This is a genomic window from Tabrizicola flagellatus (genome assembly GCF_008271465.1).
GTDB classification, from domain to species: Bacteria; Pseudomonadota; Alphaproteobacteria; order Rhodobacterales; family Rhodobacteraceae; genus Tabrizicola; species Tabrizicola flagellata.
On sequence record NZ_VMDU01000018.1, the window covers coordinates 1 to 54,443 of the forward strand.

General features: G+C 69.3%; 57 protein-coding genes, 1 tRNA gene and 1 other RNA gene (1 of these 59 running past the window's edge). 30 read left to right on the plus strand and 29 right to left on the minus strand.

Annotated elements, in window-relative coordinates; genetic code table 11:
• Positions 1-130: 130 nt before the first annotated feature.
• On the minus strand, positions 131-748 hold the full coding sequence (locus FL625_RS16125) for a DUF1287 domain-containing protein (protein WP_149589703.1): 618 nt from the start codon (positions 746-748) through the stop codon (positions 131-133).
• 99 nt (positions 749-847) lie between these two features.
• Here FL625_RS16125 and mnmH point away from each other — a divergent pair, with 99 nt between their 5' ends.
• Entirely contained in the window at positions 848-1,903 is a 1,056-nt protein-coding gene (gene mnmH / locus FL625_RS16130; RefSeq protein ID WP_149589704.1) for a tRNA 2-selenouridine(34) synthase MnmH, read from the plus strand.
• A 1-nt stretch (position 1,904) separates the two neighbouring features.
• Here the strand turns inward: mnmH and selD are convergent, their stop codons facing one another.
• The 4 genes from selD to nth all read right to left on the minus strand — a co-directional run bounded on the left by selD (position 1,905) and on the right by nth (position 9,153).
• Positions 1,905-4,163 carry a selenide, water dikinase SelD gene (gene selD / locus FL625_RS16135; protein WP_235019462.1) on the minus strand — a complete coding sequence of 753 codons (2,259 nt, stop codon included), beginning with the start codon at positions 4,161-4,163 and terminating at the stop codon, positions 1,905-1,907.
• Positions 4,164-4,588: 425 nt separating this feature from the next.
• Positions 4,589-7,465, minus strand: coding sequence for an error-prone DNA polymerase (locus FL625_RS16140; RefSeq protein ID WP_200833972.1), 2,877 nt, complete (start codon positions 7,463-7,465; stop codon positions 4,589-4,591).
• Positions 7,466-7,528: 63 nt separating this feature from the next.
• The gene (locus FL625_RS16145; RefSeq protein ID WP_149589706.1) at positions 7,529-8,512 is read right to left on the minus strand and encodes an adenosine kinase; all 984 of its coding nucleotides are present in this window, start codon (positions 8,510-8,512) and stop codon (positions 7,529-7,531) included.
• On the minus strand, positions 8,509-9,153 hold the full coding sequence (gene nth, locus FL625_RS16150) for an endonuclease III (RefSeq protein ID WP_149589707.1): 645 nt from the start codon (positions 9,151-9,153) through the stop codon (positions 8,509-8,511). The genes FL625_RS16145 and nth overlap by 4 nt, the downstream gene beginning before the upstream one ends.
• A gap of 166 nt (positions 9,154-9,319) precedes the next feature.
• Here nth and FL625_RS16155 point away from each other — a divergent pair, with 166 nt between their 5' ends.
• The 6 genes from FL625_RS16155 (at position 9,320) to FL625_RS16180 (ending at position 13,638) form a co-directional block, all read left to right on the plus strand.
• Complete coding sequence (locus FL625_RS16155) at positions 9,320-10,150, plus strand: methylated-DNA--[protein]-cysteine S-methyltransferase (RefSeq protein WP_149589708.1); 831 nt, start codon at positions 9,320-9,322, stop codon at positions 10,148-10,150.
• A gap of 119 nt (positions 10,151-10,269) precedes the next feature.
• A complete protein-coding gene (locus FL625_RS16160) occupies positions 10,270-10,926 on the plus strand; it encodes a YiaD family glycine zipper/OmpA-like lipoprotein (RefSeq protein WP_149589709.1) in 657 nt (218 codons plus the stop codon).
• Positions 10,927-11,028: 102 nt separating this feature from the next.
• On the plus strand, positions 11,029-11,796 hold the full coding sequence (locus FL625_RS16165) for a FadR/GntR family transcriptional regulator (protein WP_149589710.1): 768 nt from the start codon (positions 11,029-11,031) through the stop codon (positions 11,794-11,796).
• Positions 11,797-11,885: 89 nt separating this feature from the next.
• A complete protein-coding gene (locus FL625_RS16170) occupies positions 11,886-12,845 on the plus strand; it encodes an acetyl-CoA carboxylase carboxyltransferase subunit alpha (RefSeq protein WP_149589711.1) in 960 nt (319 codons plus the stop codon).
• Positions 12,842-13,156 carry a DMT family transporter gene (locus FL625_RS16175; RefSeq protein ID WP_149589712.1) on the plus strand — a complete coding sequence of 105 codons (315 nt, stop codon included), beginning with the start codon at positions 12,842-12,844 and terminating at the stop codon, positions 13,154-13,156. Before FL625_RS16170 ends, FL625_RS16175 begins: the two co-directional genes overlap by 4 nt.
• Positions 13,153-13,638 (plus strand): hypothetical protein, encoded by a 486-nt coding sequence (locus FL625_RS16180; protein ID WP_149589713.1) that lies wholly within the window; start codon positions 13,153-13,155, stop codon positions 13,636-13,638. The genes FL625_RS16175 and FL625_RS16180 overlap by 4 nt, the downstream gene beginning before the upstream one ends.
• 175 nt (positions 13,639-13,813) lie before the next feature.
• On the opposite strand, the gene FL625_RS16185 is transcribed toward FL625_RS16180, so the two are convergent.
• Genes FL625_RS16185 through FL625_RS16195 form a run of 3 tightly spaced genes read right to left on the minus strand, consistent with a single transcriptional unit; the run spans position 13,814 to position 16,100 of the window.
• The gene (locus FL625_RS16185) at positions 13,814-14,539 is read right to left on the minus strand and encodes a lysophospholipid acyltransferase family protein (protein ID WP_149589714.1); all 726 of its coding nucleotides are present in this window, start codon (positions 14,537-14,539) and stop codon (positions 13,814-13,816) included.
• Positions 14,536-15,432 (minus strand): cell division protein FtsX, encoded by an 897-nt coding sequence (locus FL625_RS16190; RefSeq protein ID WP_235019463.1) that lies wholly within the window; start codon positions 15,430-15,432, stop codon positions 14,536-14,538. The genes FL625_RS16185 and FL625_RS16190 overlap by 4 nt, the downstream gene beginning before the upstream one ends.
• The gene (locus FL625_RS16195) at positions 15,429-16,100 is read right to left on the minus strand and encodes a cell division ATP-binding protein FtsE (RefSeq protein ID WP_149589754.1); all 672 of its coding nucleotides are present in this window, start codon (positions 16,098-16,100) and stop codon (positions 15,429-15,431) included. Before FL625_RS16195 ends, FL625_RS16190 begins: the two co-directional genes overlap by 4 nt.
• 178 nt (positions 16,101-16,278) lie before the next feature.
• Between FL625_RS16195 and FL625_RS18285 the strand changes: the two genes are divergently transcribed.
• From FL625_RS18285 to FL625_RS16215, 4 genes are all read left to right on the plus strand, one after another.
• Entirely contained in the window at positions 16,279-17,376 is a 1,098-nt protein-coding gene (locus tag FL625_RS18285) for a zinc-ribbon domain-containing protein (protein ID WP_200833973.1), read from the plus strand.
• Positions 17,377-17,451: 75 nt separating this feature from the next.
• Positions 17,452-19,185 (plus strand): dihydroxy-acid dehydratase, encoded by a 1,734-nt coding sequence (gene ilvD, locus FL625_RS16205; protein ID WP_149589715.1) that lies wholly within the window; start codon positions 17,452-17,454, stop codon positions 19,183-19,185.
• Positions 19,186-19,190: 5 nt separating this feature from the next.
• On the plus strand, positions 19,191-19,964 hold the full coding sequence (locus tag FL625_RS16210) for a DUF6478 family protein (protein WP_149589716.1): 774 nt from the start codon (positions 19,191-19,193) through the stop codon (positions 19,962-19,964).
• Complete coding sequence (locus FL625_RS16215) at positions 19,965-20,318, plus strand: hypothetical protein (RefSeq protein WP_149589717.1); 354 nt, start codon at positions 19,965-19,967, stop codon at positions 20,316-20,318.
• Between the two features lie 83 nt (positions 20,319-20,401).
• On the opposite strand, the gene FL625_RS16220 is transcribed toward FL625_RS16215, so the two are convergent.
• On the minus strand, positions 20,402-20,887 hold the full coding sequence (locus FL625_RS16220; RefSeq protein ID WP_149589718.1) for a peroxiredoxin: 486 nt from the start codon (positions 20,885-20,887) through the stop codon (positions 20,402-20,404).
• A 71-nt stretch (positions 20,888-20,958) separates the two neighbouring features.
• On the opposite strand from FL625_RS16220, the gene FL625_RS16225 reads away from it, so the two are divergent.
• The 3 genes from FL625_RS16225 to FL625_RS16235 are packed head-to-tail and all read left to right on the plus strand — an operon-like array spanning position 20,959 to position 23,395.
• Complete coding sequence (locus tag FL625_RS16225) at positions 20,959-22,182, plus strand: NAD(P)/FAD-dependent oxidoreductase (protein ID WP_235019464.1); 1,224 nt, start codon at positions 20,959-20,961, stop codon at positions 22,180-22,182.
• Positions 22,179-22,742: a 16S rRNA (guanine(966)-N(2))-methyltransferase RsmD gene (gene rsmD, locus FL625_RS16230; protein WP_149589719.1), complete on the plus strand. Its 564-nt coding sequence runs from the start codon at positions 22,179-22,181 to the stop codon at positions 22,740-22,742. Before FL625_RS16225 ends, rsmD begins: the two co-directional genes overlap by 4 nt.
• The gene (locus FL625_RS16235; RefSeq protein ID WP_149589720.1) at positions 22,739-23,395 is read left to right on the plus strand and encodes an HAD family hydrolase; all 657 of its coding nucleotides are present in this window, start codon (positions 22,739-22,741) and stop codon (positions 23,393-23,395) included. Before rsmD ends, FL625_RS16235 begins: the two co-directional genes overlap by 4 nt.
• Before the next feature lie 74 nt (positions 23,396-23,469).
• On the opposite strand, the gene recR is transcribed toward FL625_RS16235, so the two are convergent.
• From recR to FL625_RS16260, 5 genes are all read right to left on the minus strand, one after another.
• A complete protein-coding gene (recR, locus tag FL625_RS16240) occupies positions 23,470-24,066 on the minus strand; it encodes a recombination mediator RecR (protein ID WP_149589721.1) in 597 nt (198 codons plus the stop codon).
• A 3-nt stretch (positions 24,067-24,069) separates the two neighbouring features.
• The gene (locus tag FL625_RS16245) at positions 24,070-24,423 is read right to left on the minus strand and encodes a YbaB/EbfC family nucleoid-associated protein (protein ID WP_149589722.1); all 354 of its coding nucleotides are present in this window, start codon (positions 24,421-24,423) and stop codon (positions 24,070-24,072) included.
• A 54-nt stretch (positions 24,424-24,477) separates the two neighbouring features.
• Positions 24,478-24,939: a GNAT family N-acetyltransferase gene (locus FL625_RS16250; protein WP_149589723.1), complete on the minus strand. Its 462-nt coding sequence runs from the start codon at positions 24,937-24,939 to the stop codon at positions 24,478-24,480.
• Positions 24,936-26,702: a DNA polymerase III subunit gamma/tau gene (locus FL625_RS16255; RefSeq protein WP_149589724.1), complete on the minus strand. Its 1,767-nt coding sequence runs from the start codon at positions 26,700-26,702 to the stop codon at positions 24,936-24,938. The genes FL625_RS16250 and FL625_RS16255 overlap by 4 nt, the downstream gene beginning before the upstream one ends.
• A gap of 67 nt (positions 26,703-26,769) precedes the next feature.
• On the minus strand, positions 26,770-27,330 hold the full coding sequence (locus FL625_RS16260) for a TetR/AcrR family transcriptional regulator (protein WP_149589725.1): 561 nt from the start codon (positions 27,328-27,330) through the stop codon (positions 26,770-26,772).
• 97 nt (positions 27,331-27,427) lie between these two features.
• Here FL625_RS16260 and FL625_RS16265 point away from each other — a divergent pair, with 97 nt between their 5' ends.
• A complete protein-coding gene (locus FL625_RS16265) occupies positions 27,428-28,297 on the plus strand; it encodes an alpha/beta hydrolase family protein (protein WP_149589726.1) in 870 nt (289 codons plus the stop codon).
• Here FL625_RS16265 and FL625_RS16270 read toward each other — a convergent pair.
• Both FL625_RS16270 and ffs read right to left on the minus strand, forming a co-directional pair.
• Positions 28,294-28,851, minus strand: coding sequence for a DinB family protein (locus FL625_RS16270; RefSeq protein ID WP_149589727.1), 558 nt, complete (start codon positions 28,849-28,851; stop codon positions 28,294-28,296). The two genes, FL625_RS16265 and FL625_RS16270, sit on opposite strands and share 4 nt — an antisense overlap.
• Positions 28,852-28,889: 38 nt before the next feature.
• An RNA gene (gene ffs / locus FL625_RS16275) (signal recognition particle sRNA small type) lies at positions 28,890-28,986 on the minus strand.
• Positions 28,987-29,148: 162 nt separating this feature from the next.
• Between ffs and FL625_RS16280 the strand changes: the two genes are divergently transcribed.
• Positions 29,149-30,522, plus strand: a complete 1,374-nt coding sequence (locus tag FL625_RS16280; protein ID WP_149589728.1) for a M24 family metallopeptidase — start codon at positions 29,149-29,151, stop codon at positions 30,520-30,522.
• A 122-nt stretch (positions 30,523-30,644) separates the two neighbouring features.
• Positions 30,645-32,672 (plus strand): NADPH-dependent 2,4-dienoyl-CoA reductase, encoded by a 2,028-nt coding sequence (locus tag FL625_RS16285; RefSeq protein ID WP_149589729.1) that lies wholly within the window; start codon positions 30,645-30,647, stop codon positions 32,670-32,672.
• A gap of 79 nt (positions 32,673-32,751) precedes the next feature.
• Here the strand turns inward: FL625_RS16285 and FL625_RS16290 are convergent, their stop codons facing one another.
• Positions 32,752-33,012 (minus strand): penta-EF hand family protein, encoded by a 261-nt coding sequence (locus FL625_RS16290; protein ID WP_149589730.1) that lies wholly within the window; start codon positions 33,010-33,012, stop codon positions 32,752-32,754.
• A 367-nt stretch (positions 33,013-33,379) separates the two neighbouring features.
• On the opposite strand from FL625_RS16290, the gene FL625_RS16295 reads away from it, so the two are divergent.
• Positions 33,380-34,285: a LysR family transcriptional regulator gene (locus FL625_RS16295; protein ID WP_149589731.1), complete on the plus strand. Its 906-nt coding sequence runs from the start codon at positions 33,380-33,382 to the stop codon at positions 34,283-34,285.
• Positions 34,286-34,342: 57 nt separating this feature from the next.
• Here the strand turns inward: FL625_RS16295 and FL625_RS16300 are convergent, their stop codons facing one another.
• The 3 genes from FL625_RS16300 to FL625_RS16310 are packed head-to-tail and all read right to left on the minus strand — an operon-like array spanning position 34,343 to position 36,720.
• The gene (locus FL625_RS16300) at positions 34,343-35,287 is read right to left on the minus strand and encodes an OmpA family protein (protein ID WP_235019465.1); all 945 of its coding nucleotides are present in this window, start codon (positions 35,285-35,287) and stop codon (positions 34,343-34,345) included.
• A gap of 21 nt (positions 35,288-35,308) precedes the next feature.
• On the minus strand, positions 35,309-36,004 hold the full coding sequence (locus tag FL625_RS16305; protein WP_149589732.1) for a GNAT family N-acetyltransferase: 696 nt from the start codon (positions 36,002-36,004) through the stop codon (positions 35,309-35,311).
• Positions 36,001-36,720 (minus strand): competence/damage-inducible protein A, encoded by a 720-nt coding sequence (locus FL625_RS16310; protein WP_149589733.1) that lies wholly within the window; start codon positions 36,718-36,720, stop codon positions 36,001-36,003. Before FL625_RS16310 ends, FL625_RS16305 begins: the two co-directional genes overlap by 4 nt.
• A 115-nt stretch (positions 36,721-36,835) precedes the next feature.
• Here FL625_RS16310 and map point away from each other — a divergent pair, with 115 nt between their 5' ends.
• Positions 36,836-37,705: a type I methionyl aminopeptidase gene (gene map / locus FL625_RS16315; RefSeq protein ID WP_149589734.1), complete on the plus strand. Its 870-nt coding sequence runs from the start codon at positions 36,836-36,838 to the stop codon at positions 37,703-37,705.
• A 91-nt stretch (positions 37,706-37,796) separates the two neighbouring features.
• Here the strand turns inward: map and FL625_RS16320 are convergent, their stop codons facing one another.
• Both FL625_RS16320 and FL625_RS16325 read right to left on the minus strand, forming a co-directional pair.
• Positions 37,797-38,561, minus strand: coding sequence for a molybdopterin-dependent oxidoreductase (locus FL625_RS16320; protein WP_149589735.1), 765 nt, complete (start codon positions 38,559-38,561; stop codon positions 37,797-37,799).
• Entirely contained in the window at positions 38,554-39,345 is a 792-nt protein-coding gene (locus FL625_RS16325; RefSeq protein ID WP_149589736.1) for a cytochrome b/b6 domain-containing protein, read from the minus strand. Before FL625_RS16325 ends, FL625_RS16320 begins: the two co-directional genes overlap by 8 nt.
• A 136-nt stretch (positions 39,346-39,481) precedes the next feature.
• Between FL625_RS16325 and accD the strand changes: the two genes are divergently transcribed.
• Both accD and FL625_RS16335 read left to right on the plus strand, forming a co-directional pair.
• Positions 39,482-40,399, plus strand: a complete 918-nt coding sequence (accD, locus tag FL625_RS16330; protein ID WP_149589737.1) for an acetyl-CoA carboxylase, carboxyltransferase subunit beta — start codon at positions 39,482-39,484, stop codon at positions 40,397-40,399.
• 29 nt (positions 40,400-40,428) lie between these two features.
• Positions 40,429-41,667, plus strand: a complete 1,239-nt coding sequence (locus FL625_RS16335) for a bifunctional folylpolyglutamate synthase/dihydrofolate synthase (RefSeq protein ID WP_435532711.1) — start codon at positions 40,429-40,431, stop codon at positions 41,665-41,667.
• 66 nt (positions 41,668-41,733) lie between these two features.
• On the opposite strand, the gene FL625_RS16340 is transcribed toward FL625_RS16335, so the two are convergent.
• Both FL625_RS16340 and FL625_RS18130 read right to left on the minus strand, forming a co-directional pair.
• A complete protein-coding gene (locus FL625_RS16340) occupies positions 41,734-42,366 on the minus strand; it encodes a TetR/AcrR family transcriptional regulator (RefSeq protein WP_149589739.1) in 633 nt (210 codons plus the stop codon).
• Positions 42,367-42,425: 59 nt separating this feature from the next.
• Entirely contained in the window at positions 42,426-42,599 is a 174-nt protein-coding gene (locus tag FL625_RS18130) for a hypothetical protein (protein ID WP_160147804.1), read from the minus strand.
• A 153-nt stretch (positions 42,600-42,752) separates the two neighbouring features.
• On the opposite strand from FL625_RS18130, the gene mbfA reads away from it, so the two are divergent.
• A complete protein-coding gene (mbfA, locus tag FL625_RS16345; RefSeq protein ID WP_149589740.1) occupies positions 42,753-43,730 on the plus strand; it encodes an iron exporter MbfA in 978 nt (325 codons plus the stop codon).
• The gene (locus tag FL625_RS16350; RefSeq protein WP_149589741.1) at positions 43,730-44,425 is read left to right on the plus strand and encodes a nitroreductase family protein; all 696 of its coding nucleotides are present in this window, start codon (positions 43,730-43,732) and stop codon (positions 44,423-44,425) included. Before mbfA ends, FL625_RS16350 begins: the two co-directional genes overlap by 1 nt.
• A gap of 17 nt (positions 44,426-44,442) precedes the next feature.
• On the opposite strand, the gene FL625_RS16355 is transcribed toward FL625_RS16350, so the two are convergent.
• The 3 genes from FL625_RS16355 to FL625_RS18290 all read right to left on the minus strand — a co-directional run bounded on the left by FL625_RS16355 (position 44,443) and on the right by FL625_RS18290 (position 47,983).
• Complete coding sequence (locus FL625_RS16355; RefSeq protein WP_235019466.1) at positions 44,443-45,516, minus strand: PP2C family protein-serine/threonine phosphatase; 1,074 nt, start codon at positions 45,514-45,516, stop codon at positions 44,443-44,445.
• Entirely contained in the window at positions 45,497-46,246 is a 750-nt protein-coding gene (locus tag FL625_RS16360) for an FHA domain-containing protein (RefSeq protein ID WP_149589742.1), read from the minus strand. Before FL625_RS16360 ends, FL625_RS16355 begins: the two co-directional genes overlap by 20 nt.
• A 123-nt stretch (positions 46,247-46,369) precedes the next feature.
• Entirely contained in the window at positions 46,370-47,983 is a 1,614-nt protein-coding gene (locus FL625_RS18290) for a serine/threonine protein kinase (protein WP_200833974.1), read from the minus strand.
• 391 nt (positions 47,984-48,374) lie between these two features.
• On the opposite strand from FL625_RS18290, the gene FL625_RS16370 reads away from it, so the two are divergent.
• From FL625_RS16370 to FL625_RS16400, 7 genes are all read left to right on the plus strand, one after another.
• Positions 48,375-49,310, plus strand: a complete 936-nt coding sequence (locus FL625_RS16370; RefSeq protein WP_149589743.1) for an AEC family transporter — start codon at positions 48,375-48,377, stop codon at positions 49,308-49,310.
• Positions 49,307-50,137 (plus strand): S-formylglutathione hydrolase, encoded by an 831-nt coding sequence (gene fghA / locus FL625_RS16375; protein WP_149589744.1) that lies wholly within the window; start codon positions 49,307-49,309, stop codon positions 50,135-50,137. The genes FL625_RS16370 and fghA overlap by 4 nt, the downstream gene beginning before the upstream one ends.
• Positions 50,138-50,159: 22 nt before the next feature.
• Positions 50,160-50,600, plus strand: coding sequence for a CAP domain-containing protein (locus tag FL625_RS16380; RefSeq protein ID WP_160147805.1), 441 nt, complete (start codon positions 50,160-50,162; stop codon positions 50,598-50,600).
• Positions 50,601-50,681: 81 nt separating this feature from the next.
• Positions 50,682-50,990, plus strand: coding sequence for a hypothetical protein (locus FL625_RS16385; protein ID WP_149589746.1), 309 nt, complete (start codon positions 50,682-50,684; stop codon positions 50,988-50,990).
• Positions 50,991-51,063: 73 nt separating this feature from the next.
• A complete protein-coding gene (locus FL625_RS16390) occupies positions 51,064-51,999 on the plus strand; it encodes a DMT family transporter (RefSeq protein WP_149589747.1) in 936 nt (311 codons plus the stop codon).
• Positions 51,989-52,612 (plus strand): HAD family hydrolase, encoded by a 624-nt coding sequence (locus FL625_RS16395; protein ID WP_149589748.1) that lies wholly within the window; start codon positions 51,989-51,991, stop codon positions 52,610-52,612. Before FL625_RS16390 ends, FL625_RS16395 begins: the two co-directional genes overlap by 11 nt.
• Positions 52,609-53,508 (plus strand): ornithine cyclodeaminase family protein, encoded by a 900-nt coding sequence (locus tag FL625_RS16400; protein ID WP_149589749.1) that lies wholly within the window; start codon positions 52,609-52,611, stop codon positions 53,506-53,508. Before FL625_RS16395 ends, FL625_RS16400 begins: the two co-directional genes overlap by 4 nt.
• 69 nt (positions 53,509-53,577) lie before the next feature.
• Here FL625_RS16400 and FL625_RS16405 read toward each other — a convergent pair.
• Positions 53,578-53,654 (minus strand) — tRNA-Pro (locus tag FL625_RS16405).
• A gap of 47 nt (positions 53,655-53,701) precedes the next feature.
• On the minus strand, positions 53,702-54,443 hold the 3' portion of the coding sequence (locus FL625_RS16410; RefSeq protein ID WP_149589750.1) for a DMT family transporter. The gene runs 224 nt beyond the window's last position; the window shows 742 of its 966 coding nt (coding positions 225-966); its start codon lies off the right edge, out of view; the stop codon is at positions 53,702-53,704.

The window sequence follows — 54,443 nt, forward strand, 5'->3', positions numbered from 1 at the left end:
CGGCGCACTTGCCCAACCCAAAACCGACCACTATCAACCCCAAGGACTCTCGTTATGAACGAGGGACGACCGGGGGGCAGGTCAGTATCCTTGGTCGGTCCAGGCGGCGCGCCTGCACCAGGTTTGACGATCAATCCAAGGCCTTCAGCCGGGAGACCTCATCGGTGCCGAGGCGGTAATGGCCGGTGATCGGGAAGGCAAACAGGATGTCCTCTTCCCGCGCACCCTGGCCGATATTGTGCAGGATCAGCGGCACGCCGGCCTCGGTCCGCCGGTCGGAGACGATGCCGATGTGGTCGAGGTTGCCCGGCAGTTTCCAGGTGATGATGTCGCCGGGCAGATAGGGCGTCGGCCCCCGGTCGAGCGGCAGGGACGCGCCGATCCGGGTGAAGAGCGTCTGGAGGTTCGGCACCCGGCGGTGGTCGATGTTGCGGTCGGGGCGCGCGAGGCCCCAGAGCGCGGGGTAGGCGGCGAAATCCGCGCGCATGTCGCGGTTCACGGCGCGTTGCAGGTCGATCCCCCATCCGTCGCGCAGGGCGCGGATCACCACGTCGGTGCAGACCCCCCGGTCGCGCGGGATGTCGCCGTTGGGAAAGTCGAGCCGCGCATAGGCCGGGTCGTAGATCACCGTCACGCCCACCTGGTCGCGCGCCGCCGCCGTCAGGCGCGAGGGCTCCGACCCCGCCAGCGCCGAGGCGGCGAGGGGGGCGGAAAGACCGAGCGAGAAGATCAGGACAAGCGCACGCATTGCGAGATCATGCCCGCTTCACGGGCGCGTGTGTAGTCCGGATTTCCCCTGTTTCCGACGGGCTGGCGCCTTTCCGCCGGGGCCGGTAAGAAGGCCGTGATGGCGATCACCCTGACCTCTCTTGCCGATCTGGCGGCGCATGGCTTCGACGACATCATCGATGTCCGGTCGCCTTCGGAATATGCCGAAGATCACCTGCCCGGCGCGATCTCGCTGCCCGTGCTGGACGATGCCGAACGCGCGGAGGTCGGCACGATCTACAAGCAGGTCTCACCCTTCACCGCGCGCAAGGTCGGCGCGGCGCTGGTGGCGAAGAATGCCGCCGCGCATCTGCAGGGGCCGCTCGCCGACCGGCCGGGCGGCTGGCGGCCGCTGGTCTATTGCTGGCGCGGCGGGCAGCGGTCGGGGTCCTTCGCGACGATCCTGAGCCAGATCGGCTGGCGGGTCGAGACGCTGGCGGGCGGCTACAAGGCCTGGCGCGGGCTGGTGGTGCGCGAGGTCTATGACACGCCGGTCCGCGCGCCCATGGTGGTGCTGGACGGCAATACCGGATCGGCCAAGACCGAAATCCTGAACCTTCTGCCGCAGCATGGGCTTCAGGTCATCGACCTGGAGGGGCTGGCCCGGCATCGCGGGTCGCTGTTCGGGGCGGTGGGCGAACAGCCCTCGCAGAAGGCCTTCGAGGGGGCGCTGGCGCTGGCGCTGGCGGGCCTTGACCCCGCGCGGCCGGTGGTGGTGGAGGCGGAAAGCTCGAAGATCGGCGAGCGGCGGCTGCCGCCCGAGATCTGGAAGGCCATGGTCGCCGCGCCGCGGGTGGCGATCGCTGCGCCACGGGCGGAGCGGGCGGCCTATCTGGCCCGCGCCTATGCCGATCTGACCGCCGCGCCGGAACGGCTGGCGGCGACCGTGGGCCTGCTTAAGCCGCTGCACGCGGCCGAGGTGATCGAGGGCTGGCTGGCGCTGGCGGCGGCGGGCGAACATGCCGCGCTGGCCGAAAGCCTGATGGAGCGCCATTACGACCCGCGCTATGGCAAGCATCGGGCGCGGATGGCGGTGCCGGTGACCGAGGTCGCGGCCGAAAGTCTGGCACCCGAGGCCCTGCCGGGCCTTGCCGCGCAGGTGGCCGAGGCGGTGAAGGCGGCGGTCGGGCGCTGACTCAGCCGGTGACGGTGATGTGCGGCGGGCCGGCGGTGACCTCGCCGATCCGGGCGGCGGTGTGGCCGGCGGCGAGGAGCGCAGCGAGGAGCCCCTCGGCGCGGTCGGCGGGCACGGCGGCGAGAAGGCCCCCGGCGGTCTGCGGATCGGACAGAAGCGTGACGCGCGGATCGGCCGGGGCGGTCATCCGCCAGCTGACCGCCTGCAGGTTCGCGGGCAGAAGCGATGAGCCCTGCCCCGCCTTCGCCAGCTCCAGCGCGCCGGGCATCAGCGGGATCGCGTCGAGCCGCAGGGTGGCGGCGGTGCCGGAGGCGTCGAGCATCTCCAGCAGGTGACCGGCGAGGCCGAAGCCGGTGACATCGGTCATCGCCTGCGCCTGCGGCGCGAGGATCGCGGCGGCATCGTGCTGCGGGCGGGTCATCAGCGCGATGCAGGCGGCCCAGACCTCTCCCATCAGGCGGCCGGGAAGGGTGGCGAGCGCCATTTCCGCGGCGAGGATGGTGCCCGAGCCGAGCGGGCGGGTCAGGATCAGCGCATCGCCGGGGCGCGCGCCGGCCTTGGTGACAACGCGCGGGGCGGTGCCGGTGACGGTGAAGCCGATGGTCAGCTCCGCCCCTTCGGTGGAATGGCCGCCGACGACATCGGCCCCGGCCTCGCGGAAGGTGCGGGCGGCCTCGTCCATGATCTCGGCCAGCATGCGGGACTGAAGCTCGGGGCCGAGCGGCGGCAGGGTGACCTGCGCCAGTGCGACCTGGGGGGCGGCGCCCATGGCGAGGACATCGCCCATGGCATGCAGCGCGGCGATGCGGGCCATCAGGCGGGGATCGTGGCAGAAGGCGCGCAGGTGGTCGGTGGTCAGGACCTGGAAGCCCCCGTCCGGCCGGGCAAGGACGGCGGCATCGTCGCCGGGGCCGGAGCGGACCTCGGCCCGCGCCGGGGGCGGGAGGGGGGCCAGCGCCTCGGCCAGGACGCCGGGGCCGAGCTTCGCGCCGCAGCCGCCGCAGAGCGGGCGGCGGTCCAGATGCGCGGCGAGGCCCGTGGTCGCCTCGGCCGGTGCGGCAGGGCGGGACATGGCGGGATAGGGGCCGAAGCGGTCCATGAACGCGCGGTCGATCCGGTCCTTCAGGCGCCAGAGCCGGGGGCCGGTGGCGGTGAGGCCCCATTTCTCGGCGAGCGCGCTCTGGCCGCCCAGCGAGACGAGTTTCAGGTAGTCGGTCTGCGGGCGGAAGGGTCGGAGCGGCCGTCCGGTCAGCGCGGCGCGGAGGTTGTGGTGCAGGACGGGCGCGGCGCGGACGGCGAAGACGCCGGCCTTGGGGCGGGGTGTGTCGGGCTGGGTGGCGCAGTCGCCGCTGGCGAATATCAGCGGGTCGGAGGTGCGCAGCGTGGCGTCGATGAGGAGGAAGCCCTCGCGCTGGTCGAGGCCGGTCCCGGACAGCCAGGGATGCGGCCGGGCGCCGGTGGCCGAGAGGGTGAAGTCGGACGGCAGGACCTCTCCGCCGGTGAGGGTGACGCGGTCGGGCGCGATGGCGGCGACGGTCGCGCCGAGGCGGAGGTCGATGCCGGCCTCGGCCAGCCGGCGGCGGATCGTGGCGCGGGCGCGGGGGGAGAGGGTTGGCAGGAAATCCGCGCTGCGGTCGATCAGGGCGATCCGGGGGATGGCGCCTTCGCTGCGGAGCCGATGGGCGGAGGCAAGCGCGAGTTCCACCCCGGCGAGGCCGGCGCCGAGGATGGCGATGCGCGGCTCGGGCGGGCGGCGGGCGAGGAAGACCTCCCAGGCCTCGGCATAGGGGCCGAGCGGCTTGGCGGCGACGGCGGCGGAGGCGCCAGGGATCGCGTCCGGCAGCTGCGAGGTGATGCCGATGTCGATGGCGGCGAGGTCGTAGGGCAAGGGCGGGCGCCCGGCGAGGTGGATGAGCCGGGCGTCGCGGTCGATGCCGGTGGCGCGGTCGAGGATCAGGCGGGCACCGGCAAAGCGGGCGAGGCGGACGATGTCGATCATCAGGTCTTCCCGCCGGTAATGGCCGGCGATCAGGCCCGGCAGCATGCCGGTGTAGGGCGCGGCGGGATCGGGGTTGATCAGCGTGACCCTGGTCCCGGGCAGCGGCTTCATCCCCCACATGCGCAGCACCAGCGCATGGCAATGCCCGCCGCCGATCAGCACGAGGTCCTTGATCTGGGGCAGGGCGGGGGTCATGGGCTGCGGCTCTCCCGGTGCGTCGGCATCAGCGCCGGGATAGCGCATGGCGGGCGGAAAGGCCATGACCGGGCGCCGGTTTGGGAGGGGCTGTCCTCAGGGCATCGAGCCCTTCGGACAGCGCTGCCGCGGAGGAAATGTCCGGCGTGGCTGCGGGGTGGACAGGGCGGATGCCTCCGGCGGGAGTATTTCCCAAGGGGCAAGCCCATTAGCGTCGTGTTAACTTGAACGTGGCCAACTGGGACTGCGGTACAGGGAGGAGTCCCGATGGCCGCAAGGGGCAAGTCGCCCCGGCGGCGTGGGAAGCTCTCCCTTCGCACTGCAAGAGGTGCCGCTCGCCGGGGCGCATTGCCGCCCGATCCCGCATTTGCCCTTTTCCAAATACTCCCGCCGGAGGCAGCGACATTTGCCACGGGCGCAGTCGGGGCAGAAGGGATCCGCGGCAGCGCCGCCGAGCGGGCCCTCGATGGGTCCCGAGGCGGCTCTCCCTCTCAGGCAGCGTCGAGGGCGGGGCGCAAGAGCGCCATCGGATGGGCGCGCAGCGTCAGGCGCATGGCGACGTAATCCTCGACCACCGCCTCGCCCAGGGTCATCTCGCGGAAGGCGACGGCGGGCTCGGGGATCCCCTCGCCGTCCAGGTCGGCGGCGAAAAGCGGCAGGGGCGCGCCCTCGGCCAGGGCTTCGGCGGCCCAGAGCGCCTCGCGGCGGCTGAGGCCGAGGTCGGCGAAGACATCGGCCTCGGCCAGGCGGGTCAGGGTGGCGGGGCCGACGCCCGCGCGGCGCCAGACATCCTGCACCGTCTGATAGCCGTTGCCGCGCGCCCCGGTGATCCAGCGCGCCTCTTCCTCGGCGATGCCGCGGATCTGGCGGAAGCCCAGCCGCAGCGCCAGTTCGGGCGGTGCGCCCGGCCGGTCGATCCATTCCATCCGGTTGTCCCAGTGGCTGGCGTTGATCGCGGGCGGCAGCACCGTCACCCCGTGTTCCCGCGCATCGCGCACGATCTGCGCCGGCGCATAGAATCCCATCGGCTGCGAGTTCAGGAGCGCGCAGGCGAAGATGCCGGGATGGTGCCGCTTGATCCAGGCCGAGGCATAGACCAGAAGCGCGAAGCTGGCCGCATGGCTTTCGGGGAAGCCGTAGCTGCCGAAGCCCTCGATCTGGGCAAAGCAGCGGCGGGCGAAATCCTCGTCATGGCCGCGCGCCAGCATGCCGGTGATGAAGCGGTCGTGGAACTCGCTGACGTTGCCGTGTTTCTTGAAGGTCGCGAGCGACCGGCGCAGGCGGTCGGCCTCTTCCGGCGTGAAGCCCGCGCCGACGATGGCGATCTGCATCGCCTGTTCCTGGAAGAGCGGCACGCCGAGCGTCTTGCCCAGCACCCGGCCCAGCTCGTCCGAGGGGAAGCTGACCTGTTCCTGCCCGTTCCGCCGCCGCAGGAAGGGATGCACCATGTCGCCCTGGATCGGCCCCGGGCGGATGATCGCCACCTGGATCACGAGGTCGTAGAAGCACTTCGGCCGCATCCGGGGCAGGAAGTTCATCTGCGCCCGGCTTTCCACCTGGAACACCCCGAGCGAGTCGGCCCGGCAGAGCATGCGGTAGGTCTCGGGGTCCTCGGGCGGGAGCGTGGCCAGCGTGAAGTGCTGGTGGTGGTGCCGCGCGATCAGGTCGAAGGCCTTGCGCAGGCAGGAGAGCATGCCGAGCGCCAGGATATCGACCTTCAGGATCTTCAGCGTGTCGATGTCGTCCTTGTCCCAGGGGATGACGGTGCGGTCCTCCATCGTGGCGTTTTCGACCGGGCAAAGCTCGTCCAGCCGGCCTTCTGTGATGATGAAGCCGCCGACGTGCTGGCTGAGGTGCCGGGGGAAGCCCTGGATCTCGTCGATCAGGGCCATGGTCTGCGACAGGCGCCGGTCGGTGGGATCAAGGCCGATTTCGCGAAGCCGCGCCTCGGTCACCGCCCCCGGCCCGCCCCAGCCCCAGATCTGGCTGGACATGGCGGCGAGGGTATCCTCGGACAGGCCCATGGCGCGGCCGACCTCGCGCACCGCGCGCTTGCCGCGGTAGTGGATCACCGTGGCGCACAGCCCCGCGCGGTGGCGGCCGTATTTTTCGTAGATGTGCTGGATCACCTCTTCCCGACGTTCGTGTTCGAAATCCACGTCGATGTCGGGCGGTTCGTTCCGCGCCTCACTGATGAAACGCTCGAAGACCATCGTCCCGATCTCGGGGCTGACCGAGGTCACGCCCAGGGCATAGCAGACCACCGAATTCGCAGCCGAGCCGCGGCCCTGGCAGAGGATGCCGCGCTTGCGGGCGAAATCGACGATGTCGTGGACGGTGAGGAAATAGGGCTCGTAGCGCAGCCTGGCGATCAGGGCGAGTTCATGGGCCATCTGCGCGCGTACCCGGTCGGGCGGGCCTTCGGGATAGCGCCAGTGCAGGCCCGCCTCGGCCAGGCGCGCGAGGCGCTGGGCGGCGCTTTCGCCGTCCGCGACCTCGGAGGGGTACTGGTATTGCAACTCGTCCAGCGAGAAGGCGGCGCGGGCGGCGACCTCGCCTGCCCGGACCACCGCCGCCTCGTGCCCGGCGAAGATGCGCCGCATCTCGGCATCCGAGCGCAGGCGGCCTTCGTTGTTGGGCAGCGCCCGGCGGCCGAGCCTGTCCACCGGCACGCCGAGGCGGATCGCGGTCAGGACATCGGCAAGCCGGCGGCGCTTGCCGTGGTGCAGGAAGGGCAGCGCCGTGGCGACGGTGGGGATGTTCAGGGCCTCTGCGCGCCGGGCGAGGCTGTCGAAGCGGGCCGCGTCCTGCCCGTCATAGCGCGGCGCCATGGCGAGGGAGACCTGGCCGGGGAAGCGTTGCGCCAGCCGTCGGGCATGGGCGTGCCAGAGTTTCGGATCGGTGGTCGCGCCGATCTCGGCCAGGGTCAGGCGCTGGTCCTCGGGCAGGATCAGCATCTCCATCCCCTCGCCCCAGTCGAGGAGGTCGGGCAGGTCCAGCCGGCAGTCGCCCTTCTCGGCCCGCAGGCGGCCGAGGCTGAGCAGGCGGCAGAGGCGGCCCCAGGCGGCGCGGTCGCGGGGGAGGGTCGTGACCTGGAAGCCGTCGGCAAGGACGATGCGGGCGGCGGGGATCAGCCGGACCTTCGGGCCGCCGTCGCGGGCGAGTTCCCTGGCCCTGGTGTGGGCGCGGACGATGCCGGCGACCGAGTTCACATCGGCGACGGCCAGCGCGGGCATCCCCATCTCGGCGGCGCGCAGGATCATCTCCTCGGGGTGGGAGGCCCCGGTGAGGAAGGTGAAATTCGTCAGCGCGGAGAGTTCGACGAAGGGCAAGGGGCGACTCGGGTGACGTGAACAGAACGGGAACATTCTGCCACGGGCGCGCGGGGGCCGCCAGGAATTTTCGGTGAAAATTCCTGGCCTTCGGTCGTGCTAGATCAGGCCTTCCTTGCGGAAGAGGGCCTTGAGATCGGCTTCCGGCCTTGCGCCGAAGTGCGAGATGACCTCGGCCGCGGCGACGCAGCCCATGCGGCCGGCGGTGGCCAGCGACTGGCCGGTGGCGAGACCATAAAGGAACCCTGCCGCGAACTGGTCGCCCGCGCCGGTGGCGTCAACGGGCACGACGCGGCGGACGGGGACCACCGCCTGTTCCTCGCCGCGCACCACGATCACGTCATGGCCCGACCGGGTGCAGACGACGAGGCCCGCATCCGCCGCCGCCTGCTCCAGCGCCGCCGACAGGTCGGTCTGGTAGAGCGAGCACCATTCGTGTTCGTTGCCGATGACATAGTCCAGCGACTTCACCAGCCGCCGGAAGTCGTCGCGGTGCCGATCGACGCAGAAGGGATCGGACAGCGCGATGCCGGCCTTGCCGCCGGCCCTGTGGCACAGTTCCACCGCCCGCTCGAAGGCCTGCTTGCCCTTGGGCTTGTCGTAGAGATAGCCCTCGAGGAACAGGATCTCGGCGCGGCCGGCGACCGAATCCGACACGTCGTCGGGGCCGAGTTCCGAGGAGATGCCGAGGTAGGTGTTCATCGACCGCTCGCCGTCGGGCGAGACGAAGATCATGCTGCGCGAGGTCGGAAGCTCGCCCCCCGGCACGGGCGGGTTGACGAAATCGGTGCCCTCCTGCGCCATGGTCTGCGCGTAGAAGCGGCCCAGCGCGTCGTCGTGGACGCGGCCGATGAAGGCGGTGGTGAGGCCGAGGTTGCCGAGGCCGGCCAGCGTGTTCGCGACCGATCCGCCCGGTGCCTGCTGGCGGTTCTCCATCGCGGCATAGAGCATCTCGCCGCGTTCGCGTTCGACGAGCTGCATGATGCCCTTCTGGATTCCCATGAGGTCGAGGAAACTGTCGTCGGCGGTGGAGAAGACATCGACGATGGCATTGCCGATGCCGACGACCTGATAGGTTTTCATGCGGTCTTTTCCTCGTATTGGCACCAGTCGCGGATCGGGCAGATGCCGCATTTCGGCTTGCGCGCGGTGCAGATATACCGGCCGTGCAGGATAAGCCAGTGGTGGGCATGGGCCTGGTATTCCACCGGCACGTTGTCCTCGATCGCGCGTTCTACGGCCAGTTCGTCGCGGCCGGGGCAGATGCCGGTGCGGTTGCCGACGCGGAAGATATGGGTATCGACCGCCTGTGCGGGGTGGTGGAACCACATGTTCAGGACCACGTTCGCCGTCTTGCGCCCGACCCCCGGCAGCGTGGTCAGCGCCGCGCGGGACGAGGGCACCTCGCCGCCGAAGTTCTCGATCAGAAGGCGCGAGAGCCGGATGACGTTCTTCGCCTTGTTGCGGTAAAGGCCGATGGTCTTGATATGGTCGATCAGCCCCTCTTCCCCAAGCGCCAGCATCTTTTCCGGCGTGTCGGCGATCTGGAAGAGCTTGCGCGTGGCCTTGTTCACGCCGACATCCGTCGCCTGTGCCGAAAGCGCCACGGCGACCAGCAGGGTGAAGGCGTTGACGTGTTCAAGTTCGCCCTTCGGATGGGGCTCGATCTCGGCGAAACGCGCGAAGACCTGTTTCAGCGCGGCATAGGGCAGTTGCGGGGTCATGGAGCCTTTGCAGCACGAAAGCCGCAGTTCGACAAGCCGCAGGAAACGGGTCGCGGCGCAGGGAGGGTGGCGCTACATCTCCGAAAGACGCTCGTCGATGACTTCGTCACTCCTCGCTTGCGACGAGAAGCCGAAGGCGCACGAGGAGCCGCCCGAGGAAACCAGGATGACCGACCAGTCCCCGTCCTACCACTACCAGGTGATCGCCCGCGCGCTTGACGTGATCGATCGTGAAGGCCCGGCCCTGACGCTGGAAGGCCTGGCCCAGCGGATGAGCATGAGCCCGGCGCATTTCCAGCGGGTGTTCAGCCAGTGGGTCGGCGTCAGCCCCAAGCGATATCAGCAATATCTGACGCTGGGCCATGCGCGCAGGCTGCTGGCGGAAAGGCATACCCTGCTTGGCACCACCCTTGAGACCGGCCTTTCCGGCACGGGACGCCTGCATGACCTGTTCCTGACCTGGGAAGCGATGTCGCCTGGAGACTATGCCCGCGGCGGCGAAGGGCTGGAGATCCGCTGGGGCTGGTTCGAGACGCCCTTCGGTCCGGCCCTGGTCATGGCGACGGCAAGGGGCATCTGCGGCATGGGCTTTGCCGACGAGGTTGGCGCCGAGGCGGCGATGGAGGACCTTGTCGGCCGCTGGCCGAAGGCGAGCTATGTCGAGGACCCGAGGGCGATCCGTCCCCTGGTCGATACGGCCTTCGGCGGAAAGGCCACCAGCCTGCACCTGATCGGCGCCCCGTTCCAGATCAAGGTCTGGGAGGCGCTCCTGGCGATCCCCACCGGCCATGTCACCACCTATGCCGACATCGCCGGTGCCATCGGCCATCCGCAGGCCCACCGCGCCGTGGGCACGGCTGTCGGGCGCAACCCGATCAGCTTTCTCATCCCCTGCCACCGCGCCCTGCGCCGCGACGGGGGCCTTGGTGGCTATCACTGGGGCCTGCCGCGCAAGCGCGCCATGCTGGCCTGGGAGGCCGCGCGCACAGGTTTGTGAATGCGCGGAACCCTGCCGAGGGAGCAGGGAACTGCAAACCTCTCGACGGCGCTCGTGTAATGTGGCACGGGTCTGACCATCAGGCCCGGAACGGGCCGACAGCTGAGGCGAGAGCGAACATGATGACGAAAACCCCCCTTCTTCTTGCGATGGCCGGCGCGCTGACCCTGACCGCCTGCGTCGATCCGAACGCCTATCCCGATGACCCGAACGCCCGGCAGCGCAGCGGCGCGATCATCGGCGGCCTCACCGGCGCCGTGGCCGGGGCCGCGGTCTCTTCGGGCGACGACAAGCTGAAGGGCGTCCTCATCGGTGGCGTGCTGGGCGCGGGCACGGGCGCGCTGATCGGCGCCGACCTCGACCGGCAGGCCGCCGAACTGCGCGGGCAGTTGAACTCGAACATCTCGGTGACGAACACGGGCGAATACCTGATCGTCAACATGCCGCAGGATCTGCTGTTCGCCGTCGACAGCGCCGCCGTGCGCCCCGACCTGCGCGCCGACCTGAACGCGGTGGCTTCTAGCCTGCTGAAATACCCCAACAGCCGGATCGAGGTGATCGGCCATACCGACAACACCGGCGCCGCCGCCTACAACCAGGACCTGTCGCAGCGCCGTGCGGTCGCGGTGGCCTCGATCCTCCGCGAAAGCGGGGTGCCGGGGAGCCGGATCGCCGCCTATGGCCGGGGCGAGGACCAGCCGATCGCGTCGAACCTGACGCCCGAGGGCCGCGCCAAGAACCGCCGGGTCGAGATCATCATCCGCCCGACACGCTGACGCAGCGGAAACTTTTGCAGGGGGGCCGGCCACCGCCGGCCCCTTTTCCATTGTAACGGCCTGGAATCGGTCATAATTTCGGACCAATCAGCGGGGTCCACCATGCCGTTCCTGAAAGTCGCCTCGGAAAAGCTGTCCAGCGCGGTTGTCCGCCAGATCGAGCAGTTGATCCTGCGCGGCATCCTGCGTCCGGGTGAGCGTCTGCCTTCAGAGCGCGATCTGGCCGAGAAACTGGGCGTCTCTCGCCCCAGCCTGCGCGATGCCATCGCCGAGTTGGCCGAGAACGGACTTCTGGTCAGCCGGGCCGGGTCGGGTATCTTTGTGGCGGACGTGCTGGGCTCGGCCTTCTCGCCGGCGCTGATCCGGCTGTTTTCTACCCATGAGGAGGCAGTCTTCGACTACATCGCCTTCCGCCGCGACATCGAGGGGCTGGCGGCGGAACGGGCCGCCGTGCACGGGTCGGAGACCGACCTGCGGGTGATCGACACGATCTTCGGCAAGATGGAACAGGCGCACCAGAAGCGCGACCCCTCGGACGAGGCGCAGCTGGATGCCGAGTTCCACATGGCGATCATCGAGGCCAGCCACAACGTCATCATGCTGCACATGCTGCGGTCGATGTTCGACCTTCTGCGGCAGGGCGTGTTCTACAACCGGCAGATGATGTTCAGGAACCGGATGACGCGGGATCACCTGCTGGACCAGCACCGGGCAATCAATGCCGGTGTGCAGGCGCGCGACCCGGAAGCCGCGCGCGCCGCCGTCACCGCGCATCTGGCCTTCGTGGAACAGGCCTTCCACGACCAGATCCGGGCCGAAAGGCACGAGGCCATCGCCCGGCAAAGACTTGAGCACGAGACCGCGCGCTAGGGACGCGGCCGGCCGCCGTGGCGCCTGCTGCCGAGTTGCATCGGGTCTTGCCCGAGGGCATATAGGGGCAGTCCCGCAAAGGAAGCGCCATGCAGTATCTCGACTTCGAAAAGCCGCTTGCCGACATCGAGGGCAAGGCCGAGGAACTTCGCGCCATGGCGCGGACCAATCCCGGGATGGATGTCTCGAAAGAGGCCGAGGCGCTGGACCGCAAGGCTGACCAGGCGCTGCGCGATCTCTACAAGACGCTGACGCCCTGGCAGAAATGCCAGGTGGCCCGTCACCCGGAACGGCCGCATTGCCTGGACTACGTCGAGGGGCTGTTCACCGAGTTCACCAGCCTGGCCGGGGACCGGGCCTTTGCCGACGACCATGCGGTGATCGGGGGGCTGGCGCGGTTCAACGACCAGCCGGTGATGGTGATCGGCCACGAGAAGGGCAACGACACCAAGTCGCGCATCCAGCGCAATTTCGGCATGGCCCGGCCCGAGGGCTATCGCAAGGCGATCCGGCTGATGGACCTGGCCGACCGTTTCCGCATCCCGGTGATCACCCTCATCGACACCGCCGGCGCCTATCCCGGCAAGGGCGCGGAAGAGCGCGGCCAGGCCGAGGCCATCGCGCGCTCGACCGAGAAATGCCTGTCGATCGGCGTGCCGCTGGTCAGCGTGGTGATCGGCGAGGGCGGGTCGGGCGGGGCGGTGGCCTTCGCCACGGCGAACCGGGTCGCGATGCTGGAACATTCGATCTACTCGGTCATCAGTCCCGAGGGCTGCGCCTCGATCCTGTGGAAGGACGCCGAGAAGATGCGCGAGGCGGCCGAGGCGCTGCGGCTGACGGCGCAGGACCTGCAGAAGCTGGGGATCATCGACCGGATCGTGAAGGAGCCGCTCGGCGGGGCGCAGCGCGCGCCCAAGGAGGCGATCCAGGCGGTCGGCAAGGCGATCGAGGCGATGCTGGGCGAATTGTCGGGCAAGAAGCCCGAGGCGCTGGTCAGGGACCGGCGGCAGAAGTTCCTGGACATGGGCAAGAAGGGGCTTGCGGCTTGAGCCCCTGGGTGATCCTGGTCATCGCCGGGGTGCTGGAGATGGGCTGGGCGCTGGGGCTGAAGTATTCCGCGGGCTTCACGCGGCCGGTCCCCTCGGTGGCGACCATTGTCCTGGCGCTGGGGTCGTTCTACCTCTTGTCGGTGGCCATGAAGTCCTTGCCGGTGGGCACGGCCTATGCGGTCTGGGTGGGGATCGGCGCCATCGGAACCGCCATCGCGGCGGTGTTCCTGTTCCAGGAGCCGGTGAACCTGATGCGGGTGATGGGGGTGCTTCTCATCCTCGCCGGCATCGTGGCGCTGAAATTCGCATGATCCGGGCGCTGGCCCTGGCGCTGGCGCTGGCGGGGCCGACCGCGGCCGGCACGCTGGAGGGGCGGCTCGTCACCTTCACGGTCGAGACCTGGGACCAGCGCGAGGCGCCCTATCTGCGGGCACGGGGCCGGACGGTGACGGTTGGCCGGGGCGTCGAGTTCGGGCTGGAGCCGGAAGGGCTGACCGGGGGGCTGGACGTGGTGCCGGTGACGGTGGAGATCGGGCCGAGCCGGATCGAACTCGGCTACCCGCGCGGTCGGGGGCGGTTCTTCGAGGCGGCCTTCAACGGCTATGTGCTGCGCTTCGAGACCGAATGCGCGCTGTTCGAGGCGGTGGCGGTGGACCCGGCGGGGACGACGATGCCGGTGCGCGAGATCTGGGCCGAGACGGGGGCGCTCTACATCAATGTCTCGGGGCTGGACTACGGGCCCGAGGCGCGGCTGGCGCTGGACATCGAGGTCGCGGACTGCCCGCTGAGCTGACCTGTCCACGGTGGACAGGGTTCGCCTGTGTCATGAAATCAACAGGTTGGCTGCGGGCGTCAAGGATCCGGAAAGGTTCGGCCGCAAGTGCGGGGGCCGCCTCCTCCTGCGCCTTCGGCTTCTCGTCGGTGCGCGGCAGCGATTGGGGACGAAGTCGCGGAAGATCGGCGGCCGGTCAGCCGCGGAAGCCGGCTTCGGCCATCAGGCGGTTCGAGCGGGTTTCGATCTCGGACTCGATGCGGGCCATGAACTCGGGAATGGGCAGGCCCGGGGCGATGGGGTCGAGGAATTCGACCACGGCAAGGCCGGGCTTCCTGAGGATGCCGCGCTTGGGCCAGAACAGGCCGACATTGGTCGCCACCGGCACGCAGGGCTGGCCGAGCTGTTCGTAGAGCAGGCCGGTCCCGACCTTGTAGGGCTTCACGTCGCCGGGGGCGACGCGGGTGCCCTGGGGATAGATGATGAGCTGGCCGGGTTCGGCGGCGCCCCGGGCCACGTCGGCCTTCATCCGGGTGATGGCCGCGCCGCGCTTGCCGCGGTCCACCGGCACGCAGCCGATGCGCAGCGCATACTGGCCGAGGAAGGGGGCGAACATCAGTTCGCGCTTCATGATGAACTTGCCGGCCGGGACCGCGTCGAAGATCAGGATGATGTCGAGAAAGCTCTGGTGCTTGGCGGCGATCAGGCATTCGGCGGTGGGCGGCGTGCCGCGCACCTCGCAGCGCAGACCGGTGAGCAGCCGCAGCGAGACGATGACCCAGCGGCAGTAGGTCTTGGCCGCGACCCTCGCGCCACGGCGCGAGACGAGCGCCCAGGGGGCAAAGAGCACGGCCATCACGGCCATGACCAGATACATCTGGACGATGAAGACCAGCGAAAGCAGCCAGCGGATCGGGGTCATGTCAGCTCCCGCAGTTTCTGGAATGCGGCGCGGCGGGTGGCGGCGAAGGCCACGAGCGCGGCCAGGGGCGGCAGGGCCAGCGGCCAGAGCCAGCCCCAGCCGGTGAAGCCGAGCCCGGTCAGGAAGCCCCCGGCGGCGTCGGCGGCGGGCAGGGCGGCCACGCCGATCAGCCCGGCAGCGGCGCCGATCGCGGCCCCGGTCAGCGCGCGCAGGGTGAAGCGGCGCACGAAGGCGCGGGCGATGTAGCTGTCCTTGGCGCCGACGAGGCGCAGGACATGGATCACCTCGGCATTGGTGGCCAGCGCCGCGCGGGCGGCCAGCGTGATCATCGCGGCCATGGCCGCGCCGATCAGCGCTATGGACAGGATCCCCAGAAGCCGGATGCGCGAGGCGGCCTCGGCCAGGGGGCGGCGCCAGCGGGTGTGGTCGTCCAGCAGAGCCCCGGGCGCCTCGGCGGCGAGGCGCTGGCGCAGCCCCTCGGAATCGTAGGGCGGTTCGCCTTCCACCACCTGGATCAGGCGGGGGATCGGCAGCGCCTCGACCGGCAGGCCGGGGCCGAACCAGGGTTCGAGAAGCGCCCGCGTCTCGGCATCGTCGAGCGCGCGGAAGCTGGCGATGCCGGGGGTGGTGGCCAGCGTGGCGAGGATCGCGTCGGTCTGGATCTGCACCTGTTCGGCGGGGGCCGAGAGGCGGATGGTGGCGGTCTTGGCCAGCGCCTCGGACCAGCGGTTGGCCAGGCGCCCGGAGGCGAGCGAGAGGGCGAGCGCGAAGACGCAGAGGAAGGTCATCGCCCCTGCGGTGAAGGTGGTCAGCCAGGCAGTGGGGCCGGAGGGCGGGACGACCTCGAGTGCGCGGGTGGCGGGCGAGGCGGGCTTGGCGGTCGGCAGTCTCAAAGGTCGGCCCCCGCAAGCTGGACGCGGTGCTTGGCGATGCGCAGGACGCGGGCCTGGATCTGCGCCTTGGCCTGGCGGATGAGGTTCAGGTCGTGGGTGGCGACGAGGATGGTCTTGCCCATCTTGTTCAGTTCGACCAGCAGCGTGAGGATGCGGAGCGACATTTCCCAGTCCACGTTGCCGGTGGGTTCGTCGGCAAGGATGATGTCGGGATCGACGATCACCGCGCGGGCCAGAGCCGCGCGCTGGCGTTCGCCGCCCGAGAGTTGCGGCGGCAGCGCGTCGGCGAGATGCTTCAGCCCGACCCAGCCGAGGAGGTCCTCCATGTCCTGGGCGCTGCTTTCGCGGTCGGACACGGTAAAGGGCAGCGCCATGTTGGCCGCCAGCGTCATGTGGTCGAGGAACTTGCAGTCCTGGTGGACGATGCCGATGCGGCGGCGGGTGCGGGCCACGTCGTCGCGCGACAGCGTGGTCACGTCCTTGTCGAACAGGATGACGCGGCCCGAGGTCGGGATCAGCTCGGCATAGGCAAGTTTCAGGAAGGTGGACTTGCCCGCACCCGATGGGCCGGTCAGGAAGTGGAACGACCCGGGCGCGAGCTTCAGCGAGACATTCGACAGAAGCTCGCCCCCGCCATAGCTGTAGGCCACGTTCTCGAAGCTGATCACGGTCATCCCCTGCTTTCGGCTTCGGGCGGCTGTCCAAGGCCGCACCGAAGTGACTGCGCTTTCCATCGCACAGGCGGAAACGATTGCACAAGGGCGCGCGACATTGCCTTGGAACCACAGGAATTAAGGATTACAAGTTCGAGTGGCGACCGGAAAAACAGGCGTTGAGGGGACAGGAATGCGGTTGGTTTGCCCGAATTGCGAGGCCAAATACGAGGTGCCCGAGGACGCGATTCCGGAAACGGGTCGCGATGTGCAATGCGCGAATTGCGGGCATGCCTGGTATCAGATGCGGCCGCGCGCGGCGGGGGCAGAGCCCGGCGCGGTTGCTCCGGCAGCCGCGCCGGCGGTTGTGCCGCCCCCGGCATCGGTTGCAGAGCCGCAACCCGAGCCGGCGGCCATTGCGCCCGAACCGAAGGCGCCATCCGCGGACGTGCCCGTGGTTGCCGAGCCAGAACCGGAACGGGCGGTAGAGCCCGAACATTCTGCACAATCCGTCGAACCCGTTGCCGCACCGGAGACGCCGGCCGCGGTCGCGCCGGCCGCGGTGCCCGTGGTGGAGGCGGTCTCCGAGGTCCCGGTCGCGCCGGCGCCGGGGTCCGAGCCTTCGGTCGAGACCGTTGCTGCGGGGGCCGAACGTCAGCCGGACCCGGCGGCGGTGACCCCCGAGGCCCCGGCGACCGGCGAAGGAGTGGCGGACCCCGAGGACGACGCGGCCCTTCCGGGGGCCGCCGCGGCTGCGCCGGTGGCCTACGCGGTGGATGACTCGGTGCTGGCCATCCTGCGCGAGGAGGCCGAGCGCGAGGCCGAGGCCCGCCGTGCCGAGGCCGCGCGTCCGCTGGAGGTGCAGCAGGATCTCGGGATCGACGCGGCCATCCCCGCCGCGGCGCCCGCTGTCGCGGCAGGTGCTGCTGCGGCGGCGGCCGCGGTAGACGAGGCCACGGACCGCGTGGCTGGCCGACGCACCCGTCTGCCGGATGTCGAGGAGATCAACTCGACCCTGCGTCCCAGCGAGCCGCCGGCGGAAGAGACGGTCGAAACCGCTGCACCCATCGAGGTCGAGGGCCGCAGCAGTTTCCGCAGCGGCTTCCTTCTGGTGCTGACCATCGCGATCCTGGCCTCGGCGCTCTACATCAGCGCCGATGCGCTGGCCCGGGCGGTTCCGGCCCTGGCCGGGGTGCTGGAGAGCTATGTCTCGCTCATCGACGGCCTGCGGTTGTGGATGGACGGGCTGATGCAGAGCGCGACGGTCGCGATCAACGGCTCGGGCGGCTGAGGACCAATTCGGCTTGCCCCCGCGCGGGCAGGCCTTTATCCCTTGCGGCCGACCCATGATCCGCGAGGAACCGCCATGACCAAGCCCCGTTTCGACAAGTCGAAGCTTCCCAGCCGCCACGTCACCGAAGGCCCGGCGCGCGCCCCGCACCGCAGCTATTTCTATGCCATGGGGATCACCGAGGAAGAGATCCACCAGCCCTGGGTGGGCGTGGCGACCTGCTGGAACGAGGCGGCCCCCTGCAACATCGCGCTGAACCGGCAGGCCCAGGTCGTGAAGCAGGGCGTGAAGAAGGGCGGCGGCACCCCGCGCGAATTCACCACGATCACCGTGACCGACGGCATCGCCATGGGGCACGAGGGGATGCGGTCCTCGCTGGCCAGCCGCGACGCCATCGCCGACACGGTGGAACTGACCATGCGCGGGCATTGCTACGACGCGCTGGTCGGCCTTGCCGGCTGCGACAAGTCCCTGCCGGGGATGATGATGGCGATGGTGCGGCTGAACGTGCCGTCGGTCTTCATCTACGGCGGGTCGATCCTGCCGGGCCGCTACAACGGCCAGGACATCACGGTGCAGGACATGTTCGAGGCCGTGGGCAAGCACCAGGCCGCCAACCTGTCGGACGCGGAACTGGAGATCATGGAGCGGGTGGCCTGCCCGTCCTCGGGCGCCTGCGGCGCGCAGTACACGGCGAACACGATGGCCTGCGTGTCCGAGGCGATTGGTCTGGCGTTGCTGAACTCGTCCTCGGCTCCGGCCCCTTATGAATCGCGCGACCAGTTCTGCGAGGCCTCGGGCGTGGCGGTGATGAACCTGATCGAGAAGAACATCCGCGCGCGGGACATCGTGACGCGGAAGTCGCTGGAAAACGCGGCGCGGGTGGTGGGCTGCACCGGCGGCTCGACCAACGCGGCGCTGCACCTGCCCGCGATCGCCAATGAGGCGGGGATCGACTTTGACCTGTTCGACGTGGCGGACTGCATGAAGGACACGCCCTATTTCGTCGATCTGCGGCCGGGCGGCAAATATGTCGCCAAGGACCTGCACGAGGTCGGCGGCGTGGCCGTGGTGATGAAGGAACTGGCCAAGGCGGGCCTGTTGCACCTGGACTGCATGACCGCCAGCGGCAAGACCCTGGGCGAAAGCCTGGACGAGATCCGCGGCGAGGCGGACGGGCGGGTGATCCACCCGATCAGCAACCCCATCACGAAGACCGGCGGCGTGGTCGCGCTGCGCGGCAACCTGGCGCCCGACGGGGCCATTGTGAAGGTCGCGGGCATGACCGAGGCCGAGCAGGTCTTCACTGGCCCGGCGCGGGTGTTTGAGTGCGAGGAGGACGCATTCGAGGCGGTCAAGAAGCGCGAATACAAGGAGGGCGAGGTCATCGTCATCCGCAACGAGGGCCCGGCGGGCGGCCCCGGGATGCGCGAGATGCTGGCGACCACGGCGGCGCTGTCGGGTCAGGGCATGGGCAAGAAGGTGGCGCTGATCACCGACGGCCGCTTCTCGGGGGCGACGCGCGGCTTCTGCGTCGGCCATGTCGGCCCCGAGGCCGCGCATGGCGGGCCCATCGCGCTTCTGAAGAACGGCGACATGATCACGCTGAACGCGCTGACCGGCGAGTTGTCGGTGGCCCTGTCGGACGAGGAGCTTGCGAAGCGGAAGGCCGAATGGAAGGGACCGCGCAAGACGGCCTATACCTCGGGCGCGGTGCACAAGTTCGCCAGACTGTGCGGTGGCGCGCGCTGGGGGGCGGTGACGCATCCCGGCGCCAGAGGCGAAAGCCACGTCTACATGGACCAGTAAGGTCGATGGCCGGCCGGATCGCGCGCGGCATCGAGGGCTGGCACCAGCGCCGGACCGAGACGCGCTGGGCGCGCCTGGCCGAGGTCGCGCCCGAACTGGACCCATTCGAACTGCGTGCGCTGCGATCCGATGCGCGGGGGTTACGCCGGTCGCTTGACCGGGTGATGCAGGCCGCCGATGCGCGGCTGGCGCTGCCGCCGCTTGGTGCGGGCCTGCCGCAGATGCCGCTGGGTACCGACTGGAGCTGGCGCCCCGACCTGTGGCGCGTGGTGCTGGCCGAGCCGGGCGCGGTTGCATCGGGCGAGCGCACCGCGCTGGGCGAGGGTCTGGCACTGTATCACGACTGCCCGCTGGGCGAGGTCGTGGTGCGCCAGGTCCGCAACCAGGCGCCCGAGGACCGGGCTCCCTACGGGCTGGCGCTGGACGTGTTCGGGTTCCGGGGCAGTTTCCTGTCCCTGGCGCTGAACCTGCCCGCGGCCGCCGTCGAGGGGCTGCGGGCGCGGCATCTGGTGCGGGCCGAACTGGTGATCGACAGCGACCGGCCGGTGAAGGCCTACGCGAGGCTGAACATCCGGCACGGCCCGAACCTCGCGCAGCCGGTCAGCGCCCTGCCCGAGGCGGGCCGCGAGAAGCTGGCCGAGTTCGACCTGGCCTATGCCGATCTGAACGACCGCAGGATCGAGCGGGCATGGCTGGACCTGATCGTGAACGAGGCGGCGATGACCCGTATCGTGATCCGGGATGTGGTCGTCAGCCGGCGTCCGCGGGCGGAGCTTTAGATGGCATTGACCCTTGAACCTGGCCGGATCGCCGGCGGAGTCTGGGAGGCGGCGCTGTCGGGCACGGCAGAGGCCGTGCCCGTCGAAGTGCTGACCGGGGGCCGCGCGGTGGAGGGGGTGGAGGTCCGCCCTCTGCCGGACGGGCGCCTTGCCCTGCGGGTGCCGATCCCGGCCTGGGCGCTGAACGAGGGCGTGCAGGTCTTTCTGGTGCAGGCGGGCGGCGCTGTGCTGGGCCGGTTCACCCTGATCGCGGGCGAGGCTGCCGAGGGCGACATCCGCGCCGAGCTGGCGCTGTTGCGGGCCGAGCTCGATCTCTTGAAGCGCGCCTTCCAGCGCCATGCGCGGGAAGGCTGAGGCAAGGCCTCGTCGTGCGCCTTCGGCTTCTCCTCGGGGCGCGGACCCCGCGAGGAGCGGCGAAGCCGACGACGAGCCGTTCCCTAGAGCTGCGCCAGCAGGTATTCCCCGGCCGAGATCTCGCAGCCGGTGCCGGTTTCGGGGTTGAACTTCGTCACCACCCCGTCCTCGACCAGCGCCGAATAGCGTTTCGAGCGGTTGAAGAAGCCCAGGTGCGGCACGTCGAAGGTCTGGCCGATGGCCCTGGTGAAGCTGGCGTCGGCATCGCCCAGCATGGTGATCCCGGCGGCGGTGGCCCCGGTCGCCTCGCCCCAGGCCTTCATCACGAAGGGGTCGTTGACGGAAATGCAGATGATCTCGTCCACGCCCTTGTCGGCAAAGGCCTTGGCGGTGCGGATGAAGCTGGGGACATGGGCGGTCGAGCAGGTGCCGGTATAGGCGCCGGGCAGGCCGAAGATCACCACCTTGCGGCCCTTGAGCCTGTCGGCGAGCTGCACCGTCTCGGCCCCGTTGTCGCCCATCCGCAAGAGCGTCGCGTCGGGAAGTTTCGCGCCTACGGCAATCGTCATGTCCGGCAGTCCTTTCCGTTTCGGGTGCGTTGCACCTGTTGCGCCTTGGGTTATAGGCTCCGGCGCGGAACATGCCAGAGGGGGGCACGGCGATGCGGGTGGTGATCGTGGGGGCAGGCCAGGCCGGGGCGTCGCTGGCTGCGAAGCTCAGGGCGCTGGGCCATGACGGCGAGATCGTGATGCTGGGCGAGGAACCCGCCCCGCCCTACCAGCGCCCGCCCCTGTCCAAGGCCTATCTCCTGGGCGAGATGGAGGCCGACCGGCTGTGGCTGCGCGCGCCGGAGTTCTGGGCCGAGAACCGGATCGATCTGCGCCTTGGCCAGCCGGTGACCGCCATCGACCCGGCGGCGCGGAGGGTGACGGTGGGCGGCGCGGTGCTGGGCTATGACCAGCTGGCGCTGACCACCGGGTCCACCCCGCGCCGCCTGCCCGCCGCCATCGGCGGGGCGCTGGCGGGGGTTTACACCGTCCGGACCCTCGCCGATGTCGATGCCATGCGGGACGAGTTCCAGCCGGGCCGCCGCGTCATCGTCGTGGGCGGCGGCTATATCGGGCTGGAGGCGGCGGCGGTGGCGTCGAAGCTGGGCCTTGACGTGACGGTGCTGGAAATGGCGCCGCGCATCCTGCAACGGGTCGCCGCGCCCGAGACCTCGGCCCATGTGCGGGCGCTGCATCAGGCGCATGGCGTCCGGGTGCTGGAGGAGACGGGGCTTGACCGGCTGGAGGGCGAGGGGCGCGTCTCCAGCGCCGTCCTGAAGGACGGGCGGGTGCTGCCGGCGGATTTCGTGATCGTGGGGGTCGGGATCACGCCGAACACGGCGCTGGCCGAGGCGGCGGGGCTCGCGCTCGACAACGGGATCGCCACGGACGAGATGGGGCGCACCTCGGACCCCGCGATCTGGGCGGCAGGGGATTGCGCGTCCTTCCCGTGGAAGGGCGGGCGGATCCGGCTGGAATCGGTCGGCAATGCCATCGACCAGGGCGAGGCGGTGGCGGCGAACATCCTGGGCGCGGGGGCGGCCTATGAGGCCAAGCCCTGGTTCTGGTCGGATCAGTATGACCTGAAGCTCCAGATCGCCGGGCTGAACACCGGCTACGACCGCATCGTCACGCGCCGGGGCGAGGGGGAGTCGGTCAGCTTCTGGTATTACCGGGGCGCGGACCTCCTGGCGGTGGACGCGATGAACGACAGCCGCGCCTACATGGTGGGCAAGCGGCTGATCGAGATGGGCCGCAGCCCCGCGCCCGAGGCGATCGAGGGGGCGGCCGACCTGAAGGCGCTTCTGAAGGCATGAGGATCATCGGCGGCGCGCGCCGGGGACTGAAACTGGCCGAGGTCGGCGCGGGCGATCAGGCCGCGCATCTGCGCCCCACCGCGGACCGGGTGCGCGAGGCGATCTTCAACCTCCTGGTCAATGGCGGGCACGGCAACCCGGTCGCGGGGGCGCGGGTGCTGGACCTGTTCGCCGGGACCGGCGCCCTTGGGCTGGAAAGCCTGAGCCGGGGCGCGGCCTTCGCCGCCTTCGTCGATGACGGGGCGAAGGCCCTGGCGCTGATCCGGGCCAACATCGCAAGGATGGGAGCGGAGAGGGTGACGCAGGTCCTGCGGCAGGATGCGCGGCGGCTGGGGGCCAATCCGGGCGCGCCTTGCGATCTGGTCTTTCTCGACCCGCCCTATGGCAAGGGTCTGGGCGAGGCGGCGCTGGCGGCGGCCCTGCGCGGCGGCTGGATCGCGCCGGGGGCAATGGTGGTCTGGGAAGAGGGAGCGGCGCCTGAGCTGCCGGAGGGGTTTGCGCCCATCGACCAGCGCCGCTATGGCGACACCATCGTGACCCTGCTGCGAGCCCCCGGATGACCCGACCCCAGGCCGTGCTGTTCGACTGCGACGGCGTCGTCGTGGACAGCGAGCCCCCGACCTTTGCCCTGTTCATGGAAGACCTGGCCGCGCACGGCCTGCCCCTGACCCCGGTCGAGTTCGAGACCGGCTTCGTCGGGCTGACGGTCGAGATGATCGCCGAACGTGCCCGCGCCGCCGGGGCGGACCTGCCGCTGGACTGGTCGGCGCGGTTCTACGACCGGATGTATGCCATGCTGGCTGCGGGCGTGCCGCTGGTTCCCGGGGTCGTGGGCGTGCTCGACCTGCTGGACGCAGCGGGGGTGCCCTATGCCATGGGCTCGAACGGGTCGATGGTGAAGATGCGGATCACGCTGGGCCAGCACGGGCTGATGGACCGCTTCCGAGCGGTGATCTCGGGGCAGGAGATCGGCCGGCCGAAGCCTGCCCCGGATGTCTATCTGCGCGCCGCGGAGGCCTGCGACGCCGATCCGGGGGCCTGCGTGGTGATCGAGGACAGCGCCTCGGGGGCGCGGGCGGGGCTGGCGGCGGGCGCGCGCGTGCTGGGCTATGCCGGGCACGGGGCGGATACGGTGACCGCGCGGCAACTGACGGCGCTGGGCGTGCCGCTGTTTCATCGGATGGAGGACCTGGCGGGGCTGCTGGGTCTTTAGGCGGGGCCTCCTCGTTCGACTTCGTCTCCTCGTCGGGGCGCGCTGCGAGGAGGGACGAAGTCCACGACGAGCGGTCAGATCCGGCGCCGCGCGCGGAGCGCCGCGCCGATGGTGCCGTCGTCGAGATAGTCGAGTTCCCCGCCGATCGGCACGCCCTGGGCAAGGGTGGTGATCTGCGCCTCGGTCCCGGCCAGCGCGTCGGCGATGTAATGCGCGGTGGTCTGGCCATCGACGGTGGCGTTCAGTGCCAGGATCACCTCGCGGATGCCCTCCTCGGCCACGCGGGCGACGAGGCGGGGGATGCCCAGTTCCTCCGGCCCCACCGCATCCAGCGCCGAGAGCGTGCCGCCCAGAACGTGATAGCGGCCGCGGAAGGCCCGTCCCCGCTCCATCGCCCAGAGATCGGCCACATCCTCGACCACGCAGATCTCGCCCGTCGCCCGGGCAGGATCGGCGCAGATCGCGCAGGTCTCGGCAGTGGAGATGTTGCCGCAGACCCGGCAGTCCTTGGCGGTCAGCGCGACCTCGGCCATGGCCTGCGCCAGCGGCGCCATCAGCTGCGCGCGCTTTTTCAGCAACACCAGCACCGCCCGCCGCGCCGAGCGGGGGCCGAGGCCCGGCAGGCGGGCCATCAGTTCGATCAGCGCCTCGATGCCGGTGTCGTCGGCCATGGCCTAGAACGGCAGCTTCATGCCCGGCGGCATGCCCATGATCTCGGCCAGCTTGTTCATCTCCTGGTCGTTGCGGGCGCGGGCACGTTCCTGCACGTCACGGATCGCGGCGAGGATCAGATCCTCGACCATCTCCTTTTCCGAGGCGACGAGGATCGAGGGGTCGATGTCCAGCCCCGTCACCTCGCCCTTGGCGGTGGCGCGCGCCTTGACCAGGCCGCCCCCTGCTTCGCCGGTGACGATGGTGCGGGCCAGTTCCTCCTGCAGCTCGGCGAGCTTCGTCTGCATTTCCTGGGCGGCCTTCATCATCTTGGCCATGTCGCCAAGTCCGCCCAAAGCTCCCAGACCCTTCAGCATGTCAGTCTCCCGTTGTTTCTACCGAGATACGGGCCGATGCCCGCCGGTGCAAGGTTACGGTGTGGCGCGAAACAGCATACGGCGGAGCGCGAAGCCGTTTGCGCGGAAAAACGCATGCGCCTCGGTGTTCGCTTCCCAGGTGTCGAGCAGGATCTCGTCGGCCCCGAGGTCGCGGGCCAGCCCACGCGCCGCGTGCAGAAGCGCGCGGCCCTGGCCCTGGCGGCGGGCGTCGGGGGCGACGGCGATCTGGTCGATCATCAGCCGGCGGTAGCCGGGCGAGAAGGCCGAGGGCGCCCGGGTCTGAAGCGTGCAGAGCGCGTAGCCCGTGGCCGGATCGCCGGCGAGGAAGGCGGTGCAGGCAGGGTCGGCGAGGCGTTCGGCGAACCAGGCGGCAAGGGCGGCAGGGTCGGGGTCGGGAAAGAAGGACTCGGGATAGTGGGTGGCGTGCCAGGCGTGGACATGGGCGTTCAGCCGCACCAGCGTTCCGACATCCTGCGCCGTGGCCCGCCGGATCATGCCTCGAACGGGTCCCAGTCGTCGTCGGCCTCGGGCTCGGCGGCAGGCAGGGCGCTTTCGGCGGCTGCGGCGGTCAGGCTTTCGGGGGCGCGGACCTCGGCGATCCGGGCGCCGGGGAAGGCCGCGAAGACCGCCTGCACCAGCGGGTTCTGCGCCGCTTCGGCCTGGGCCTGGGCCAGCTCGCGGTCGCGCGTCTCGGCGATGGTCGGCGCCCCGCCCGAGGCCACGACCGAGACCGCCCAGCGCGCGCCGGTCCAGCCCTGGAGCCGCTGGCCAAGCCGCGCGGCCAGGTCGGGTTTCGCGCCGGGGGCCGGTTCGAACTCGATCCGGCCGGGGGAATAGCGGGCGAGGCGCAGGCCCGTCTCGACCTCGTTCAGAAGCAGGATGTCGCGCTTCTGGCGGATGAGTTCGATGACGGAGTCGAAGGTCGCATAGACCTGCAACTGGCCTTCGGCGAGCGCCGGGGCGGCGGCGGTCATGGTCGGGCCGAGGCTGGGGGCCGCATGGGCCGGGGCAAGACGGGGGGCATGGACCGTGCCGCCGCCGTTGCCGATCCCCGTGCCGCCGCCCGCCGGGGCGCCCCCCGGCGTCGGCGCGGGCCGAGGGCCTTCGGACAGCTTCTTCACCAGCGTCTCGGGGTCGGGCAGGTCGGCGACATGGGTCAGGCGGATCACCGCCATTTCGGCCGCCATCATCGCGTTCGGGGCCAGCGCCACCTCTTCGATGGCCTTGAGCAGCATCTGCCACATCCGCGTCAGCGCCCGCTTCGGCAGGCGGGCCGCCATGTCCTGCCCGCGCGCCTGTTCGTCGGGCGGCGTGGTCGGATCCTCGGCCGAGGCGGGGTTGATCTTGATGACGGAAATCCAGTGCGTGATCTCGGCCAGGTCGCGCAGCACGGCCATCGGGTCGGCCCCGTCGGCATATTGCGCCGAAAGCTCCGCCAGCGCCGCCGCCGCGTCGCCCTTCATGATGAGGTCGAAGAGGTCCAGCGTCCGGCCCCGGTCGGCCAGCCCCAGCATGGCGCGCACCTGGTCGCCGGTGGTCTCCCCCGCGCCATGGGCGATGGCCTGGTCCATCAGGCTCATCGCGTCACGGACGGAGCCTTCTGCGGCCCGCGTGATCAGCGCCAGCGCCTCGGGGGCGAGCCGGGCGCCCTCGGCCTCGGCCACCTTCGCCAGATGGGCCATCATGACCTCGGGCTCGATCCGTTTCAGGTCGAAGCGCTGGCAGCGCGACAGGACGGTGACGGGAACCTTGCGGATCTCCGTGGTGGCGAAGATGAACTTCACATGCGGGGGCGGTTCCTCCAGCGTCTTCAGAAGCGCGTTGAAGGCGTTCACCGACAGCATGTGCACTTCGTCGATGATGTAGACCTTGAAGCGCGCCGAGGCCGCCCGGTAGTGGACACTGTCGATGATCTCGCGGATGTCGCCGACCCCGGTTCGCGAGGCCGCGTCCATCTCCATCACGTCGACGTGGCGGCCCTCGGCGATGGCGCGGCAGGGTTCGCAGACGCCGCAGGGTTCGGTGGTGGGTCCGCCGGTGCCGTCGGGGCCGATGCAGTTCAGGCCCTTGGCGATGATGCGGGCGGTGGTGGTCTTGCCGACCCCGCGCACGCCGGTCATCACGAAGGCATGGGCGATCCGGTCGGCGGCGAAGGCGTTCTTCAGGGTGCGCACCATCGCCTCCTGCCCGATCAGGTCGGCAAAGGTCTGCGGGCGGTATTTGCGGGCAAGGACCTGGTAGGCGGGCTGGTCGGACATGGAATCCCCGTGGCGTCGGAGGGCAGATTAGGCGGCGGGGGCGGGAAGGTCCACCGCCAAGGCAGCCTCAGGCGGGACCGTAGAGCCGCGCCGGCAGGCCGCGCAGCACGTCCGAGTTCCGCCGCATCCGCGCCAGCGTCCAGGCGCCCTGGAAGCCGATCATGAAGGTTTCGGCCGCCTCGCGCGCCTGTGCCTCGGACAGGCCGAGCGCCTCGCCATGCCGGGCGGCGGCGGCGATGATCCGGTCGAAGGAGCGTTCGGCCTGGGCGCGGAAGCGGTCCTGGTCGGGGCCGTCGAACAGAAGGCCGAAGATCGGGCAGGCATCGGCACTGTTCAGGATGTCGAAGAGCTTGGCCATCTTGAAGGCGAAGGTCGTCACCCCGTGCCGCCAGTCGGGCGCGCTGCGGAAGCTGTCGTCGATCACCCGGATGATTTCCGAGGCCGTCCAGTCCGCCGCCGCGCAGGCGAGGTCGGCCTTTCCGTCCGGGAAATGGTGGTAGAGCGAGCCCTTGGGCACCCCGGCCTCGGCCAGGATCTCGGACAGGCCGGTGCCGTCATAGCCGCGCTGGCGGAAAAGCCGGGTGGCGGCCTGGATCAGGCGCTCGCGGGTCGTGGGTTCGTCGCTCATCCGGCGCAGCATAGGCGGTCGGCGCGGGCGGGAAAAGACTGGACCGATCGGTCTAGTCATGCTATTGGACCGATCGGTCTAATCGGCGGAGGCGGCGATGCTGGATGCGACGGGGCGGGTGCGTGCGGATGCGGCAGAGGAGCTGGACATCCGTAGCGAAGGAGCGGTCCTGCGCGGGCGGCTGGTCCTGCCGCAGGGGCGACCGCGCGCGGCGCTGGTGCTGCACGGGGCGACGGGGGCTCCGGCCGGATACTACCGGGCCTTCGCCGACTGGGCGGCGGCAGAGCGGGATCTGGCCGTCCTCACCTACGACTACCGCGATTTCGGCGCCTCGCAGCGCCGGCCGATGCGCGCATCGCGGGCGACACTTGCCGACTGGGGGCGGTTCGACCAGGCGGCGGCGCTGGCCGAGTTGGCGCGGCGGTTCCCTGACACGCCCCTGTGGGTGCTGGGCCATTCGGTCGGCGGGCTGTGGCTCGGCTGGCATCCGGCGATGGTGCGGGTGGAACGGGCGATCACGCTTGGCGCCGGGCTGACCCATGTCAGCGACCACCCGCCGCGCTATCGCTGGAAGGCCCGGCTGTTCTGGTCGCCGCCGGTGCGGGCGCTGGCGCGGACGGCGGGCTATCTGCCGGGGCGACTGGTGGGCCTGGGCGCCGACCTGCCGCGCGGGGTCTATGAGGACTGGCGGCGCTGGTGCCTGACGCCGGGCTGGCATCTGTCGGACGTGGGCCGGACCCTGCCGCTGCCCGACCCCGCGCGAGTCACCGCCCGGCTGAGGACGATCGCCGTGGCCGACGACGATCTGGTGCCGCCCGAGGCGGTCTGGCGCGCAAGGGCGCTGTATCCCGAGGCGGAGAAGGAGCAGAAGGTGCTGCGCCCGGCCGATTTCGGGCTGGCGCGCATCGGCCACATCCCGCCCTTCGCCCGGCGCAACGCGGCGCTGTGGCCGGCGATCCTCGACTAGCGCATCAGGTCCGCTTCGGACCAGCCCAGACGCGCCATGTCTCGGGCCCGGGCGGGCGCGTCGTCGCCCACGATGAACTCGTCCAGCTGCGGCGGCCGCACCGGCGTGGCCGAGAGCATCCCGTGGACCTGGCCGCGGTGGTGGGTCTGGTGCTGGAAGAGATGCGACAGGATATCGTCGCGCCGGTCGTGCTGCACCCGGTCCCTGCGCTCGATGGCGACGATCTCGGCCAGCGTCACGGGCGTCTGGTCCTGGACATGCGCCAGAAGGGCAGCGTCGCTGTCGGCCTGCCAGGCGGCAAGGGTGGGCAGGTCCGGGCATCGGTCGGCCTCGTCCAGCCGGGCGAGATCGAGCGGCCGGCCACGAAGCGCGTCCAGATAGAAGCGGTCCACCATCAGGATGTGGTTCAGGGTCTGCTGGATCGAGCCGAAGAAGGCCGGACGCCCTGCGGTCAGCGTGTCGCGGTCAAGCCGGGCGCAAGCTTCGTGCAGGCGGGCATTTGCCAGACGGTTGGCCTGGGCAAGCTTGCGAAAGATGCGCAGGGGATCTGTCATTCCTGCCACATCGAAGGCATGCCCCATCGGAGGGAAGAGGTGAGAGGCTGGACAACGACCCAAGCGGGGCTCGTTACGGCTGCTTCCTTCCGGACCTGACCGGGTTGGCGAGGCGCCTGCCCGCGCCAACCTCTCGCAGCTGCATATAGGCGTGGCGGGCAGGATTCGCAAGCAAGCTCGGGCCGCCTCTTCTCTTCCTTCGGATCCTCCCTGGAAGGGCAGGAGCGAGGAGGGCACGAAGGGCTCGACGAGCCTTGCCGGAAGGTGTGATCCTGAACCGCAAACGGGGAGGGAGCGATGACACGACTGCAACGGATGGATTGGCCGGACCATGGCAGCCCCGACCTGCCGCCCGCCTTCGCCCTGGCCGAGGCCGAGGCGCGGCTGGCGGCGGTGCGGACGGCGATGGCCGGGGCCGGTTATCGGGCCCTGGTCATCTACGGCGACCGCGAGCACGCGGCCAACCTGCACTGGCTGACCGGCTTCGATCCCCGCTTCGAGGAGGCGGTGCTGATCGTCACCGAAGGCGATGCGCTCCTGCTCGCCGGGAACGAGTGCCTGGCCTACACGGCGGTCTCGCCCCTCGTCGCCAGCGGGGCGGTGCGGACGGGCCTTTGCGCCTCGCTGTCGCTGCCGAGCCAGCCGCGCGGGTCGCGGCGGCTGTGGGACTGGCTGGATCTGGCGATCCCGGCCGGGGCGAAGGTGGGCGCAGTCGGCTGGAAATGGTATGGCGCCGACGAGCTTCCCCCCGGCGCGGATCCGGCGCTGGCGCTGGACATCCCGGCCTTCCTCGCCGATCCGCTGCGCGACCGCGCGGGGCGGGTCGAGAATGCGACGGCGCTGTTCATGCATCCCGGCCATGGCCTGAGGGCGCGGATCGGCGTCGATGACATCGCCCGGCTGGAATTCGCCAATCACATGGCGGCCTCGGCCCTGAAGCGCATGGTCTTTGCCTTGCAGGAAGGCATGACCGATTTCGCGGCGGTCGAGGCGGCGCGGATCGGCGGGCTGCCGCTGGGCTGCCATGTCACCTTCGCGATGGGCGACACGCCGGGCCTCTCCGGCCCCATCGGCGACCGGATCCGCCGTGGTGTGCCGGCCAGCTTCAACATCGCGCATTGGGGCGCGAACATCTGCCGGGCCGGCTGGATGGCGCGGGGGCCGGCCGATCTGCCGGACAGCGCGGCGGGCTATCTGGAGGACTTCGTCTTCCCCTACGCCCGCGCCATGTCGGACTGGTGCGCGATGATGCGCCCCGGCGTCACCGGCGGGTCGGTCTGGGCGATGATCCACGACCGCCTGCCTCCCGCCTTCGGCATCACGCTGAACCCCGGCCACCTGATCGGGCTGGACGAATGGATCTCCTCGCCGATCTGCCGGGGCTCGGAGGTGCCGCTGGCCTCGGGCATGGCGATGCAGATGGACGTGATCCCGGCGCATCCCGACTGGGGCTCGACCCGGATGGAGGACGGCTATGTCATCGCCGACGAGGCCCTGCGCGAGGCGCTGGCGCGGCGGCATCCGAACCTGATGCGGCGCTGTGCCCTGCGGGCCGAGGTCATGACGCGGGTGATCGGGATGGAGGTGCCCGAAAGCCTGCTGCCGCTGGCCGATACCTGCGGGATCATCGCGCCCTGGCTGCTGGACCCCGCGCAGGTGGTGGTGCTGTGACCGGGGGCCCCCACCCCCATCCCCTCCCCACGGCGGGGGAGGGGAGCCGCGCCATCTGACGCGGCGTTCCGGGTGACGCGGGGGCCGGGTTTCGCCATTCTCGCCCCGCAAGGGAGACCGCCATGACCGCCAGCTATCCGCATCTTCTGTCGCCGATCACGCTCGCCGGCGTGACACTGCGAAACCGCAGCCTGATGGGCTCGATGCACACGGGGCTGGAAGAGACGGGGGACTGGGGCCGGGTCGCGGCCTTCTACGCCGCGCGGGCGCGGGGTGGGGCCGGGCTGATCGTCACCGGCGGCATGGCGCCGAACCGCGAGGGCGGGGTGTTCCCCGGCGCGGCGGGGCTGTTCGGCGACAGGGACATCGCCAATCACCGCCGGGTGACCGAGGCCGTCCATGCCGAGGGCGGCCATATCGCCATGCAGATCCTGCATGCCGGGCGCTATGCCTATGGCAAGGATTGTGTGGCGCCCTCGGCCATCAAGTCCCCCATCTCTCCCTTCCCCCCGCGCGAGCTGGACGAGGCGGGGATCGAGAAGCAGATCAGTGACATCGCCACCGCGGCGGCGCGGGCGATCGAGGCGGGCTATGACGGGGTCGAGGTGATGGGTTCGGAAGGCTATTTCCTGAACCAGTTCCTCGTCACCCACACCAACCGCCGCACCGACCGCTGGGGGGGCAGTTACGAGAACCGCATGCGCCTTCCGGTCGAGGTGGTGACCCGCGTCCGCGCGGCCATGGGGCCTGGGGCGGTGCTGATCTACCGCATCTCGCTGATCGACCTGGTGCCGGACGGCTCCACCTGGGACGAGGTGGTGCAGCTGGCCCGCGCCATCGAGACGGCGGGGGCGAGCGTGCTGAACACCGGCATCGGCTGGCATGAGGCGCGGGTGCCGACCATCGCGACCTCGGTCCCCCGCGCGGGCTTCGCGCATCTGACTGCGCGGCTGCGGCCCGAGGTGGGGATCCCGGTCATCACCTCGAACCGGATCAACTCGCCCGAGGTGGCGGAAAGGCTGCTGGCCGAGGGGGCGGCCGACATGGTGTCGATGGCGCGGCCCTGGCTGGCCGATGCCGATTTCATTGCCAAGGCGGCGGCGGGCAGGGCGGCACAGATCGCCCCCTGCATCGCCTGCAACCAAGCCTGCCTGGACCATACCTTCAGCGGCAAGCTGACCTCGTGCCTGGTGAACCCGCGCGCCTGCCACGAGACCGAACTTGTATATACGCCCACGGACAGCCCGAAACGGGTGGCCGTGGTCGGGGCCGGTCCGGCTGGGATGATGGCGGCCATCGTTGCCGCCGGACGCGGGCATCAGGTCTCGCTGTTCGACAAGGCCGACCGCATCGGCGGCCAGCTGAACCTGGCCAAGCAGGTGCCGGGCAAGGAAGAGTTTCACGGGCTGGTGGACTGGTTCGCCACCATGCTGACCGCGCCCGGCATCACGCTGCGCCTGGGGCATGAGGCGGTGGCCGATGACCTGGCGGGCTTTGACGAGGTGGTGATCGCGACCGGGGTCACCCCGCGCGATCCCGGGATCCCGGTGGAGCCGGGGGCGAAGGTGCTGTCCTACATCGACGTGCTGAACGGGGCGGATCCGGGGCGCCGGGTGGCCATCGTCGGCGCGGGCGGCATCGGCTTCGACGTGGCCGAGACGCTGGTGCACGAAGGACCAAGTCCGACGCTGGACCCCGCGCTCTGGCGTGAGGAATGGGGTGTTTCCGCGCCCTGGCAGGATCGCGGCGGGCTTGCCGCCACGGGCCCGCAGCCGCATCCGCCGGCGCGCGAGGTGCATCTTCTGCAACGCAAGCCGGAAAAGCCCGGCCGGCACCTGGGCAAGACCACGGGCTGGATCCACCGGGCGAGCCTGGCGATGAAGCGGGTCAGGATGCAGGGCGGGGTGGTTTACGAACGCATCACGCCCGAAGGGCTGTGGATCAGCCACGGCCCGGACCGCGCGCAGCCGGAACTGCTCGCGGTCGATGCCGTGGTGCTCTGCGCAGGGCAAGAGCCGGATCGGCGGCTCAGCGCAGAGCTTGACCGGCGCGGCATCCCCCACCATCGGATCGGCGGGGCGGACGTGGCGGCCGAGCTGGATGCCAAGCGCGCCATAGATCAGGCGGCGCGCCTGGCGGCCCGGCTGTGACGCCGAGGCTCGTCGGCGGCTTCGCCTCTCCTCGCGGACTTGCCGAGGAGAAGACGAAGTCGCACGACGAGGGGCAGCGTCAGCCGCCCGAGGACGCCTCGGGCGCCTTGATCACGCCGCTGTCGAGCGCGGCCTGAAGCTCGGTCGCATCGACCGCGCCATCGGCATTGGTATCGATTCCCTTGAAGCCGTCCTCGGTGAGATCCGTCCAGACCGCCTGAAGCTCGACCAGCGACCAGGTGCCGTTGCCGTCGGTGTCCGCCACCTCGGGCAGGGTGGCCTGGGCGAAGGCGGCCGAAGCGAATGCGACCGGTGCAAGCAGGATTGCGAAGCGTTTCATGGAAGTCTCCTTTTCTACCCATGATTGCGTGGCGCGGGTTTTCCCGCCACGGAGGCTAGCTAAGGGCTTGTGGGACGATGTTCCATATGACTTCGCTGAAGTAGGGATCTGTTGACATATATCCGCCCATGGCACGCTATCGGCGGAACTTTTTCCCGCCCATGGCGGTCGGGTCGGCCTTTGCTTGCCCAGCGGATTTCACGTTTCAGGCGAGAGTTTGCCAGGGAAATGGCACGAGCCGCCGTTTCCTCGCCCACAACGATCCCCCACAATACCCCGGATCGGTCGCGCGATTGCCGCCATCCTGCCCGATTTCCTTGTGAAACCTGTTTGTCACAAACGGCGTGATTGTTCCCAAGAGGACACTATGGATCGACTGACTGAGATGGAGGCCTTTGCCACGGTGGTGGACCAGGGCGGCTTCACCGATGCAGCCAAGAAGATGGGGATCTCCAAGTCTGCCGTCTCGAAACATGTCTCGGCGCTTGAGGCCCGGCTGGGCGCGCGCCTGTTGAACCGCACGACGCGCCGCGTCAGCCCCACCGAGATCGGACTTGCCTACTACGACCGCGCCCGCCGCGTGCTGAATGACGCGGGCGAGGCGGATGCCCTTGTAACTTCAATGCAATCCGCGCCCTCGGGGCTGTTGCGTGTCTCGGTGGCGACGGATTTCGGCGTGAACCTCCTGTCGCCGATCCTGGGGGATTTCCTGCTGGAATACCCCGACATCACGGTGAACATGGTCCTGAACAATCGCTATGTCGAACTGATCAGCGAAGGTTTCGACATGGCGATTCGCGTGGGCGAACTGGAAGACAGCAGCCTTCGCGCCCGCAAGCTGACCGAGACGACCAAGCGCATGATCGGCTCGCCGTCCTATTTCCAGCGATTCGGCCGGCCGCAGAGGATCGACGACCTGAACGACCACAAGCTGCTGCACTATTCGAATCAGGCCAACGGCAATGTCTGGAAGATCACCGCGCCCTCGGGGGAAAAGCGGCAGGTCCGTTCCGTCGGCTGGCTGACGGTCAACGACGGGCAGAGCCTGCTGAACGCCGCGATCTCGGGCCTGGGCATCGCTTATCTGCCGTCGTTCCTGTACGCGGATGCCATGCGGCAGGGCCTGGTGGAAGAGGCCATTCCCGGACTGCCGGTCGAGGTGCTGGGCATCTATGCCGTCTATCCGCCGGGCCGGTTCACCCAGCCCAAGGTGCGCGCCTTCATCGACTTCCTGGCGCGGCGCTATGCCGACAAGGGGCCGGACAACTGGTAGGTGCCCGTCAGCCCTTTTGGAATTTCAGTCGGTCCTCTCCCCCCTCTGGATCGACCGTCAGCGGGTCGAGGTGACAATCACCTCGACCCGTCTGTTCTTCTGCCGGCCGTCCTCGGTCTGGTTGGTGGCTCGCGGGGCGAGGAAGCCGACGCCGTTCGCCGTCACGCGGGTGCGATCGACGCCATACCGGCCGATCAGCGCATCGGCGACTGACTGCGCCCGCCGTTCGGACAGCGCGACATTGGCGGGCAGGCTGCCCGAGGCATCCGTATGGCCCACCAGCGCGATGGTCGCGTCGGGGTTGGCCTGAAGCCAGGCCGCAACGGCTGCCAGCGAGGCATAGTCGCCCTCGGCCAGGGCCGCCGCGCCGCTGGCAAAGACCAGGTCGTCCAGGACGGCAAAGCCGACCTGGTCCAGCGCGCCGGTGATGGCAAGGGCATCGGCGGGCATGGGTTCGGCCAGGGGGGGGGCAGGGGCTTCGGGAATGGCGACCACCGCCGGCGCCGGCGGGGGCACGAGGGGCGCCTCGGTGACGCGGGTGATCTGCACATAGGCCGAGCTTGCGCTGCGACTGACGAGGATCGACACGGCGTTCTCGCCCGACACCGCCGAAAGAAAGCGGAAATCGGCAAGGTCGACATGCATGTCCGGTTCGGGCAGGACATCGGTGCCGAACCGGAAGTCGAAGCCGCCACAGCGCCGCGCCTCGCATTCGAAGATCACCTCGTAGCCCGCGGCGATCACCTGGTCGCGCAGTGGCGCCATCACCGCGAGGGTCGTCATTCCGGGCGCGGCAAGGCGCAGGGCGCGCTGGTCCAGCGATCCCTCGACGATGCGCGACGGGACGGACGACCCGTCGAAGCCGGCGATGGGCAGGGCATAACTGCCGGGGGTTTCGCTGCGGACTTCCTGGTCCAGCACCTCGGCCGGAAGCTCCAGCGTCAGGGCAGCGGCGGGCGGCGCCAGCAGGAAGATAAGGAGAGAGAGGATCGCCTTCGGCACTGCCCGGGTCGCTTTCCGCGATCATTTCATGCGGTAATGATACTGTCCCACGATGCCCATGCCAAGGCGGGCATAGAGTGCGCGGGCGGCGGTGTTCTGCCGGGTGACGACCAGGGACAGCCGGGTCGCGCCCTGATCTGCCGCCCAGTTCGCCGCCGCATGCAAGAGCGTCGCCCCGACCCCGCGCCGGCGCAGGCCGGGGCGGACCTCCAGCGCATGCAGCATCGCCTCGGCACCGTGGCAGGCGACGAAGGCCACCCCGGCGGGGCGGTCCCCGCTGCGCGCCAGGAGTGCCGCCCTGGCCCCCGTCACCCGCTCCATCACCGCGATCCGGGCCGGGCCGATGCCGCCCTCGGCCCAGATCGCGCGGGCGATCTCCAGCGGTGGCCAGTGCGGGAAGGCGGCCAGCGGCGGAAGCTCGGCCTTCAGATCGGCGACCGGGGCGGCATAGGCGACCACCGGATCGACCACGCGCCAGCCCCGCGCCTCCAGGCATGCGTCCAGCGCGCTGTCCTCGGCCCGGACCAGCATCAGGGGTTCGGCCATCGCGGCCTCGGCCGCCGCAAGCCCTTCCTCGGTGAAGGCGCCGTCGCAACTGGCAGCCGAGACCCGCTTGCCCCCGCCCGCCCCGTCGCGCAACGTGAAGGGACCGACCTGCCAGCGCCGCAGCGGCGGCCAGGTCGCCTCCATCACCTCGGCCAGCAGCGCGGGCGTCATCCGAACAGCTGCGTCAGGCGGACCATCGCGGCATCGACCCGCGCCGGATCGGTGCCGCGGATCACCAGGTTCGTGCCATGCGCGCCATTCTGGATGAAGGGGTAGGAGCCCATGGACAGGTCGGGAAACTCGGCTGCGAGCGCGGCGAAGGGGGCGGCGATCTCGCCCTCGCCGCGATCGACGCGCAGGGATTGCGACAGGAGTGGCGGCCCGCCGGTCAGCCGGGGCAGGACCGAGGCGACCATGGCCTGGAAGATGTTCGGCACGCCCGCCATCACATGCACGTTGCCGATGGTGAAGCCCGGCGCGGTGGAAACCGGGTTGTCGATCAGGGTGGCCCCGTCCGGGATCCGCGCCATGCGCTGCCGCGCCTCGTTGAAGGGCAGGCCCGCGCGGTCGTAATGCGCCTGCAAGAGCGCCATGGCATCGGCCCGGTGGCCGATCCTCGCGCCCATCGCCTCGGCCACGGCATCGGCGGTGATGTCGTCATGCGTCGGCCCGATGCCGCCGCTGGTGAAGAGATGGTCATAGCGGCCCGACAGCGCGCGCACGGCGGCCACGATGTCCTCGTGCACATCGGCAACCACCCGCGCCTCGCGCAGCGCGATGCCGATCCGGGTCAGTTCCCCGGCCAGGTAGTGCATGTTGGAATCGCGGGTTCGGCCCGACAGGATCTCGTCGCCGATCACCAGCATCGCCGCGGTCGGATTGGTCATCGCGCTTCCTCGCTGTTGCCGCTGCCGCAGGTATAGCCGCACCGGGTGGGCTTTCAAACCCCGGCCTCTGGCCAATTCTCCCCGGTCGTCTTATGTAGGGTGCAAGGAGAGCCGGATGGACGACGTGCGCGCCAGGATCACCAAGGACGGCATCCGCATCTACGAGGATGCGGATTTCGCCGGCATGCGGACGGCGGGCCGGGTCGCGGCCGAGATCCTCGACGCGGTGGTGCCGCTGGTGGTGCCGGGCGCCACGACAGGGGCGATCGACGATTTCATCACCGAGGAAATCAGGCGCCGCGGCGTGACCTCGGCCACCATCGGCTACAAGGGATACAAGCACGCTTCCTGCATCAGCGTGAACCATGTCGTCTGTCACGGGATCCCCGGCGCGCCGATCCCGATGAGCAAGTCCGAGACGATCTCGCGCGATCTGGAAAAGCGGCGCAAGGATGACGTGCTGCGGGACGGCGACATCCTGAACATCGACGTCACCGTGATCGTGGACGGCTGGTATGGCGACACGAGCCGGATGTATGTGGCCGGCAAGCCCTCGCCCATGGCCGCGCGGCTGATCGAGGTCACGCACGAGGGCCTGATGCGCGGCATCGCGGCGGTGAAGCCCGGAAACACCTTCGGCGACATCGGCCACGCGATCCAGGCCTATGTCGAGGCGCAAAGGATGAGCGTGGTGCGCGACTTCTGCGGCCATGGTCTGGGCCGGGTGTTCCACGCGCCGCCGAACGTGCTGCACTACGGCCGCGCCGGGTCGGGGCCGGTGCTGGAGGAAGGCATGTTCTTCACCATCGAGCCGATGGTGAACCTCGGGAGGCCCGAGACCAATGTCCTGGCTGACGACTGGACTGCGGTCACCCGCGACAAGTCGCTGTCGGCGCAGTTCGAGCATTCGGTGGGGGTCACCGCCACGGGTTGCGAGATCTTCACCCTGTCCCCTGCGGGCAAGTTCCACCCGACCTGGGGCTGACCCTCGGGCACGCCTCCTCGTTCGCCTTCGGCTTCTCGTCGGTCGTGCCGTGCCCTGCGAGGAGCGACGAAGTCGCCGACGAGCCGTCGGTCTAGATCCCCGCGTACCATTCATAGCCCCGGTCGGCCCAATAGCTGCCGCGGCCCCGGCCCAGGGCGGCAAGGCTGTCCACCAGTTCGATGCCATGGACATACTTGGCCATCTTGTAGCCAAGCTGCCGTTCAACCCGTAGCCGCAGCGGTGCCCCGTTCGCCACTGGCAGCGGCATGCCGTTCATGGCGTAGGCGAGGATGGTCTGCGGATGGAAGGCTTCGATCAGGTCGATCGATTCATAGTAGAAGACCTCGCCCGATAGCCCGCGCTCGATGGCGTCGAAACAGTGGAAGACGGCATAGCGCGCCGCGAGCTTCGGCCGGGCCAGCCGCAGCACCGTGCCCAGCGGCACACCCTGCCATCTGGCGATGCAGCTCCAGCCCTCGACGCAGTCGTGCCGGGTGATCTGAGTCCGTGACGGGAGCGCGGTCAGGGCGGCCAGCGACAGGCTTTGCGGCGCCTCGACCAGCCCGGTCACAGTCAGCCGATAGTCGGCAAAGCCGCTGGCCGCCATCCGGCGGTAGCCGGCGCCGGAGGGGTCGGTCGAGCCATTGGGGCGCTGGCCCTGGCGGATGTCGGCCTCCGAGTATTCCGGCGCGAGGCTGTCGCCGATCAACGCGCGCTGGGCGGCCCGGGTCAGCCCCTCATGGCTGGCGAAGAGGGCGCGCAGGCGGCTCTCGGGCTCGGTCGCGCTGTCGAAGACCCTGCATCCCGAAAGGGCAAGGGCCGCCCCGCCCAAGAGGAGCCTGCGACGATCAAGCATCGCTCACTCCATCGGTGCGATACCAGCCGGTCAGGATCGACCGCATCTCGTTCACGGGGCCGGCCAGAATGATCATCGCCATGTGCACGGCGAAGAAGCCCAGAAGCGCCAGCATGGTCAGGAAATGGATGGTCCGAGCGGTCTGCCGACCGCCGAAGAGCTCGGGCAGCCAGGGCAGGGCGGCGGTGACGCCGGGTGACATGGACAGCCCGGTCAGGATCATCACCGGCAAGGCCAGGAACAGCACGAAGGCATAGGCGAGCTTCTGCAGCGCGCCATAGTTCGCCGCGTGGTGGAACCTCAGCCGGGCGTGATCGGCGATGTCGCGCGGCAGGGCGCGGAGGTCGGCCAGCGTCGGGACCAGCTGGCGCAGATGCCCGTTCAGCGCCGAGGCCGCCAGCCACAGGATCAGCGTGCCGACCAGCAGCCAGGCGAAGAAGAAATGGATGATCCGACCCGTCGCGAGGCTGGTCTTCGACGGGATGGTGAGGGCGGCGGGAAAGGCGCGGACCTCGCCCCGCGAGACGCCGAGGACCCCGGTCGTGTCGAACTCGGCCCCCAGGATCCGGGTCACGCCGCGCAGACCGGCCGGCGTCTCGACCGCGCCGATGGCCAGGATGGCGTTGTCGTAGTCGAAGCCCGATTCCCGCCCGATGTGCAGGCTGGGAAAGGCGTTGAAGATCTGCAGGCCCGTCAGCAGCAGGAAGAACAGGCTGACGGCCCAGACCCAATGCGCGATCCGGGTTGGCAGGCGGTGTCGGTAGATCAGCGGTCCGTGGGGCATCCGTGGCCTCCTTTCCGCTGAAGCAACGGGCCGCCGACGCAGAAGTTTCACCAACCCCGGCAAGACTGCGCTGATTGCATTTCCGCACGTCGGGGCTTATCTCGGGAAGCCGAAGCGAAGGGGCAGCAGGCACGGCATGAACTGGATCACCAACTACGTCCGTCCGAAGATCAACTCGCTGTTCTCGCGCCGCGAGGTGCCCGAGAACCTGTGGACCAAGTGCCCCGAATGCGGGACGATGCTGTTCCACCGCGAGCTTGCGGCGAACCTCAACGTCTGCGGCACCTGCGACCACCACATGACGATCAGCCCCCGCGCGCGCTTCGAGGCGCTGTTCGATGGCGGCATCTTCACCGAGGTCAAGGTGCCCGAGCCGCTGGTGGATCCGCTGCAGTTCCGCGACCAGAAGAAATACACCGACCGGCTGAAGGCCGCGCAGAAGGCCAGCGGCGAGAAGGACGCGATGCTGGTGGCCGAGGGCGAGATCGGCCGCACCCCCATCGTCGCCGCCGCGCAGGACTTCAGCTTCATGGCCGGGTCGATGGGCATGTATGTCGGCAACGCGATCATCGCGGCCGCCGAACGCGCGGTAAAGCTGAAGCGGCCGCTGGTGCTGTTCTCGGCCAGCGGCGGGGCGCGGATGCAGGAGGGGATGCTCTCGCTCATGCAGATGCCGCGCACCACGGTCGCGGTGCAGATGCTGAAAGAGGCGGGCCTGCCCTACATCGTCGTCCTCACCCATCCGACGACCGGCGGCGTGACGGCCAGCTATGCCATGCTGGGCGACGTGCAGATCGCCGAGCCCAATGCCCAGATCGGCTTTGCTGGTGCCCGGGTGATCGAACAGACCATCCGCGAGAAACTGCCCGAGGGCTTCCAGCGCGCGGAATACCTGCTGGACCACGGGATGCTGGACCGCGTGGTGCATCGCAAGGCGATGAAGGATGAGCTTGTCACCCTGATCCGCCTGCTGACCGGCCAGCCCCCGGCCATCAAGGGCGACCTGGCGCCGCCGGCGGAAAAGCCGGCGGACAAGGTGGAAGCGAAGGCGTGACGCTCAGCTCGGATGTCATCCTCGACCGGATGATGACGCTGCATCCCAAGGTCATCGATCTGACCCTGGGCCGCGTCGAACGGCTGCTGTCGGCGCTGGGCAACCCGGAGCGGGCAATTCCCCCCGTAATCCACATCGCCGGGACCAACGGCAAGGGCTCGACCCAGGCGATGATCCGGGCGGGGCTCGAGGCGGGCGGCGACCGGGTGCATGCCTATACCTCGCCGCATCTCGCCCGGTTCCACGAACGCATCCGCCTGGCGGGAGAGCTGATCTCGGAACCCGCGCTGACCGCGCTTCTGGACGAATGCGTGGCGGCGAACGGCGGGGAAGAGATCACCTTCTTCGAGATCACCACCTGCGCGGCCTTCCTGGCCTTTGCCCGCACGCAGGCGGACTGGACGCTGCTGGAGGTCGGCCTTGGCGGGCGGCTCGATGCGACGAACGTGGTGGACCATCCGCGGCTGACGATCATCACGCCCGTGTCGATGGATCACGAATCGTTCCTGGGCGATACGGTTGCCAAGATCGCCGGCGAAAAGGCCGGGATCATCAAGCGCGGCGTGCCGGTGATCGTCGGGCCGCAACACCCCGACGGTCTGGCGGTGATCGAGGCGCAGGCCGCGCGGCTGGGTGCTCCGGTCCTGGCGCATGGCCAGCACTGGCAGGCCTTCGAGGACCGCGGCCGCCTGATCTATCAGGACGAGACCGGGCTTCTGGATCTGCCGCTGCCGAACCTGCCCGGACCGCACCAGATCCAGAACGCGGGCGCGGCCATCGCCGCCCTGCGCGCGCTCGGCCGGGACGAGGCCGCCTGCGAGGCCGCCGTCACCCGCGCCGTCTGGCCCGCCCGGATGCAGCGTCTGCGCCGGGGGCCGCTGGTGGACCTTGCGCCGCAGGTGGAACTCTGGCTCGACGGCGGGCACAACCCCGCGGGGGGCGAGGCGGTGGCGGCAACCCTGGCGCGGATGCCCCGGCGCGAGACGCATCTGATCTGCGGTATGCTGAACACCAAGGACGTGACGGGCTACATGCGCCCGCTGGCCCCGCAGGTCGCGCGCCTGCATGCGGTGTCGATCCCGGGCGAGAAGAACACCCTGCCCGCCGAAGCCACCCGTGACGCGGCCCGCGCGGCCGGGATGGATGCGGTCACCGCCGGCTCGGTTGCCGAGGCGCTGGCCGGCATCGCCGCCACATCCCCCGAGGCGCGGGTGCTGATCTGCGGCTCGCTCTATCTGGCAGGGACGGTGCTGCGCGAGAACGGGTAAGGCTCGTCGATGACTTCGTCACTCCTCGCGGCGCTACCGACGAGGAGACGCAGTCGAACGAGGAGGTCAGGTCCCATAGCGCGCAAGGAACATCTCGACCGCGCCATGCACCGTGCGGTGGACGAGATCGGGGGTGATGGTCTCGGCCAGGCCGAACATCAGCCGGTCTTGGATCGTGGCCTTGCAGAGCTGCGCGAACTGGTCCGCGGCCAGGTCCAGGTCGTCGATCTTCAGCGCGCCGCTGGCGACGTAACAGCCGAGGTGATGCACCAGCCGAGCGTGGATCAGGCCAGGGCCGAAATCGTGGAACTGCCGGCCAAGGCCCGGAAAATGCTCGCCCTCGCCCACCACGATGCGGAACATGCGCTGGCCGAAATCCGACAGGTGGAAGGCCACGATCCGTTCCGCCGCGATGGTCAGCGCCACCTGCACCGGCACGTCGCCTTCGACCATCGCTTCGGCCTCGTCGGTCTGGCGGTGGCACTCGCAGCGCGCGACCTCCAGGAAGAGAAGCTGCTTGTCGGGGAAGTAGGCGTAGATCGTCGCCTTCGACACGCCCGCCTCGCGCGCGATGTCATCGACCGAGGCGCGCTCGAACCCGTCGCGCAGGAAGATCTTGCGCGCGCCTTCCAGCACCTGGTCGAACTTGCGACCGCGCCTGACTTCGTGACTGGCCCCGTGATCGGCAGCTACGTTCATCGGTCCCCCTGCGAGGGACCATAGAGCATCGCGGTCCGGCGCGGCAAGCGAGGCGAGCGTCACTCGGCCAGCTGGCAGGTCGCGCCCGCCGCGGGCGCCTCGCAGCCCTTGGTCGAGGGCGTGACCGTCTCGGTCGGGAAGGTAAGCGAGGGCAGCAGGATGGTCAGCGACTGCGCCGCAGCCGGGATGGCCAGCGACAGGGTGACAGCAAGGGCAAGCGAAAGACGGTCCATTTCGATCTCCAATCTGAACTCTTCGGTTCAGATTCATTTCTAAACTGTCCGGTTCAGTCTGGCAAGACCATTCTGAACCATGGAGTTCAGATTATCGCGTTGCGCCCGCCGATGACCCGATTAGATTAGAATCATTCCAGACTGGGTGCCTCGATGCTGTCCTCACTGACCTTCCGCCGCCGTTTCTCCGACCTCTCGGAACAGGAGGTGCTGGCCTTGGCGATCTCGTCCGAAGAGGACGACGCCCGCATCTACCGCAGCTTCGCCGAAAGGCTGCGCGCCGACTACCCCGCCTCGGCGGCGGTATTCGAGGGCATGGCGGTCGAGGAGGACGGCCATCGCCAGCGCCTGATCGACCTGCACCGTGCGCGCTTCGGCGAGGTGATCCCGCTGATCCGGCGCGAACATGTCGCGGGCTTCTACGCCCGCCGCCCGGTCTGGTTGTCGCAGACACTGTCGCTCGAGACGATGCGCGGCGAGGCGGCGGCGATGGAGAAGGTGGCACATGACTTCTATCTGCGCGCCGCGGCCCGCACCCAGGATGCGGCGACCCGCAAGCTTCTGGGTGACCTGGCGTCGGCCGAGGCAAGCCACGAAAGCCATGCCCATCACCTGGAAGACACCCACCTGCCGGAGGACACCCGCAGCGAAGAGGACCGGACCGCCCGGCGCCAGTTCATCCTGACCTGGGTGCAGCCGGGGCTTGCGGGGCTTATGGACGGGTCGGTCTCGACGCTGGCGCCGATCTTCGCCACGGCCTTTGCCACGCAGGACAGCTGGACGACCTTCCTCGTCGGCTCGGCCGCCTCGGTCGGAGCCGGGATTTCGATGGGCTTCACCGAGGCCGCGCATGACGACGGCGTGCTGTCGGGCCGAGGCTCGCCGCTGAAGCGCGGGCTTGCCTCTGGCGTGATGACCACGATCGGCGGCCTTGGGCACGCGCTGCCCTACCTGATCCCGGAGTTCTGGACCGCAACCACCATCGCGATGATCGTGGTCTTCGTGGAGCTCTGGGCGATCGCCTGGATCCAGAACCGCTACATGGAAACGCCGTTCCTGCGGGCGGCCTTCCAGGTGGTGGTCGGCGGCGCGCTGGTCTTTGCCGCCGGCGTGCTGATCGGGGGCGGGTGATGTATCGCAAGGGCGAAGTGACCTACCGCGCCCTGCCGCTGCCCGACCGGGTGCAGATGGACGAGGACCGGTCGCTCGCGGCCGCGACCGGGTTCCTGGCATACATGCGAAAACGCCATTCGGTGCGCGACTTCTCGACCCGGCCGGTGCCCGAGGCAGTGATCGCCGCCTGCATCGCGGCGGCCGGCACCGCGCCCTCGGGGGCGAACCACCAGCCCTGGCATTTCGTGGCGATCGGCGATCCGGCGATGAAGGCGCGGATCCGCGCGGGGGCCGAGGAGGAAGAGCGCGCCTTCTATTCCGGCGGGGCCGGGGACGAATGGCTTGCCGCGCTTGAGCCCATCGGGACCGGCGTGTCGAAACCGCATCTGACCGATGCGCCATGGCTGATCGTGGTCTTCGCCCAACGCTACGGGCTGACCGAGGACGGGACGCGCTACAAGAACTATTACGTGCCGGAGAGCGTCGGTATCGCCACGGGCATCCTTATCACGGCGATCCATCACGCCGGGCTCGTCTGCCTTGAACACACGCCCAACCCGATGAAGTTCCTCGGTCCCCTGTGCGAAAGGCCCGAGCACGAGAAACCGGTGATGATCCTTCCGGTCGGCTATCCGGCGGACAGCGCCACCGTGCCCGAGGTTGCCAAGCGGAAAAAGCCGCTGGACAGGATCATGAGCGTCTTTCGCCCCTGAACGCGGACCCCGTGCCCTCAGGCCAGGGCCGCGAACCGGCGCGGCACGACGACGGTCGGTTCCTCCGTCGCTTCGGGACTGTCGGGCGCGGTATCCTCGGGCGGAGGGATCTCCATGGCGACCGCCTCGGCCATGGGAAGGCTGACGATGGCGGCAACCTCCTCGGGGTGAATGTCCGGTTCTGGAGAGGGCACCGGGATCGGCAGCAGGCCGGGATCGGCCACGACCTTCGTCAACCCGCGCGGCCGGGCGACCGCGACGGATTCCTGCGGCCGGTGGCTTGCCCTGGGCCGGGCCGAGGCATCGTTGACCTTGATGATGGTAAAGCTGATGTTGTCCTGGTCGGGATCGTCCAGGCGGTGAATCTCTTCCAGCAGCCGCTCGGCGATCTCGGTCGAGCGCGACTTGCGATACCGGTTCAGCACCTTCTCGATCTGGGCATTGCTCAGGAATTGCAGGCCGTCGGACGCGCAGATGACGATGTCGCCGGCCTTCAGTTCCAGGGGTTCGGACGGGCAGTCCACCTTCGAGATCGCCGAACCCATCAGCACCGACATCAGACAGTTGCGATCGGGATGGCAGGCCGCGATCCGGGCGTCCAGCAAACCGGCCTGCACCATGAAGTCGATCTGCGGGGCCATCGAGTGGTCCTCGTTCAGCTGGCGCAACCGGCCGTCGCGGAACAGGAACAACGGAGAATCGCCAATCGAGATCCACCACAACCGGTTCTCGACCAGGGCCGGCACCACCAGGGTCGCCCCCATGCCTTCGGTCTCGGGGTGGCTCTCGGCATGGGTGCGCAGGGTCTGGTTGGCAAACTCGGCCACGTTGCGCAGGATCTCGGGGGCCCGCCGCTCGAAGGCATCGACATCGGCGAAATGGAACTTCAGCTCGGAGTAGACCTCGGTCAGCACGATCTTGGACGCCACGTCCCCGGCCGCATGACCGCCCATGCCATCGGCGAGCACGACGAAACCAGCCTCGGCGCCAACCGGGAAATCGGCCGTGATCGCGTCCTCCTGGTAGTCGCGCGCGCCCTGGCTTATGCCCGAGGCGACGTCATAACGCGGTTCACGCGATCGCCATATCATGCGCGTCTCCCTCTTCCTGGTAGGTGGACCAGTTGAACTCGGGCGTGCAGAGGACCTTCAGAACCAGCGTCGTCTCGCCGATCTGGATCTCGTCGCCATCCTTGGCCGGTTCGGTCGAAAGGAGCGGGCGGCCGTTCAGCCGCACCAGGTTGGATTTGCCACCATGGCCGATGTGGAATTCGTGCGTCTTGCCGTCATAGGCGATCGCGGCGTGGTTATGCCGCGAGATCGCCATGTCGCCATAGTCGAGCGACACCGTCTGGTCCGCGCCACGACCGATCTGGGACACGCCTTCATGCAGGGCGAAGGACGCACCCTTGCCGGGGCCGTCCTTGATCACCAGCCAGCCCGCCGGGAACATCACGTAACCCTTGCCGGGCGCAGGGGTCGCTTCCGCGATCGGCAGTCCGGCGGGATCCTGGAACATCGGCACCACGGCCGCCGCCTCCGGGTCGAACCCGAGGACGCGCGTCTTTGTGCGGGTGGGGCGACGCTGCGGGGCCGCTTCGGCCTTCGCGGCCGTGGAGACTTCGTCCTCGATTTCCCAGATGCCGCGTGCGGGGGGCGTCACACCCTCGGGCAGCGGGGCCTTGGCCTTGACCACGCGGACGGGGCGCGCGACCGACACCGGGGCTTCCGGTTCGGGTTGCGCTGCGGCCGGCTGGGCAGGGGCCGCAGCAGCCAGTGCCTCGCGCAGGCGCTTCACTTCCAGTTCCGCCAGGGCCGCCATGACCGGATCCGGGCCAGCTTCGACCGTGCCAGGTGCCGACCCCGTATCGTCCGTTTCACCGAAGATAGAGCGCAGGAACTTCACGATGGTTTCTCCCCGTCCAGATTGTCAATTGCCGCAGGGTCAACCGGCCACCCCAAGCCGGAATTCTGCATCCACTGTACTTGCACCACGCCGCACGACAAAACCATAAGTTGACACGCCGCGCCCGAACTCGCGCTGAAGTGTGTCGCGCAGGGCGGTGGCGCTGCCCAGCATCTCGCCGGATGCCGAATAGATCAGCAGCACGTCGCCCGGTTCCAGGGTTGTCTCGGCGCCAGCCGGCACCTCGGCAACCACGGTCTGAGTGCCGGTCGCGGTATCGACGGCCTCGAACGTCAGACCGTTCGGAAGCCGCAGCATGTTGACCACCGCAAAGGGCTTGACCTCGGGCGTCGCGTCGGTCGCGGTGACGGTCATCGGCGAGGCCGGCTGGGCAACCGGCGCCTTGCCGGGCGACAGCTGGCCAGTCAGCCCCAGGAGGCCGACTACAATCGCCCCGGCCACGGCCGCCCCGGCCACGAGCCTGCCCGGCGCGGGCCACCGGGCCTCCGGGCTGCGGCCGCCGGCATCGGCGAGGGGAGGCGCCGGGTCCGCCTCCACGACCGCTGGCTGCCCGATGGTGACGGTGGCGGTCGCTGGCGCCTCCGGTTCGGTCCGGGGCGCAGCGATCTCGGCCGGGAATCGGGCGACGTCCGGTCGCACGGGCGCAGGCGCCGCCGGCAGCGCGACAGCAGAGGCGACCGGCTCTTGCACCGCGCCCGCGTCGGTCAGACCCGCCATGGCGCGCCATTCCTCGACCGATTGCAGGCGGTCGCGCGGGAAAATCGCCATCGCCTTGTCGATCGCGGCCAGGAACGGGGTCGGATAGCCGCGGAACCTGCCTGCCAGCGGCCGCAGGGGATCACCCTCGCGCCCGGCCAGAGCGGCGAGCCGTTCCTGCGAGGTCTTGGGCGTTTCGCCCGAAATCAGGTGGTAGAAGCTGGCCGCCAGCGCATAGAGATCGCTGCACGGCGCCTGCTTGCTGCCGACGACGTAGAATTCCTGCGGCGAGTAGCCGTCCTTGACCACGCGCAGCCCGGAAACCGCCCGGCTTTTCCTGGTCACGTCCTTGCGCGAGGCGCCGAAGTCGATCAGCACCGGCTGGCCCTTGCGCGGGTCCAGAAGCATGTTGTCGGGCGAGATGTCGCGATGCAAAAGCCCCTGGGCATGAACGTGGCCGATGGCGTCCAGCATGGTCGCCAGATGGGCGATGATCTCTTTCGGGCGCAGGGGCGGCGCGCTGCCCTCGACCGTCTGCAACAGGTCGTAGCCTTCGATGTAGTCCATCGCCATGTAGGCGGTCCCGTTGCATTCGAAGACCTGATGGACCTTGACGATGTTCGGATGGTCCAGCTGCGACAGCGTCACGGCTTCCTGGACGAACTGCCGCACGGCGGTTTGGAAATCATCCTGCTGCGCCCGGGACCGGGCGCCGACCGTCTGGCCGATGCGGCGGCAGAAGGCAGAGGGGAAACATTCCTTGATCACCACCGTCCGGTCGAGCGAATCGATGGCCAGGTAAACGATCCCGAAGCCGCCGCTGTTGACGAAGGACTTGATGGTATACTGCCCGAACAGCAGTTTCGTGCCCGCGGGCAGCTCGTCCGAGCTGGGTCCGGCATCCTCGCGGTCGATCTTCAATGCGGCAGCGGTCATTGCAATTCCCGGTTGACCGGACGGCACCCTTCCCCCCGAAGGCCCGCGCGGCATCCTTCAGGACTAGCCAATGAGTTGGGCCAAAACGTGAAGGGATTTCGTTCGTTTCTCGCCACAATTGCACAACCTTGAGTGATGGAATCCGATTGCCGTCCCAAAGGACGAGACAACTGCACGCCTATTGGTTGTGGGGATCTCCCGCCGAAACCCAATCTGGGCTGGCACTTGCGCAACAATCCGTTTCAGCCGTCTTGCCCCGGTTTTGCCACAGAAGGCCCCGATCGGTCGGGAGTCCCTGCCGTCCCGCCCATCTCCGTCGTCCGAGAGTCCGGCGACCGATTCCCGACCGGATGCCTTGCCCTTTCCGCCCGCGCATGACACCTGTGCGGGCATGCTGGCGATCCTTCTGAAGACCCTTCCCTTCTTCGCCGTGATCGGCCTCGGTTACCTGGCCGGCCGCACGCGCTTCTTCTCCGAGGAGGCGACGGCCTACCTGACCCGCTTCGTGTTCTATTTCGCGCTGTCGGCGATGCTGTTCGGCTTTGCCGCCAACCTGGACGTGGCGGCGATCTTCTCCTGGACCTTCGTCTTCGCCTATCTGCTGGCGACCTCTGCCGTCTGGCTGATCGTCGCCGGCGTGGCCCTTGCGCGCCGAACCAGCCCCGAGGAAGCGGTTTTCGAGGCGCATACCGGGGTCATCGGCAATGTGGGCTTCCTGGGCATCCCGATGCTGGCGCTCCTCCTCGGACCGCAGGCGGTGGGGCCGGTGCTGCTGGTGCTGGCGGTGGACCTGATCGTGTTCTCCTCGATCCTGACCATGGCGATCACCGGCCTGCGGGCGGGCCGGGTCAGCGCTCAGACCTTCGGCATCCTCGCCACGGGCCTGGCGAAGAACCCGATGATCGTCTCGGTCGTCCTCGGCATCGGCTGGGGCGCGACGGGCCTCGCGCTGCCCGGGCCGGTGAACGAGTTCCTGACGCTGCTCGGCGCCGCCGCCACGCCCTGCGCGCTGTTCGCCATCGGTGCCTCGCTGGCAGGGCGGTCGGCGGAACGGGTCGAGGTCGCGGCCTGGCTGTCCTTTGCCAAGCTTTTCCTGCATCCCGCCGCCGTGGCGGGGGCCTGCTGGCTACTGGGAGTGACCGGCTATCAGGCCGGCGTCATGATCGCCGCCGCCGCCCTGCCGGTCGCGGGCAACGTGTTCATCCTGGCGCAGCACTACCGCGTCGCGCCGCAACGGGTTTCCACCGCGATCCTTCTGTCCACCGCGGCCTCGGTGCTGACGGTGACGGCGGTGATCGCCCTACTCAGCCAGGGAGGCTACATATGAAGACCATCTCGGAAAACCGGGCCTTCGGCGGGGTTCAGGGCGTTTACAGCCACCCCTCGCTCGCCTGCGCCTGCGACATGACCTTCGGGCTGTTCCTGCCCGCCCAGGCCGAGGACGGGCCGGTGCCTTTGCTCTGGTTCCTCTCGGGCCTGACCTGCACGCACGAGAACGCGATGATCAAGGCCGGCGCGCAGCGCTGGGCGGCCGAGGCGGGCATCGCGCTGATCTTCCCCGACACCTCGCCGCGCGGCGCGGGCGTGGCCGACGACCCCGACTTCGCGCTGGGGCAGGGGGCGGGCTTCTACGTCAATGCGACCCAGGCCCCCTGGGCCCCGCATTTCAGGATGTGGGACTATGTGACCGAAGAGCTGCCGCGCCTTCTGTTCAACGCCTTTCCCCTGGCCGAGGAGGCGCAGGCCATCACCGGCCATTCCATGGGCGGCCACGGCGCGCTGACCATCGCGATGAGCTTTCCGGGCCGCTTCAAATCGGTCTCGGCCTTCGCCCCGATCTGCAACCCGACGGCGAGCGATTGGGGTCGTCCGCAACTTTCCGCCTATCTCGGCCCGGACGAGTCGTCCTGGGCGGCGCATGATGCCACCCTGCTGATGCGGCGCCGGGGGTTCGATGGGCCGATTCTGGTGGACCAGGGGACCTCCGACCAGTTCCTCGACAAGCTCCGCCCCGAGGCGTTGGCCGAAGCGATGGCCGCGGTGCGTCAGGGGGGGACGTTCCGGATGCAGAAGGGCTATGACCACAGTTACTTCTTCGTATCGACCTTCATGGAGGACCATGTGTCCTTCCACGCCCAGGCTTTCCTGGCTTAGCGCGCTTTTCCTGTCGCTGTCGGTGGCGCTTGCCGCACCGGTCGCGGCCGGCCCTGCCGAAAGCGTGCTGTCGGCGGTGAACGCGGCCCGGGCCAAGGCCGGCTGCGCGCCATTGCGGGCGAATCCCAAGCTGATGGCGGCCGCCCGGTCACATGCCCGCGCCATGGCGGAACAGAACTTCTTCGGCCATGCCGGCAAGGACGGCAGCCGCTTTTCCAGCCGGATCAAGCGGCAGGGCTACGACTATCGCACGGCGGCCGAGAACATCGCGGCCGGGCAGAAATCGGCAACCGAGGTGGTGCGCAGCTGGCTGAACAGCGCCGGACACCGCCGCAACATGCTGAACTGCGCCATGCGGGACACCGGGATCGCGCTGGTCTATCAGCCGGACGACCGCCCCATCCGCGGCAACCGTGCGCCCTTGCGCTATTACTGGGTCCAGGTCTTCGCCGCGCCCGGCTGAGCCGCCGTGCCTCCTGGACCGGCTTGTGCGGTGGCCGCGCTTGTGGTCAGGTGCGCGCAGCAGACGGACTGGGGAAATCGGATGAAGAATCTCGTTCTTGCCATCGTCGTGGCGTCGCTGGCCATTCTGGGGTTCTACGCCTACCAGTCCAGCCAGAAGGTCGCCGCGCTTCAGGCCGAGGTCCAGGCCAAGGAAGCGGCCCTCGTCACCAAGGAGGCCGAGAAGGACGCGCTGGAGAAGCAGCTGGCCGAGCTTCAGACCCAGGTTGACAAGCTGGGCGCGGACCTCGAGGCGGCGACCGCCGCCGCTGCCGCCGCCACCGCGACTCCGGCCCCTGCCACCGAAGCCCCGGCCGAGCCCGCCCCCGAGGCCCCGGCAACCAATCCCTGATCCGGGTCTGCCCGCGTCACCCGATGTCGCGGGCGGAACAGACGGAACCGGGGGGCGGGGCTTCCCTGCCGCAATGGCTCGTTCTCCCGCCCTGACCGGCATCCTCTTCGCCATCGGCGGCACGCTGATCTTCTCGGTCAACGATGTCTCGATCAAGTTCCTCTCGGGCGGTTATGCGCTGCACCAGGTGATCCTGATCCGCGCCATCGTCGCCATGGCCTTCATCCTGGCCGTGATCCACTGGTCCGACCGGGGCTGGTCGCAGCTGGCAACCCGCCGACCGGCAACGCATCTGGCGCGCGTCGCCATCGTCATGCTGTCGAACGTGACCTACTTCACCGGCCTTGCCGTCATGGACCTGGCCGATGCGGTGGCGGTGGCCTATGTCAGCCCGATCATCATCACGCTCCTGTCTATCCTGTTCCTGGGCGAAAAGGTCGGCCCCCGCCGCTGGGCCGCGGTCATCGTCGGCATGGTCGGGGTCATCGTCATGCTGCGCCCCGGATCGGGCGTGATCCAGCCCGCCGCGCTTCTGGTCCTGGTCTCGGCGGTTCTCTACGCCTCGGGCAATCTGCTCGCCCGCCACATGGGCGGAACCGAAAGCGCGATGACCCTGTCCTTCTACGTCCAGACCGGCTTCATCATCGTCAGCCTGGCCATGGGGCTTTGGGCCGGCGACGGCCACCTGGCCAGCGAGGAGGAAATCTGGGCCTTCCTGTTCCGTCCCTGGATCTGGCCGCCGGTCGAGGACTGGCCGATCTTCCTGGCCACCGGCCTGTCGGTCGGGATCGGCGGGATGATGGTGACGCAGGCCTACCGCACCACCGAGGCCGGGCTGATCGCGCCCTTCGAATATGTCGGCATGCCGCTGGCGATCTTCTGGGGACTGGTGGTCTTCGGCACCTTCCCCGACGCCGTGTCCTGGGTGGGGATTGCGCTCATCTGCGGCTCCGGCCTTTATGTGATCTGGCGGGAAACGGTGCGCAGACGGGAAAGCGATGCAGCCTGAGGCAGTGATCTTCGACATCGGCAACGTGCTGACCCGGTGGCAGCCCGAGGCCTTCTATGACCGGGTGCTGGGCGAGGACCGCCGCAAGCGACTGTTCGCCGAGGTGGACCTGCATCACATGAACGCGCTGGTCGATGACGGGGCGCTGTTCCGCGAGACGATCTACGACTGGGCCGACCGCCACCCCGACTGGGCGCCCGAGATTCGCATGTGGTATGACCGCTGGATCGAGCTGGCCAGTCCCCGGATCGAAGGTTCCATCGCGCTACTTCGTGCGCTGAGGGCGAAGGGGGTGCCGGTCTTCTGCCTGACCAACTTCGGCAGCTATTCCTACGAGGAAGCCCGCGACAAGCTGGATTTCCTGGGCGAGTTCGACCGCGAATATGTCTCGGGCCGGCTCAAGGTGTCGAAGCCCGATCCGCGCATCTACCAGGCGGTGGAGGACGATTGCGGCCTTCCGCCCGACCGGTTGATCTTCACCGATGACCGGGCCGACAACATCACCGCCGCCGCCCGCCGCGGCTGGCGCACGCACCAGTTCGAAAGCTGGCAGGGCTGGGCTGCAAGGCTGGTGGCCGAGGGGCTCTTGACGCAAGCGGAGGCAGGGCTGTGACCGAGATCATCCCGTACGAAGCCGAGGCGCATCTGACCTGGGCCGGTCTGTTGCAGGCCTTCGAGGCCGGGCATCGCCTGCCGCTGGCCGGCATCAAGGACATGCTCCTGTCGCGCGACCGCGACACGATCCTGAACCGGGGCGCCTGGATCGACGGGCTGGGCGCCCTGGTCAAGGTAGCGACGATCTTCCCGGGCAATGCGGCCCTGGGCAAGCCCTCGATCCATGGCGCGGTGACGCTTTACGACGACCGGACCGGCGAGTTGACCGCCATCGTCGATTTCCACCTGGTCACCAAGTGGAAGACGGCGGGCGACAGCCTCTTCTCGGCCTCGCGGCTGGCGCGGAAGGACGCGCGCGATTTCCTTCTGGTCGGGGCGGGTGCCGTGGCGCGCAGCATGGTCGAGGCCTATTCCTCGGTCTTTCCGGAGGCCCGATTCACCGTCTGGAGCCGCAGCCGCGCCAGCGCCGAGGCCATGGGCCTGCCCGTGGCCGATGACCTGGAGGCGGCGGTGCGCAGGGCCGACGTGATCTGCACTGCTACCATGGCGACCGAACCGCTGATCCGGGGCGACTGGCTGCAACCCGGCCAGCACCTCGACCTGATCGGCGCCTACAAGCCCGGCATGCGCGAGGTGGACGACCGCGCGATGAGCCGCGCGCGCCTGTTCGTGGACAGCCGCGCCACCACGATCCACCACATCGGCGAACTGATCGACCCCATCGCCTCGGGCGCGATCACCGAGGCCGATGTCATCGCCGATTTCTACGACGACCCCACGCTGTTCGCGCGGCGGTCCGATGACGAGATCACCATCGCCAAGAACGGCGGCGGCGCGCATCTGGACCTGATGACCGCCGACTACATCGCCCGAGCCTGGGCGGCGCGGCGCTGAGACGACTGCGAGACCCAAGAATTTTCGCCGAAAATTCTTGGGGGCCATCACCGAGGTAATCCGGGAAACTGGTCGGAGCGAGAGGATTCGAACCTCCGACCCCCTGCTCCCGAAGCAGGTGCGCTACCAGACTGCGCTACGCTCCGACCGATGCGGGGGGGTTATCCCGTCCGCCGCGCTTTGGCAAGAGGCCTCACGCCTGATCGCCGCCCCTTTCCAGCCGCTTGAGCCAGGTCGAGATCCGCGGCAGCGTCCCGATTTCCCAGCGCGAGCGGTTCTCCAGCACGGGGCGGTTCTGGCTGACCTCGGGCGTGCCCTCGCGCAGAACGATGTAGATGCCCGAGGCGATGATGACGGCCGAGCCGATGCCGGTGTAGAGATCGACGGTTTCGTTGAAGAAGAGCCAGCCGTAAAGCGCCGCCCAGATGATCTGGGAATACTGCATCGGGGCAACGATGACGGCGGCGGCCACGCGGTAGGCGGCGATCGACGCCAGCGCGCCCAGCGTGCCCAGAAGCGCCATCACCGCTGTCAGGCCCAGATCCTCCACCGGCATCGGGCGATAGACGAAGGGCATCAGCGCCCCGGTGGCGATGAAGGTCAGCACCATCGGGTAAAGCATCAGCACGACCGACCGTTCGTCGCGCCCGATCTTGCGCACGATGACCGAGGACAGCGACCCCGTCGTCGCGGCCCCCAGCGCCGCGAGATGCCCCAGCGAGAACCCGTCGCCGCTGCCCGGCCGCAGCACGATGATGACGCCCAGAAGGCCCACGACGACCGCTATGCCCCGACGCAGGCCCACCTTCTCGCCCAGCATGGGGATCGCCATCAGCGTGATGAGCAGGGGCATGGCGAAGAAGATCGCATAGCAGGTCGCCATCGGCAGGACCGAGAAGGCATAGAAGCCCATCGCCCCCGTCACCACCGCGCTG

Bases quoted from the DNA above. Each gene is read 5' to 3' on its own strand.
- FL625_RS16125 (WP_149589703.1), bottom strand. From the start codon at position 748: ATGCGTGCGCTTGTCCTGATCTTCTCGCTCGGTCTTTCCGCCCCCCTC.
- mnmH (WP_149589704.1), top strand. From the start codon at position 848: ATGGCGATCACCCTGACCTCTCTTGCCGATCTGGCGGCGCATGGCTTC.
- selD (WP_235019462.1), bottom strand. From the start codon at position 4,163: ATGGCCTTTCCGCCCGCCATGCGCTATCCCGGCGCTGATGCCGACGCA.
- FL625_RS16140 (WP_200833972.1), bottom strand. From the start codon at position 7,465: ATGTTCCCGTTCTGTTCACGTCACCCGAGTCGCCCCTTGCCCTTCGTC.
- FL625_RS16145 (WP_149589706.1), bottom strand. From the start codon at position 8,512: ATGAAAACCTATCAGGTCGTCGGCATCGGCAATGCCATCGTCGATGTC.
- nth (WP_149589707.1), bottom strand. From the start codon at position 9,153: ATGACCCCGCAACTGCCCTATGCCGCGCTGAAACAGGTCTTCGCGCGT.
- FL625_RS16155 (WP_149589708.1), top strand. From the start codon at position 9,320: ATGACCGACCAGTCCCCGTCCTACCACTACCAGGTGATCGCCCGCGCG.
- FL625_RS16160 (WP_149589709.1), top strand. From the start codon at position 10,270: ATGATGACGAAAACCCCCCTTCTTCTTGCGATGGCCGGCGCGCTGACC.
- FL625_RS16165 (WP_149589710.1), top strand. From the start codon at position 11,029: ATGCCGTTCCTGAAAGTCGCCTCGGAAAAGCTGTCCAGCGCGGTTGTC.
- FL625_RS16170 (WP_149589711.1), top strand. From the start codon at position 11,886: ATGCAGTATCTCGACTTCGAAAAGCCGCTTGCCGACATCGAGGGCAAG.
- FL625_RS16180 (WP_149589713.1), top strand. From the start codon at position 13,153: ATGATCCGGGCGCTGGCCCTGGCGCTGGCGCTGGCGGGGCCGACCGCG.
- FL625_RS16185 (WP_149589714.1), bottom strand. From the start codon at position 14,539: ATGACCCCGATCCGCTGGCTGCTTTCGCTGGTCTTCATCGTCCAGATG.
- FL625_RS18285 (WP_200833973.1), top strand. From the start codon at position 16,279: ATGCGGTTGGTTTGCCCGAATTGCGAGGCCAAATACGAGGTGCCCGAG.
- ilvD (WP_149589715.1), top strand. From the start codon at position 17,452: ATGACCAAGCCCCGTTTCGACAAGTCGAAGCTTCCCAGCCGCCACGTC.
- FL625_RS16210 (WP_149589716.1), top strand. From the start codon at position 19,191: ATGGCCGGCCGGATCGCGCGCGGCATCGAGGGCTGGCACCAGCGCCGG.
- FL625_RS16215 (WP_149589717.1), top strand. From the start codon at position 19,965: ATGGCATTGACCCTTGAACCTGGCCGGATCGCCGGCGGAGTCTGGGAG.
- FL625_RS16220 (WP_149589718.1), bottom strand. From the start codon at position 20,887: ATGACGATTGCCGTAGGCGCGAAACTTCCCGACGCGACGCTCTTGCGG.
- FL625_RS16225 (WP_235019464.1), top strand. From the start codon at position 20,959: ATGCCAGAGGGGGGCACGGCGATGCGGGTGGTGATCGTGGGGGCAGGC.
- rsmD (WP_149589719.1), top strand. From the start codon at position 22,179: ATGAGGATCATCGGCGGCGCGCGCCGGGGACTGAAACTGGCCGAGGTC.
- FL625_RS16235 (WP_149589720.1), top strand. From the start codon at position 22,739: ATGACCCGACCCCAGGCCGTGCTGTTCGACTGCGACGGCGTCGTCGTG.
- recR (WP_149589721.1), bottom strand. From the start codon at position 24,066: ATGGCCGACGACACCGGCATCGAGGCGCTGATCGAACTGATGGCCCGC.
- FL625_RS16245 (WP_149589722.1), bottom strand. From the start codon at position 24,423: ATGCTGAAGGGTCTGGGAGCTTTGGGCGGACTTGGCGACATGGCCAAG.
- FL625_RS16250 (WP_149589723.1), bottom strand. From the start codon at position 24,939: ATGATCCGGCGGGCCACGGCGCAGGATGTCGGAACGCTGGTGCGGCTG.
- FL625_RS16255 (WP_149589724.1), bottom strand. From the start codon at position 26,702: ATGTCCGACCAGCCCGCCTACCAGGTCCTTGCCCGCAAATACCGCCCG.
- FL625_RS16260 (WP_149589725.1), bottom strand. From the start codon at position 27,330: ATGAGCGACGAACCCACGACCCGCGAGCGCCTGATCCAGGCCGCCACC.
- FL625_RS16265 (WP_149589726.1), top strand. From the start codon at position 27,428: ATGCTGGATGCGACGGGGCGGGTGCGTGCGGATGCGGCAGAGGAGCTG.
- FL625_RS16270 (WP_149589727.1), bottom strand. From the start codon at position 28,851: ATGACAGATCCCCTGCGCATCTTTCGCAAGCTTGCCCAGGCCAACCGT.
- FL625_RS16280 (WP_149589728.1), top strand. From the start codon at position 29,149: ATGACACGACTGCAACGGATGGATTGGCCGGACCATGGCAGCCCCGAC.
- FL625_RS16285 (WP_149589729.1), top strand. From the start codon at position 30,645: ATGACCGCCAGCTATCCGCATCTTCTGTCGCCGATCACGCTCGCCGGC.
- FL625_RS16290 (WP_149589730.1), bottom strand. From the start codon at position 33,012: ATGAAACGCTTCGCAATCCTGCTTGCACCGGTCGCATTCGCTTCGGCC.
- FL625_RS16295 (WP_149589731.1), top strand. From the start codon at position 33,380: ATGGATCGACTGACTGAGATGGAGGCCTTTGCCACGGTGGTGGACCAG.
- FL625_RS16305 (WP_149589732.1), bottom strand. From the start codon at position 36,004: ATGACGCCCGCGCTGCTGGCCGAGGTGATGGAGGCGACCTGGCCGCCG.
- FL625_RS16310 (WP_149589733.1), bottom strand. From the start codon at position 36,720: ATGACCAATCCGACCGCGGCGATGCTGGTGATCGGCGACGAGATCCTG.
- map (WP_149589734.1), top strand. From the start codon at position 36,836: ATGGACGACGTGCGCGCCAGGATCACCAAGGACGGCATCCGCATCTAC.
- FL625_RS16320 (WP_149589735.1), bottom strand. From the start codon at position 38,561: ATGCTTGATCGTCGCAGGCTCCTCTTGGGCGGGGCGGCCCTTGCCCTT.
- FL625_RS16325 (WP_149589736.1), bottom strand. From the start codon at position 39,345: ATGCCCCACGGACCGCTGATCTACCGACACCGCCTGCCAACCCGGATC.
- accD (WP_149589737.1), top strand. From the start codon at position 39,482: ATGAACTGGATCACCAACTACGTCCGTCCGAAGATCAACTCGCTGTTC.
- FL625_RS16335 (WP_435532711.1), top strand. From the start codon at position 40,429: ATGATGACGCTGCATCCCAAGGTCATCGATCTGACCCTGGGCCGCGTC.
- FL625_RS16340 (WP_149589739.1), bottom strand. From the start codon at position 42,366: ATGAACGTAGCTGCCGATCACGGGGCCAGTCACGAAGTCAGGCGCGGT.
- FL625_RS18130 (WP_160147804.1), bottom strand. From the start codon at position 42,599: ATGGACCGTCTTTCGCTTGCCCTTGCTGTCACCCTGTCGCTGGCCATC.
- mbfA (WP_149589740.1), top strand. From the start codon at position 42,753: ATGCTGTCCTCACTGACCTTCCGCCGCCGTTTCTCCGACCTCTCGGAA.
- FL625_RS16350 (WP_149589741.1), top strand. From the start codon at position 43,730: ATGTATCGCAAGGGCGAAGTGACCTACCGCGCCCTGCCGCTGCCCGAC.
- FL625_RS16355 (WP_235019466.1), bottom strand. From the start codon at position 45,516: ATGATATGGCGATCGCGTGAACCGCGTTATGACGTCGCCTCGGGCATA.
- FL625_RS16360 (WP_149589742.1), bottom strand. From the start codon at position 46,246: ATGGCGGCCCTGGCGGAACTGGAAGTGAAGCGCCTGCGCGAGGCACTG.
- FL625_RS18290 (WP_200833974.1), bottom strand. From the start codon at position 47,983: ATGACCGCTGCCGCATTGAAGATCGACCGCGAGGATGCCGGACCCAGC.
- FL625_RS16370 (WP_149589743.1), top strand. From the start codon at position 48,375: ATGCTGGCGATCCTTCTGAAGACCCTTCCCTTCTTCGCCGTGATCGGC.
- fghA (WP_149589744.1), top strand. From the start codon at position 49,307: ATGAAGACCATCTCGGAAAACCGGGCCTTCGGCGGGGTTCAGGGCGTT.
- FL625_RS16385 (WP_149589746.1), top strand. From the start codon at position 50,682: ATGAAGAATCTCGTTCTTGCCATCGTCGTGGCGTCGCTGGCCATTCTG.
- FL625_RS16390 (WP_149589747.1), top strand. From the start codon at position 51,064: ATGGCTCGTTCTCCCGCCCTGACCGGCATCCTCTTCGCCATCGGCGGC.
- FL625_RS16395 (WP_149589748.1), top strand. From the start codon at position 51,989: ATGCAGCCTGAGGCAGTGATCTTCGACATCGGCAACGTGCTGACCCGG.